This is a genomic window from Providencia sp. PROV048, from assembly GCF_033688165.1.
GTDB lineage: Bacteria > Pseudomonadota > Gammaproteobacteria > Enterobacterales > Enterobacteriaceae > Providencia > Providencia hangzhouensis.
Genome location: NZ_CP096360.1, coordinates 2,825,904 through 2,883,574, shown reverse-complemented (window position 1 = coordinate 2,883,574; position 57,671 = coordinate 2,825,904). Strand labels below are relative to the sequence as shown.

Here is a 57,671-nt window from a genome sequence, read left to right as displayed (position 1 = left end):
TCTTCATTACCATAGCTAACACCAGTACGGCTGTTCAGGCTCTTACCTTTAGACTGTACATAAGCAACAGATGGTTTTAAACCGAAATCAAACAGATATTGACCTACTAACTCAATGTTTTCAGTTTTGTTAGCAACTAAATCATATTTACCGTAGTGAGTCATGTTCAGAGTTTGACCATACATCGCTGCTAAGTAAACGTTGTTAGCGTCGAATTTCGCACCAACGTTCCATGCTTGAGCACGGTCACCAGTAGCTTCTGATGTTTTCTGGTTTTTAGTACGAGCTGAGTTAGAATAACCACCACCCAGTGTTACACCCCAGCCTAAGTCATAAGCTGTTGAGAAACCATAACCATCGCCGTTGTTTTTGTAAACTTCGGAAACACCAGATTTGTTAGTTTCGGTATTTTTACCTTGATATTGCAGAGCGAAGCTTAAGCCATCAACATAACCGAACATGTCGCTGTTGCGGTAAGTTAACAGGTTACGGTTACGACCAGTCATGTAAGTATCAGTCTGAGCCATAGAGTCGCCGCCCCATAATGGCAGAACGTCGGTCCATGCAGCTGTATCATATACCACACCGTAGTTACGGCCGTAGTCGATTGAGCCGAAATCAGCAAATTTCAGACCCGCATACGCTAAACGGTTTTTGTTGGTATTATCGTCTTCGCCTTTATTGGTTTTAGTTTCCCACTCGAAACGACCAAAACCAGTCAGTTGATCAGTGATTTGAGTATCACCTTTCAGGCCTAAACGAACGCGTGAATCATCACCATCTTCACTTTTTCCATTACTACCTTTGCCATCTGCAAAGTAGTGACGAACGTCAACTTTACCGTAAACGTCTAATTTGTTGCCGTCTTTGTTGTATACTTCAGCTGCGTTTGCTGCACCAGCAGCTAACAGAGCTGGGATAACCATTGCAAGAATATTGCGTTTCATCATTATTATTACCCTCATTGGTGTTATTCGGACACCTGCCACTGCCAAAAATAATTCGCAAAAAATAATTGGAACTATTTGTGAGAGATTAGTGTCGTCTATGTCGGCGACCAGTGTTCCATTGCTAAATAAAATTATCCACCCTCAAAGTGCTACAAAATCAAAGATTCTGAAACAAATGGTAACAAGGTGTTTCAAAATGTAAAAAATAGACCAATAAATAACCACTCATCGTACCAGTTTAAAAAATATTACAAAAATTAGGGAACTTTTTCAAAAGATAAATTGGGTTTTTTTTGAGCAGTTTAGCGAATGTAAAGTGGTTATTTATCACCAGTAAAAAGAGGATCGTGAGATTAAAAAGCAGATTATTCTTAGCGGTAGCAGATTGGTGCCATTTTGGGGTGAATTATAAGGTGATAACGTAAAAATTGTGATCGGGTTATCATGTAGCTGCAATTTTATGTAATGGACTGAAATAGTCCGTAGTTAAAAATATATTAGAGTGAAAAATAACGGGTCAACATTAGTTGACCCGTTATTTAGGGGGTTAATACAGAAAAGCGGTTATTAGAACGCAGCATTTCTTGGGGTACGTGGGAATGGAATCACTTCACGTACGTTACCCACACCAGTGACGTAAGCCACTAAACGTTCAAAACCAAGGCCGAAACCTGAGTGAGGGACGGTGCCATAACGACGCAGATCACGGTACCACCAGTAATCTTCTTTATTCATACCCATTTCTTCAAGACGGGCATCTAGCATATCAAGACGTTCTTCACGTTGTGAGCCACCGATGATTTCACCAATACCCGGTGCTAATACATCCATCGCAGCAACAGTTTTGCCATCTTCATTGAGGCGCATATAGAAAGCTTTGATGTCTTTCGGGTAGTTTTTCACAACCACAGGGGCTTTAAAGTGTTGCTCAGCAAGGTAACGCTCGTGCTCAGACGACATATCGACACCCCAATAAACTGGGTTTTCGAATTTTTGACCACAAGTTTCTAGGATTTTAATGGCATCCGTGTAATCAACTTGTGCAAAGTCTGAGTTAACAAAGCTTTCTAAGCGGTTGATAACGTCTTTATCAACACGTTGTGCAAAGAACTCTAAGTCATCGCGGCGTTCTTCAAGAGCAGCTTTGAAGGCGAATTTCAACATTTTTTCTGCCAGACCTGCGACATCATCTAAAGATGCAAATGCCACTTCAGGTTCGACCATCCAGAACTCAGCTAAGTGACGGCTAGTATTTGAGTTTTCAGCACGGAAGGTTGGGCCAAAAGTGTAAACTTTGCTAATTGCTGTTGCATATGCTTCACCGTTCAGTTGGCCTGAAACGGTTAAGAAAGCTTCGCGACCAAAGAAATCTTCGCTGAAATCGACTTCACCTTTGTCATCACGTGGCAGGTTATTGTAATCCAATGTAGAAACACGGAACATTTCCCCCGCGCCTTCGGTGTCTGAGGCAGTGATCACTGGAGTTGAAACCCAGAAGTAGCCTTGCTCATCAAAGAAACGGTGGATAGCTTGCGCTAAAGTATGACGCACACGTGCAACGGCACCAATTAAGTTAGTACGTGGGCGCAAGTGTGCGGCTTCACGTAAAAACTCAACACTATGACGCTTCGCTGCCATTGGGTAGGTGTCAGGGTCTTCAACCCAACCAACAACTTTTACAGCAGTGGCTTCAAGCTCAAATGATTGACCTTGGCCTGGGGATTCTTTTACGGTACCCGTAACTTCAACAGAACAACCCGTTGTTAGGTGCAGGACTTCGTCATTATAATTCGGTAAATTATTATTAATGATAGCCTGTAACGGATTAAAGCAAGAACCGTCATAAACGGCGAGGAAAGAAAAACCAGCATTTGAATCTCTCCTTGTACGTACCCAGCCTTGAACGGTGACTTCTGTGCCTACCGCCACTCGGCCTTGCAGTACGTCGACTACAGGCGCTACTATCATATAATTCACTCTCTTCATATTTAACGATATCTACTTCGACTATCTCAATCCGTCATACTTCGAGCCGTAGATGCGTTGACTTCACAAACCGACCCTAGTCACATACTTATGTATGCTCCTAGGGCTCACTTTGTTTGCCGCCTTCCTACAACTCGAATTATTTAGGATGTAATTCAAATTGTTTTAAATCCATTCGACCGCTTATATCTATGAATATTATTCAAAAAATGTCATCGGTTTATGGCGATTAAAATAGTTAAAGTAGGGATATTAACGAAATCCCATTTTTCAGGGGCCAAAGCTCTATGTTACTTGCCATTTATTAGGAAACAAGTAAAAAATCGCGATAAAACATTTCTGTTGAAGCGAAGCGTGGTTATTGAGCTTAAAAGCTATAGTAATAGTAAGTGAATAAAAGAAAAAGGGGTTTTGAAGCTCTGGGCAAGAAAAGTGCAAATTCTTACTCAGAGCTAGGGAAAAGTGACTTAATTAGCTGGCTTTTTCCATTTTAGGTAGGTCGAACGCTTTTCTGAGTTGATTGACGAACTCATCATCTTCACAAATGGTTTTTCCTGGGCTATCTGAGAGCTTAGCGACAGGCTTACCATTGCACTCTACCAATTTGATCACAATATTTAGCGGCGTAACATTGGGAATATTGCAGGTTAGACGAGTGCCGATACCAAAAACAAGGTTAATCCGTTGGTGGAAATAACGATATAATTCAAGTGCTTTTTGTAAGTCTAAGCTGTCAGAGAACACCAGTGTTTTGCTCATAGGATCGATACCCAATTTTTGGTAATGAGCGATGGCTTTTTCACCCCATTCGATCGGGTCCCCCGAATCATGACGCAACCCTTGGTAGCGGTTCGCAAAGTTAGCATCAAAATCACGCAAAAAGGCATCCATGGTGATACAGTCAGTTAATGCGACACCTAAGTGATTAGGGTATTCATCTAGCCAGCTCTGCAATGCCTCGCGTTGGCTATTTGCCAATTCAGGGCTGATTTGCTGGTGGGCTTGGAACCACTCATGGGCTTGTGTGCCAACAGGGGCTAGGTCTAACTCGTGAGCAAGTTTGTAATTGCTCGTCCCCACAAGGTAAGGAAATTCTTGTTTAAGCATTGAAACAATGGCGGATTGCACATCGTAGGAGAAACGGCGGCGTGTCCCGAAGTCCATTAGCTTAAAATTAGACAAGTCGAGTTGGTGCTCATCAGCTTGTTGATAAAAAACATTTAACAGCTTTTTAAGTTGCTGAACAGCATCATCAGGATGAATGTTTGGGTGCCTATCTTTTTGGATGATTTCACTGACCAATGCAAGGAGTGGTACCTCCCACATGATCACTTCACGCCAAGGCCCACTAATGCGAATAGCCAATTGGCCTTCGTCGGTGGTACTGACAACGACTTGTTCAGGGTTAAAGCGGAATGGTTTTAACCACGTAAGATAGTCTTCTTGGAAGAAAGGTAAGCGGCGGAGAAAATTCAGTTCATTATCAGAAAGTGATAAGTTAGCCATCAACTGAATTTGTTGCCTGATTTCATTGGCGTAAGCACCTAAGATCTCACTGCTACGACAGCGGAACTCAGCGACAACCGGTACCTGGTGGTAACGGTGGAAAACGGCCTGCTGCATATGAAGCTTGTAAGCATCGGTATCAAGCAGTGATGTAATAATTGGTGTAGCGTCTAAATTCATGGCACGCAGACATCCTCGCGGAGCTTATCTTTACCACTAATGCTATTCATTTTTACTCTTGTTTCCCTTGAAACCTGTTTGATTTTTCAAAAAGTCACAATGAGATAAAAGCAGCAATAGTCGTTAGCTAAATCGTTAAAGTTGCAAAAGTATACCCACTTTAGCAAAAGATAGAAGTGTTATTCTACCACTTGGTTTCAAGGAGCACGGCAACCTAAATTCTCGCATTGCCTTTTTGTATTACTATAAAATCAAATAAATACGTTTTATTCGTATTATGTTCCATAGAAATAGACAAAAAGCATTAATCACGAAAAGATACTAACACGCTATAAAATATTTAATAGTACTATAGCACCAACAAACAAACGAATTTTTAACAAAATTAAGCAGGGTGTGACATACAAAGCTAACATTGCCATAAAAATAGATAACATTTTTTGATGAAAATGTTTCTCAAATCCATTCACATTATTGTGGCTTATAGTATTGTATAAGTAATAAAGCAGTACGATATTGAATATAACGAATTAAAAGGTTACTTATGACCCAGCTAAGACAAGCGAAATATCGTCAGGATTATCAAGCACCTGATTACACAATTACAGAAATTGACCTCGATTTTAATCTTGATCCAGTGAAGACAGTGGTTACCGCAATAAGCAAGGTAAAACGCCTTAATCCGCAATCTTCAACGCTTGAACTCAATGGCGAAGATTTATCACTAGTCAGTATTGAAGTCGATGGCAAAGCATGGCAGGACTATAAAGAATCTGAAGGTAAATTGATTATTGAGTCATTACCTGAATCATTCACACTACGGATTGTGAATGAAATTAGTCCTGAAAAAAATACAGCGCTAGAAGGGCTATATGTTTCAGGTGAGGCGTTATGCACACAATGTGAAGCGGAAGGTTTCCGCCATATTACCTATTACCAAGACCGACCAGATGTGCTGGCTCGCTATACCACTACAATTACAGCGGATAAATCACGTTATCCTTATTTATTATCAAATGGTAACCGTATCGCAGAAGGTGAGTTAGAAGACGGCCGCCATTGGGTGAAATGGGAAGACCCATTCCCAAAACCAAGTTATTTATTTGCCTTAGTCGCAGGCGATTTTGACGTTTTAAAAGACATATTTGTCACTCGTAGTGGTCGTGAAGTTGCGTTAGAGCTCTTTGTTGATAAAGGCAATTTAGACCGTGCTCCTTGGGCAATGCAGTCCCTTAAAAATGCCATGAAATGGGATGAAGAACGCTTTGGTTTAGAATATGACCTTGATATCTATATGATTGTTGCTGTTGATTTCTTCAACATGGGAGCAATGGAAAATAAAGGGTTGAATGTCTTTAACTCGAAATATGTTTTAGCCAAAAGCGAAACCGCGACAGATAAAGACTATCTGAATATCGAATCCGTGATTGGCCACGAGTATTTCCATAATTGGACAGGAAACCGCATTACTTGTCGTGACTGGTTCCAATTGAGCTTAAAAGAAGGGTTAACTGTTTTCCGCGATCAAGAATTTAGCTCTGATTTAGGCTCTCGCTCTGTTAACCGTATCAACAATGTTAAAGTGATGCGTTCAGCCCAGTTTGCTGAAGATGCAAGCCCAATGGCGCACCCGATCCGCCCTGACAAAGTCATTGAAATGAACAATTTCTATACTTTAACAGTGTATGAAAAAGGGTCTGAAGTCATTCGCATGATCCATACGCTGCTCGGTGAGGAAATGTTCCAAGCGGGAATACAACTTTATGTTCATCGCCATGATGGCAGTGCGGCAACCTGTGACGATTTTGTGCAGGCGATGGAAGATGCGTCAAATGTTGATTTATCACTATTTCGTCGTTGGTATAGCCAATCAGGGACGCCAGTTTTAACTGTGCGTGATGAATATTCACCAGAAAAACAACAATATACGCTACATGTTAGCCAAATGACGCCACCTACGGCGGATCAAGCTGAAAAACGACCATTACATATCCCATTGGATATCGAGCTCTATGATGAGCAAGGTGGAATTATTACGCTAAAACGTGATGGTAGTGTGGTAAATTCAGTGCTAAACATTACGCAAGAAACTCAAACGTTTGTTTTTGATGAGGTGACAAGTCGCCCAGTTCCCTCCTTATTGCGTGAGTTTTCAGCCCCTGTAAAATTAGATTACAACTACACAGATGAGCAATTAGCTTTCTTGATGCAGCATGCAAGCAATGAATTTGCTCGTTGGGATGCTGCTCAGCAACTCATTAATAATTATGTAAAAATTAACGTGGCTCACTATCAAAATGGCGAGACTTTAGTTTTACCTGAGCCTGTGGTTGATGCTTTTCGCGGTGTATTATTAAGTGATTCGATTGACCCTGCGTTAGTCGCCTTGATCTTAACGTTACCTTCTGAAAATGAGCTGGCAGAATTATTTACGGTTATCGACCCTGTTGCGATCCACGAAGTTATAAACTTTATTCATCATCATTTAGCAGTAGAAATGCATGATGAACTTCTCTCGGTTTATCGCTCCATTAATATTGATGGCTATCGTGTTGATCACCAAGATATCGCTAAACGCTCATTGCGTAATATTTGCCTGCAATACTTAGCCGCGGGTGATGATAGCGAGCTGGCGAACAAATTAGTGTTGGAACAATACCAATCTGCCGATAACATGACGGATTCATTGGCCGCATTGACCGCAGCTAACGAATCACTGTTACCTTGTAAAGCACAGTTAATGGCAGACTTTGATGAGCGTTGGCACCATGACGGGTTAGTTATGGATAAGTGGTTTACCCTACAAGGGGCGAACCCTGCAAAAGAAGCGCTTGCCAATGTACGTGAATTATTGGATCACCGCTCATTTAGCATGAGTAACCCTAACCGTGTTCGCTCACTTGTCGGTGCTTTTACAGCAGGGAATCCCGTTAATTTCCATGCGAAAGATAGCAGTGGTTACCAATTTTTGTATGAAATTTTAGTTGATCTCAATACGCGCAACCCGCAAGTGGCTTCAAGATTGATTGAGCCGTTGATCCGTTTAAAACGTTATGATGAACAGCGCCAAGCACAGATGCGTAAAGTGCTTGAGCAATTAAAAGCACTTGATAACCTGTCTGGTGATCTATTTGAAAAAATAACCAAAGCGTTAGAAAGCTAGTTTATATATAGCTAGCTAGTTGTTGGTTTTAATAAGCCGCTAAAAAATTTCATTTAGCGGCTTATTATTGTTTATGACAAAAGTGGAATATTAAATGAGAGATAACTCTCATAAAATGCTTGTTTTCCCTCGAAAACCCAGGCAAACGCATTTTTATTGATTTTTTCATAGTAAAAGGATGGTGAGATAGGGTAATCTATAGCGCGTTTTATCCGACGAAAAAACCGCATGTATGAATGAAAGCTCGGCAAATTGTATTTGGCGAGGTTTTAGCGTGCGATATGATGTCTACTCTATTGAAACGTACTAGTAAAAATAGGTTATTGGATATGCTATATCACCTTGCCCGCAAGGCACTGTTCCAGCTCGACCCTGAAAAAGCACATGAATTGACTTTTCGCCAGCTTCAACGTTTGAATCATTCCCCTTTCCAATGTCTTATTCGCCAATCTGTTGCCACTAAACCTGTTCAATGCATGGGGCTTTCCTTTAAAAACCCACTAGGGCTCGCCGCGGGTTTAGATAAAGATGGTGAATGTATTGATGCATTTGGTGCCATGGGGTTTGGGTTTATAGAAATTGGTACGGTAACCCCTCGTCCTCAGTCAGGTAATGACAAACCGCGGTTATTTCGACTTGTAGAAGCTGAAGGTTTAATTAACCGGATGGGGTTTAATAATAAAGGTGTCGATAACCTTGTAGAGAATGTTAAAAAATCGAATTACGGCGGGGTCATTGGTATCAATATTGGTAAAAATAAAGATACGCCTGTTGAACAAGGTAAAGATGACTATTTAATTTGCATGGATAAGGTCTATGCTCATGCAGGTTATATTGCTATTAATATTTCCTCACCAAATACGCCTGGGCTACGAACATTACAATATGGCGAAGCACTGGATGATTTATTAAGTAGCATAAAAGCAAAGCAACTGGAATTACAATTACAGCACCAAAAATATGTGCCTATTGCTGTAAAAGTTGCGCCTGATTTATCTGAAGAGGAAATTATCCAAGTTTCAGATAGCCTAGTTAGGCATAATATTGATGGCGTTATTGCAACGAATACCACGCTAGATCGTTCTTTGGTTCAAGGGATAAATCATTGTAATGAGGCTGGTGGGTTAAGTGGCCGTCCTGTGCAATTAAAAAGTACACAAGTTATTAAGATTATTTCACGTGAGTTAAATGGAAAGCTGCCAATAATTGGAGTCGGTGGAATTGATTCCCTTACCGCGGCGCGTGAAAAAATGGAAGCGGGTGCCTCTTTAATTCAAATTTATTCTGGTTTTATTTATCATGGGCCAAAATTAATTAAAGATATTGTTAATCATATCTAGTAATAAATTGTAAATTTACGTATCAAGGGGGTTTATTTATTCCCCCTTTTAAACTATATTGCTAATAGTGGCTATTTTTGTATCAAGTTGAACTCAATTTTCAGTAGATTTGCTATTTAGATAACAATATTATCCAGTTATTTCTAACGCATCTTCTTATTTAGCAGATCCAATTTTTAGCATATAAAAATAGCCTTAGAGTAAATTTAGAAAGGATCATTATAGAGATCATTTCTACTTTATTTACCGGTAAATCGCTAAAGGATCGTTTATGAATATTAAACCTGATGATCATTGGCGTTGGTATTTTGATCATGACCATAATAGGGTGATGTTAGATCTCGCCAACGGCATGATATTTCGTTCATGTTTTCCTGCTAAGATGCTAACGGTTTTTGCTCGTAATGAGATGCCTTTTAGTATCGAAGATGCAGGTGAATATTATTTATTTGATGAGCAGGCTAAAAGGCTAAATATTACTCAAGAAGAAAGAGCTGAATTAGTCTTAAATAGTTTAGTTGCTTTTCGTTTTTTAAAGCCACAGATGCCAAAGAGTTGGTACTTTTCTTCATTTCACTATATTAATGCGCCTAAGCAAGGGCAAATAATTCAAGTGTGTTTAGAAAATACGAACCGTTACTTCACATTTATTATTGCGGAAGCTGGTCCATCTGCGAGTTTATGTTTATTAGCTGAACCAATATTAGAATTACCCGATCGAACTTTACGATTTTGCGATCCAATTAAGATCATGAATGATCGCATGCTTGAATATTCATCTAAAGTGAAGCGTCAATTATACGGTAATGCTATTTAAATGATCGCTAGAGATCAAAAAAGAATAACTAAATAAATAGGCTTTTTGCTAATTTAATGAATCCCAGTTTGCGTGTTTAACACCATCATAGAATTGAACCCTTGATGGTGTTAAAAATAAAACCAGTGCTTAGTTAAACGCTAATTTAACAGATGTTTTCGGGATACAACTACAGGCGAGTATATAACCGTTTTCTTTAATGGCGCTTTGTTTTAATGGGGTGACTTCTCCTGAAATCAGTTTAATTTTACAGCGGCCGCAGATACCAGCACGACATGAATAAGGGATAGTTAAACCATTGGATTCTAATTGCTCAAGGATCACATTTTGGTTATCACCTTCATATTCTGTTTCTTCAAAAACTAAACTGACATTATTGGCTTGGGTCTTCAAGCTATTAGCTGCTAGGTCACTTTCACGTTCTTGAACTAAATATTGTTTTGCTGGTTTAGTTTCTAGTACCGTCAGGGTATCACCAACACGAATAACCCCCGTATTTTTAATAATCACATTTTGTCCGAAATCGACATCACCAGTTTCATCTGAACGGAAGGTTTGCAGTGTCGCAAGTGGCTCACTGTGGGGATGTTTAATTCCTTTTTCTGGGCTAACGGTCGTTAAAATGCACCGGCTACATGGCCTATCTAATGTAAAAACGACATCACCAATTTGAATGGTTTTCCATGTGTCTTCTTCAAAAGGCTTGGCACCTGTAATGATTAAATTGCCACGAAACTGCTCTAATTTAATACTCGCAGGGCAACGGCGCTGTAGTTCTTGGACTGAAGCTTCGTTGATCAGTAAGAAAGGGTAGCCATCAGCAAAAGACATCGGCACATCTTGGTGTTCTTTGACACGGCGAGAAAGCTGTGGGCTCAGCCAGCGTAGTTGTACGGGCTCATCAAAAAAGCTACTTAACCAGCGATTTATTGCTTCAGGTGCAATAAGTGCATGAAAATGATTACCCCAAACTTCAGTAGGGCTCTGCTTCTCGTTAAAGTCCTGATACAATACCGTTGCACTTTCGCCATTTGGTGCTCGCAAGTGAAGACCATTATTGAGCATTACCGGTGTAAAAAGTAACATTTGTGGATATTTTCTCGCCGTAATAAACTTACCTTCCAGCGTGGTTACCATAAAATTACGATCAAAAGTCAAACCGCTAATATCAGCGAAGGCGTGGGATAAACGAACTCCTCGCATAGATTTAACTGGGTGTGTGTAAAGGCGCGAAAGCGTTATCATTTTTTAATCCTTATAATTGTGCGTAGCAACTTTATGACAACTGCATAAGATTAGCTATAATGCGCAACAATTTTTCATCCAAATTGGTAATAAATACTATGAATTCTCTGTTTGCCAGCACAGCTCGCGGCCTTGAAGAACTACTGAAAACGGAATTAGAATCGCTTGGCGCTAGCCAATGCAAAGTGGCCCAAGGGGGGGTCTATTTTCAGGCCGACGAACGTGTGATGTATCAAAGCCTACTGTGGAGTCGGCTGGCATCGCGTATTTTATTGCCACTGAATGATTTTGATGTCTACAGTGACCTAGATTTGTACCTCGGTGTACAAGCTATCGACTGGAGTGAGATTTTTTCAGTCAATGATACCTTTGTTGTTCATTTTACGGGGACTAACGAAGAAATTCGCAATAGCCAATACGGCGCATTGAAAGTGAAAGATGCTATCGTAGACAGCTTTGTACGCAAGCTTGACCAGCGGCCTGATGTGGCTCGCCAGCAAGCGGATATTCGTATTAACGTCTATCTGAATAAAGAGAAAGCCAGTGTGGCTCTCGATTTGAGTGGTGATTCATTACATATTCGTGGCTACCGCGATTTGGCAGGCCAAGCCCCCTTAAAAGAGACACTGGCAGCAGCAATTATTAACCGTTCAGGTTGGCAGCAAGGAACTCCCTTGGTCGACCCGATGTGTGGTTCAGGAACATTGTTAATTGAAGCCGCAATGATGGCAACGGATAAAGCCCCCGGTTTACACCGTACTCATTGGGGGTTTTATGCATGGTCTAAATTTAACGCGGAACTTTGGCGTGAATTAACCACGGAAGCGCAAGTGCGTTTCCGCCAAGGTTTGAAAGAGACGACATCGCGCTTTTATGGTTTTGATATCGATAAGCGTGTACTTGAAATGGCTCGTGCGAACGCACGCCGGGCAGGGTTACAAGATTTAATCACCTTTAAGCAAGGTGATGCCGCTGCATTGGAAAACCCAGTTAAGGTCGATACGTTAGGCACAATTATTAGCAATCCCCCGTATGGTGAGCGTTTAGAAAGTGAGCCTGCTTTAATTGCGCTACATAGTCAGTTAGGGCGGATCGTGAAGGCCCGCTTCCCTGGTTGGCGTTTATCGATTTTTAGTGCTTCTCCTGAGTTACTCAGCTGCTTGCAACTGCGTTCAGAGCGTGAGTTTAAAGCTAAGAATGGTCCTTTAGATTGTGTCCAGAAAAACTACCAGCTAGCGGCTACGCCATCAGAAACGATAGCGGAAATTTCACCTGATTTTGCAAATCGCTTACGTAAAAATATCAAGAAATTAAGTAAATGGGCAAAACAACAAGGCATTGATAGTTACCGTGTTTATGATGCTGATTTACCTGAATACAATGTTGCGGTTGATATTTATGGCGATAAAGTGGTGATCCAAGAATACGCGCCACCGAAAACCGTTGATGAACGCAAAGCTCGTCAACGCCTATTTGATGTGATCACTGCAACAATGAATGTGCTAGAACTGACATCGAATCAGCTAGTGTTAAAAACGCGCCAGCGCCAAAAAGGCAAGCAGCAGTATGAGAAATTAGCGCAAAAAGACGATTTCTTTTTAGTGCAAGAATACAATGCGAAAATGTTGGTGAATTTGACGGACTATCTGGATACAGGGTTATTTCTTGACCATCGTATTGCCCGTAAAATGTTAGGCCAGATGAGTAAAGATGCCGATTTCTTAAATTTGTTCTGTTACACCGGCACTGCCACTGTGCATGCAGGGCTTGGCGGCGCGAAAAGCACCACTTCCGTAGATATGTCACGCACTTATCTTGAGTGGGCTGAGAAAAACCTACAAGCGAATGGGCTAACAGGTCGCCAACATCGTTTAATTCAAGCGGATTGCTTGAGTTGGCTGGCGAATAGCCGGGAACAATTTGATTTGATCTTTATTGATCCCCCAACATTCTCAAATTCAAAACGCATGGATGGTACGTTTGATGTGCAACGGGATCATATCCAATTGATTACCCACCTAAAGCGGTTATTACGCCGTGGTGGAACCGTAATGTTTTCTAATAACAAACGTGGTTTCAAAATGGATCTTGAAGCAATTAAAGAATTAGGTTTACAAGCGCAAGAAATCACAGCGAAAACACTGTCAGAAGATTTTGCTCGTAACCGTCAAATACATAACTGCTGGCTAATTAGCCACGCAGAGTAAGGATAGAATCAATGGCTTTAATTAATTTGTCGGGTGCATACCTTTCGTTTAGTGATGCCCCATTACTGGATAATACCGAAATTCATATCGAAGATAACGAACGTGTATGTTTGGTTGGCCGCAATGGTGCAGGTAAATCAACGTTAATGCGTGTGTTAACGAAAGAACAGCCGTTAGATGATGGCCAATTGGTTTATGAGCAAGATTTAGTTGTTGCACGCTTGCAGCAAGACCCTCCGCGTAATATTGAAGGCACTATTTTTGATTTTGTGGCTGAAGGTGTTGCAGAACAAGCTCAGTACCTCAAAGATTATCACCATGTTGCGAAAGAGGTCGAAACCGACCCGAGTGAAAAAAATCTAAATAAATTGGCTGAATTGCAAGAGGTGTTAGATAACCGTAATTTATGGTTATTAGATTCTCGTATCAGTGATGTGCTGAAAAAACTCGGTTTACCTGCAGATGCAGAACTGTCTTCATTATCAGGTGGTTGGCTACGTAAAGCGGCTTTGGGTCGTGCGTTAGTGAGTAACCCGCGAGTACTCTTTTTAGATGAGCCAACCAACCACTTAGATATAGAAACAATTCTTTGGCTGGAAAATTTCCTAAAAGATTTCCAAGGCAGCATCGTATTTATTTCCCATGACCGTTCATTTATCCGTAATATGGCAACCCGTATTATTGATTTAGACCGTGGGAAATTAGCATCTTGGCCGGGTAATTATGATGACTACTTGGTGAATAAAGAAGAAGCTTTGCGTGTTGAAGAGATGCAAAATGCGGAATTTGACCGCAAATTAGCCCAAGAAGAGACGTGGATCCGCCAAGGTATTAAAGCGCGACGTACTCGTAACGAAGGTCGTGTTCGTGCGCTGAAAGCGCTACGCGTAGAGCGTTCAGAGCGTCGTGAAGTGATGGGCACAGCGAAAATGCAAGTGGGTGAAGCAGCCCGTTCTGGCAAAATTGTGTTCGAAATGGAAAATGTGAATTACCAGATTGATAATAAAGTACTGGTAAAAGATTTTTCAGCTCAAGTATTACGTGGCGATAAAATCGCGCTAGTTGGGCCAAACGGTTGTGGTAAAACAACATTATTGCGTTTGATGTTGGGGGATTTGCAAGCAGATAGCGGACGAGTGCATTGTGGGACTAAGTTGGAAGTTGCTTATTTCGACCAGCACCGCGCAGCATTGGACCCAGATAAAACCGTGATGGATAATTTAGCGGAAGGTAAACAAGAAGTCATGGTGAATGGTAAGCCACGCCATGTTCTCGGCTATTTGCAAGACTTTATGTTCCCGCCAAAACGTGCAATGACACCGGTTAGGGCGCTTTCTGGTGGTGAGCGTAACCGCTTGTTGCTTGCGCGTTTATTCCTAAAACCAAGTAACTTATTGATCCTCGATGAACCGACTAACGACCTTGATGTCGAAACTTTAGAGTTACTCGAAGAGCTAGTTGATGGTTACCAAGGAACGGTTTTGTTGGTTAGCCATGACCGAGAGTTTGTTGATAACAGTGTGACAGAATGTTGGATCTTCGAAGGTAATGGGGTCATTAACCGTTTTGCTGGTGGGTATTATGATGCTCAACAACAAAAAGCACAAACCGTGAGTTTGAAAGCAGAACAAACAGGTAAAGTGGCTGGCCAAGATAAACCAACGAAACCGAAAGAAGCGGTAAAGCGGTCAAATAAGCTCAGTTATAATTTATTACGTGAATTGGAACAGTTGCCAGCAAAATTGGAACAACTTGAAAGTGATATTGAAGCACTACAAGCTCAAGTTGGCGATGCAGATTTTTTCAACCAACCGCATGATGTAACAGAAAAAACGCTGACTCAGCTATCTGCAAAAGAAGCTGAATTAGAGCAAGCGTTTGACCGTTGGCAAGAGCTTGAATTACTGAAAAACGGCGAATGACGCTTTAATTAAAGGAGCAAATACACTTTGTGCAACCATGAGTCTCATGAACATGTGCTTTGTCCTCAGTGTGACATGTTGGTTGCAGTTCCTGAATTGGAACAAGGGAGCAAAGCAACGTGTCCACGCTGCGAAACCACATTGGTCTCAAAGTGGCGATATCCGTATAAGCAGCCAGCAGCATATGCATTTAGTGCATTAATTATGCTATTTATTGCCTGCTTATTCCCCTTTGTTAAGATGGGCGCCGCAGGGATTGAAAATGAAATATCGTTATTCCAAATAATTGAAATTATAGCTACCACGCGCTATAGCGGTTTGGCGCTATTTTTTCTGTTTTTTTCATTGGTTATTCCTGCATTTTGTATGGTCACAATCATCCTTTTAGGGGTGCAGGTTCATATTCCTAAAAATATTAAAGTGGTGATCACCCGTATTTTGTTCCAAATGAAAGCGTGGTGTATGGCTGAGATTTTTCTAGCGGGGGTCTTAGTCAGTTTTGTTAAATTGATAGCTTACGGCGATATTGGCATCGGGTTAAGTTTTTTACCTTATTGCGCGTACTGCATGCTGCAAGTAAGGGCTTTTCAATGCTTAGATCGTCACTGGCTATGGAACCGAATTGAAGCGGCTCCGAAATTAGATAAGCCGTTAATCGTGGGCCAGACGGGTATTAAACAAGATGTACGCTTATGTCTTGTGTGTACGGCAATTTTACCGGCTGAACAATCAAAATGCCCACGCTGCCACTCCCATGGTAGTGTACGTAAAAAACAAAGTTTACAATGGACTTTGGCTCTTTTAATGACATCAATTATGTTGTATATCCCTGCGAATGTGTTGCCGATGATGACCACAAATACGTTAGGTACAGCATTAAATTCGACCATTATTGATGGCGTCATTTTACTGTGGGAAGACGGGTCATATCCTGTTGCTATGGTGATTTTTGTTGCCAGTATTATGGTGCCTACATTGAAAATGATAGGAATTGCATGGCTTTGTCTAGATTCCAAAGGGTATGGTAATCGAGACCCGCATCGTATGCATTTTATTTATGAGCTGGTGGAGTATGTTGGCCGTTGGTCAATGATAGATGTGTTTGTTATCACCATTTTAGCCTCTTTGGTTCAAATGGGGCAATTGATGAATATTGTCCCTGCGATGGGGATTATTTTCTTTGGTGTGGTTGTTATTCTCACAATGTTTGCAGCGATGACCTTTGACCCCAGATTAACTTGGGATCGCTGTGAAAGAAAAAATGCAGTAAATACTGTTGAACAAGAAGGAGTCATCGGGTGACTGATAAAGAAACACCACAGGCCAATGCCAAAATTAGTAAGTTAAAAAGTTGGTCGCCTGTATGGGTGATCCCAATAGTGACAGTCTTGCTTGGCGCTTGGGTCTTATTTTACCATTTTAGCAACCAAGGCCCTGAAGTGACATTAATCACTTACAATGCTGAAGGAATAGAAGCAGGTAAAACCAAAATTAAAAGCCGTAGCGTCGATATTGGCGTTGTGGAAAGTGTGACACTTGATGACAATTTTAGTCGAGTGGTCATTAAAGCGCGTTTGAACAATGAAATGAAAGAATTACTGCGTACTGATTCTGCGTTTTGGATTGTAAAACCAACAATTGGGCGTGATGGCGTTACTGGGCTAGGTACATTACTTTCAGGTGCTTACATTGAGCTTCAACCGGGCTTAGCGGCAAAAGAGCATTTCGAGTTTACCTTATTGGATACCCCACCTCTTGCATCACCTGATGCTAAGGGAATTCGTGTTGTATTGGTGAGCGATAAGGCAGGACAATTAAATCCAGGTGATCCAGTGTTATTCCGTGGTTACCGGGTCGGTTCTGTTGAAACGAGCGACTTTGATATGGATAAACGCGATATGCGTTATCAATTATTTATCAATGCGCCTTATGACAAATTGATTAGTTCAAATGTACGTTTTTGGAAAGATAGCGGTATAGCTTTTGATATGTCATCCCAAGGCGTGCATGTTGAAATGGGCTCAATCGCGACATTATTGACCGGTGGTGTGAGTTTTGATGTTCCAACCGGGTGGGTTCCTGGTGCTAACGTGAAGGAAAATGCTGAATTCCAACTGTTTGACAACCAAAGCAGCATTCAAAATTCCTTGTATACACAGTATCAAGATTTTGTCTTATTCTTCTCAGACTCAGTGCGAGGCCTACAACCGGGCGCGCCGGTAGAGTTCCGTGGTATTCGTTTAGGTACTGTTGCACAAGTGCCTTTTTATACCGAAGGTTTAGACCAATCACTGGATAATGACTTTAGAATTCCTGTTTTGATCCACATTGAACCAGAACGTTTTTCTAAGGATGTCGGTAAGAACTTTAATTTAAAAAATGAATTAAATTTAGCTTTGAAAGATGGCTTAAGGGCATCACTAAAATCAGGGAATTTATTAACGGGCGCGTTATTTGTTGATCTGGATTTTGTGCAAAATGCAGAGCCTTATAAAGGCCCAACCGTGGTTGCCGGCTATAAAATTATCCCAACAACCAGTGCAGGTTTAGCGCAAATTCAACAAAAAGTCATTGCGGTGTTGGATAAAATTAACAATATGCCAATTGAACCGATGCTTAACCAAACGACACAAACATTGGCTGAAGGGCAGAAAGTTGTTAAAGAAGCTAATGCGATGTTGGCTCAACTCAACAAAGTTATGGCGAGTAAAGAGTTCCAAAATTTACCTCATGACTTACAAAAAACACTGCAAGAAATGAACCGTGCAATGCAAGGTTTCCAACCTGGTTCTCCAGCTTATAATAAAATGGTGGATAACATGCAGCGTTTAGACCAAGTATTAAGAGAAGTTCAGCCGCTTCTACGTACTTTGAATAATAAGAGTAATGCGTTAGTTTTCGAAGCTGAGCCAACGAAGGATGTTGAGCCTAAAGGAGTGAAAAAATAATGAGATATTTACTATCAATATTTGTTTTATTATTGGCAGCTTGTAGCAGTACCCCAGAGAAAAAGTACTACCAACTGCCAATGAAAACTCCTCAGACACAATCTGCAGAGGTGATGAATAAAGGCCAAGTGTGGTTACAACGCATCATGTTATCAGATGTGCTGACATCAAATGGGATTACTTACCAAACGACAGATGTCAGTTATACCAATGCAAGTACGCATCTATGGGCGAGTCCTTTAGAACAACAGCTTGGTCAGTCGATGGTGAGTGAATTATCTGCAGCGTTACCTGAAAAACTCGTGTCTTTGCAGCCATTACAAAACTCACCGGATACACTTGATATTACTTTGACGGCCTTTAATGGGCGGTATGATGGTAAAGTATTAATCCAAGGCTTTTGGACTTACACTCATGATAAAAACGTGATCCGTCGTAATTTTGATGTACAGCTAGACCAAAATGAAGATGGCTACCCTGAGCTAGTTCGCACGTTATCAATGGGGTGGCAGCAAGTCGCTGAGAGTATTGCGAAAGAGATAGATAAATACTAATCATTGGTTATTACTTAAGTAATTTATATTAAATGCACCTTGAATATATGTGGTTTATATATTCAAAGTGCATTTTTAATTTCATTAAATATAGATATTCTTTTTATTTATATATTAGTGAATAATAATTGATTTTGTTCGCTAATACTATGATAAATAAAAGAATGTTTTTATTTTTAAATCAAATCAATAGGTTGTGTTAATTGTCATATACAAGTCACATTTATGCCATTTATGACAAATATATGAAAATCTTTACTTGATTTTTTTTTCAACGGGCGCTATTTCTATAGTGTACCTATTAAAAATAGTAGGTACTGTTTTCTTTTCCATTTAAATGATGAGGGAAGTAAGGCATGAAAAGACAGAAGCGAGACCGTTTAGAAAGAGCTTTATCAAGAGGTTATCAAGCAGGTTTAGCAGGGCGCTCTAAAGAGTTGTGCCCATATCAAGCAGTAGATGCTCGGTCGCATTGGCTAGGTGGTTGGCGAAAGGCGATGGAGGATCGAACCATAGCGGTGGTGTAACCCCAATATTCTTTGAACGTTTAGCTTAAATAGCCTGAGCTCGTTTTCTTGCATATTTTTGGGTTTTTAAGCTGAAGGTATTCATTCATTTAAAAACCTCCGCCATTGCGGAGGTTTGCATTTCAAATATTTAGAATGCGCTGGTGTCTTTAAAAAGACCCACTTTTAAGTCTGTTGCAGTATAAATTAATTTACCATCAACTAAGACTTCACCGTCTGCTAACCCCATGATCAGTTTACGGTTGATCACGCGTTTAAAGCTGATGCGGTAAGTAACTTTTTTCGCGGTAGGGAGAACTTGGCCAGTAAATTTAACTTCGCCAACACCTAAAGCGCGCCCTTTACCTTCACCGCCGAGCCAGCCAAGGTAGAAGCCAACTAGCTGCCACATTGCATCGAGGCCTAAACAACCAGGCATGACAGGGTCGTTTGTAAAGTGACAGCCAAAGAACCAAAGGTCTGGATTAATATCCAATTCAGCTTCCACATAACCTTTGTTAAATGTACCGCCATCTTCAGTCATACTGACGATACGATCCATCATCAACATATTTCCAGATGGCAATGGAGGACCATTTTCTCCAAATAACTCACCTTTACCAGAAGCAATTAAATCATCTTTTGTGTAGGATCCGCGTTTCTCAACCATGTTCTTAAGATAGCCTTTATTAAGTGTAGGTCTACAGGATAGCTTACACTTGTACGCTGAACAACTCCGATCTGCTATTTTTTACGCAATCTTTACTTAACTTATCCATTTTAAGAACCAAGGAAGTCGGGCTTTATCAGGTGAGTTTGCTTGATTGATCCGTTCTTGAATTAAAGCTAACAGGTGTACATTTTCTTCTTCAGCTTGTTGTTCAAAGTAAGGTTGCTTAGTCAATATAGTAATGGCTTGGGCGACATGTTCAACAGGCCAAATGTGGAATTGACCTTCTTTTACGGCTTCAACGACAGCAGACTTGGTGCATAAATGGCGAACATTTGCCATCGGGATGATGACACCTTGGTTGCCAGTTAACCCACGTTTTTCACAGATATCAAAGAAACCTTCAATTTTCTCATTCACCCCGCCAATAGGTTGGACATAGCCAAATTGGTCAACTGCACCCGTGATAGCAACTTGCTGGTCAATAGGTTGCAGTGATAATGCGCTAATTAAAGCGCACAGCTCTGCGAGTGATGCGCTATCACCATCAACTTCACCATAGGACTGCTCAAAGACGATAGAGGCGGAGAAAGGCTGAGGCTGCTCTAATTTCAGCTCGTAATTTAAATAGGCTTGCATGATCATCATGCCTTTGGCGTGGATATTCCCACCCAGCTCTGCTTTACGTTCTACATCCGTGAATTCACCGTCACCTAAATGTGCGACACAGGTAATACGGGATGGCTCACCAATAGCGTCAGGGTGCCCTGGATATTGTAAGACAGACAAGCCATTAACTTGGCCGATAACTTCGCCTTCAGTTTTAACGAAGATTTGTTCTTGCAAAATATCGTCCTGAGTACGTTCAGCAAGAAAACTGTGGCGCCATTGGCGGTTTTCATTTGCTTGCTTAAATGACTCTTGAGTCAGCAAATGGTTAACATGGTAGTGGCTGGCATCAACAAGAGAGCGAACTAACCAAAGAATATCAAGAGGAAGATTAAATTTATCTTCACAGTAACGAACAGCTTGTTGGATGAAAGGGACCCAGCCATCAGCAGAAATATGTGGTAATTTATTGGATTCAATAATGGATTTGACATAACGCATCCATAAGCTCAATTGTTCTTCATCTTCGAAGAACATAATAGGCTCATATTCGCCATAAATTGCGCAGCTAAATAGTTCCGGTGATGTAAATTCAAACTCTTCTAAAGCTAATCGGTCACCAACAATAATGACTTTAAGTTCTAAAGGTTGTGGTTCAATTTCAATCGGTAAAGGCTGATTCTCAGAATAAGGTAACCATTCAAGTTGTTGACGGTTAACCATATTTTTTAGGCGAGCCCACATTAAAGGTTGGCTAATTAATGCGCTAGCTGCGATAACTAAGATCCCGCCATTAATTTGGTGAAGTAATCCTGGCACTAAATTCAATGAAGGGGTGACATAGCCAAATAATTGTTCGGGTTCTATCCAACTACGGTAAGCAATTTTTTCATGGGAAGAGAAACGGCTTTTAACACCACTTTTCCATTGAAAAAGACGGCTATCTTCAGATAATTGATAATCACCATCAATGGTATTTATCTCTGCCAGTAAAGGGGTAATTGCATTAGCATAAAGGCTAAGATACGCCTCACTGTCATCAGACTTGATAAACATGAAGCGTGTTTGGGCAAATTCATCAACGAAATGTTGTATGCCATCAGATAGCCTAGGCTGAATGTCTGATAAAATTGCAGGGGTCAACGTTTCTGAAGATACAAATTTCGTCTGAAATGACGATAAGTTAGGAATTAGGCCTTGCCATGTTAGTTCTTGACTGATCACTATAATTATCTGCTATTAATAGAGTTATAAATAAAATGCCTGCCAGTAAGCTGGGCGTATATGCCTGAAAAAGGTTTATTGAATAAATTTGCTAAATAGCATTGTTTGTTTTATAAACAAATTTCAGGCTAATTCATTACCCAATGGGCAAGCTTGTTATATTAGCCTTTGATAGGCAATCTTGCAGCAATAATTGTTGAATTATCGACTAGAATAACGAAAACATAAATACAATGGGTAGTGTCATTGGCCAAGTTAAGCCAATAAGTATGGCGCTCAGTAGGCGCATAAAAAAGTTTGGATCTTTTGTTACGAGTAGGGTAAATAGCATTGCGCATACACCGCCAATCCCATAGATGACGAGTATGTATTCAAATGTGGACATGCAGTTTTATTAATTTGTTAACAGATAGGGGCGGATTGTACACTATTTTTACAAGGTAGGCTTACCTTCTTTATTGAAAAAGTGAATATTCCACTAAATCGAATATCTGCATGAGTATTTTGTTTATAATCTTGCTAATATAAAAATAGGTTCAATTTTCTTCAGGAAAAATTATGAAATATCAGCAGCTTGAAAATCTTGAATGTGGCTGGAAATGGGAATACCTCGTCAATAAAGCAAGAGGTGGCGAAGCAATTACCCGCTATATAGAAAGAAGCGCAGAAAAAGAAGCCATAGACTTGCTGCTAAAAATGGAAAATAGACCGGTTGATGTACTAAAGTGGATCACTCAGCATATGAACCCAGAGCTTGATAACCGAATGAAACAGAGTATTCGGGCGAGGCGTAAGCGTCATTTCAATGCCGAGCATCCACATACACGTAAGAAATCAATAGATTTAAATTTTTCAGTATGGCAGCGTTTGTCTAATCTTGCCGTGAAGCGTAATAAAACGTTGTCTGAAACTATTATTCAGTTGATTGAAGATGCGGAACACAAAGATAAATATGAAAGCCAAATGAGCTCATTAAAACAAGATTTGCAAGCGATCCTTGGAACATCAAAGGAAAAAGATAATTAAAGAAGATCTGTGAGGATCCGTGCTGGCAATTCAAGCTATATGATGATTGCGGGAAGTTTAATTTTAAAAGTTAATTTTTGTATCGAGCCTATTATTTTCAGTAATAAAAAACCCCAATATTAATTGGGGTTTTTGTATTTCAGTTCGAAATTCAAACTAGGGCTAAGAATTAAGCACCTGGCTGAGTTACAACTTCAGTTGTACCTTGGATTTCGATTTCAACGCGACGGTCTGGCGCTAAACACTCGATCAGAGCTGCACGACCTTTAACGTTGTCACATTTGTTACCAGTTACTGGATCTTCTTTACCACGGCCTTCTGCAGCGATTGCGCTAGCTGGAACGCCTTTAGCAACTAAGTAGTCAACTACAGACTGAGCACGTTTTTGTGACAGTGGTAAGTTGTAGTTTTGTGAACCGATACGGTCAGTGAAACCAACTACCAGTACGCGACCTTGAGTTGGGTCGATGCTGCTCAGTTCGTTGTACAGCTCATTCAGAGCTTCTTGACCTTCTGGTTTCAGGCTTGCTTTGTTGAAGTTAAACAGAACGTCTGAACGCAGAGTAAAGCGTTTGTTTTCAACAACTGGAGCTGGAGCAACAACTGGAGCTGGCGCAACAACTGGAGCATCAGCTTGACCGAAACGGTAAGCAACACCAACGCTCAGCATGCCGTTGTCTGGACGAGTACCGATGTTGTCTTTATCACCTAAGTTGCTAACCCATTGGTAGTCTAAACGAGTAGCCCACTCTGGAGTGATTGCGTACTCAAGACCCAGTGCGTATACAGGTGCAACGCCAGTGTCAGTTTCTTTGAAACGACCTTGAGTTTGGTTAGCTTTAGCTTCTGTACGGTAAACCATACCACCTAAACGAGTGTAAACGTCTAAGTCATCCATGATTGGATAGCTTAATTTAGTAGTTAATGAAACACCCATAGATTTCAGGTCACCGCTGTTACCAGCGCCTTTGTATTTCATTTTACCGAACCAATCGTAACCAAGCTCGAAGCCCATGTATTGGTTATATTGGTAACCAGCGAATGCACCAGCACCGAGAGTATCACGGTCAGTAGTGTTACCTACGTGAAGATTAGTTTCAGGTGAAGTGAATTTAGTGTCTTCATAGTGAGACCAACCTAATTTAGCACCGGTATACCAAGTGTTATCTTTTGGAGCTGCTTGTGCAACGGTTGCAAAAGCTGCTACTGCCACTGCTACTGCGATAGCTGTTTTTTTCATTTTTACGCCTCGTTATCATCCAATATTGGCTTGGCTTCGCTGAGCCTTATTATATGCCATTGGTTTAATTTACTTGCTAGGTTTCGCAGACATTATCTACAAAAAAATAATAAAAGTAAAAAAATAATGCCATAAGCCGAACAAGCTAAAGTCTACAACGAACTTAAAAAGATACAAGTAGAGTGAGCAATAATCGTTAAAAAAAGTATTTTTTTAGTGTATAAATCAGAGAGATATGTATATTTTCTGTAATGATTATATTTAATCTATCTGATTGATCTACAATACTTTTAATTTAACTTTAGAGACAAATATGCCTAAAGGTTAAATTTAGTAAGAAAATTCTTAATCTTAGCTAGTGGTAATGATTTGAATGAATTTTTAAGTGGTTTGGCTGTCCTGCTAGTGTATTAATCATATTAAACGTTTTCTGTGGGCGCATAATTAAACCGATAGAACGGCCTTCTTGAGCTGCGTATTGCAAGCGAATAAAATCTTGCTCGCTTATTTCCGGTAGCCACCCTAGAACCACGCTATAATTCCCACTTCTTAAGGCTTTTTCCATGGCATCAATCGTGGTGATATCTTCCATATGATTTAATTGCATAACTTTATGAGTTGGTATTCCTGATTGTTCTAACCAGTGCTTACTGAGTTTCTTATTAGGGCTTAACCAGAGCAACCAGCGTGATTGAACCCCAAACTGGCGAAGCATTGGCAACAAAATGTAATCCATAATAGGGTGTTTTTCATCGTAAACAAGTTCGCTCACCATACCTTGTTGTATAGAGCTGTTAGTAAGCCCTGTAGCAGGGATTGATTGTGCGTAATTATTAAGAGAATGTTCTGTTGAGTTGTTCCAAGAATAGATGCTCATAATTTACCTCGTTACAATGCTGTATGAACATACAGTAACTGTATATCCATCCAATATCAAGACTATTTTTTCAAAGCGCTTCGCAACTTTGTTGTTTTTTTCTGCATTCTTCTTGGCATTTTTTATGGAAGCTCTCAAAATTAGTTATGCGTAATTATCTGTAAAAAAAGAAGTTATAAAATTATTTTTCTCAAGGATGAAAATTGAGCATACCCAAAAAGGAGTTTGGTAATGTTGTTAGAAGAAGAAAAAATTTTTTATTTATCTCGTTTGTTAAGTCAGTTTGGCGAGCTAAAACGCAAAAATCATTTTGGTGGATTTTGTCTATTAGTCGATGATGCCATTGTAGGATTGGTACTCGACGGTTGTTTTTATTTGCGTGGCTGCTTAGTGGCAAGAAGTCACTTTGAAGCGTCAGGGTTCAATCGGTTAGTTTATAGTAAAAAAGGCATTCCATTGGAAATGCGCTACTATCTACTTTCGGAACAAGTTTGGCATGACGAGCCCTTGTTTCTCCAATATATTGAGTTGGCGTACCGTTCAGCTATCGAGGAATTAAAACAAAAGCAATCAATAACTATGCGCATAAAAGATTTGCCTAATATGAATATGTCGGTTGAGCGCGCACTAGGGAAAATCGGAGTATCGCATGTTGATGAGCTGCGTATGATGGGGGCAAAGGCTTGTTTTATGAAGCTAAAAAAACATGGTAGGAATAACCCAAGTATTAAGTTACTCATTGGCTTAGCCGCTGCAATAGAAGGGTGTCATAGTGCTGTTTTACCCAAGGATATCAAACAAGAGTTAATTGCTTGGTATAATAGTTTTGAGTTGACATCAGCCTAAACCTGCGGAAAGCGACTGTTATTATAATTAATATTACATTACGCGATATGAAATGGGTGGGTATTTAGGATTTTAATACCCGCTCATCGGTATATTTATGACGCACTAATGGTTCGAATTATCTGTTTTATCTCAGGGATTAATTCGAGTAATAACTTAGTTTGTTCCATGATAAGTAACGTTTTTTCGTCATCACTAGTTGAAATATTATCTATTCGGTTTAATAAACTATGGCGAAGCTCATCTGATTTTTTATCAATAACGAGTGGGTCAATGGTGGTGATTTGTAACGACGATTCAACATAGCAAATTGCGTCGTTGAGTAATGAAAGGTTACCTTCATTTTGCATTTTTTCACGATGTGCGCCTAATGCAGAAATATAACTGAGTAAGGTATGGTTTAAGCAGAGTAGGCGAAAAGCTTGTTCTTGGGTGATTCGATAAGACTTAGGGTCAGAAGCCATATTGGACACAATAGAAGCGAACTCTGCATCATTATTATGTGCATCTCTACGTGCAATTCGGTACTCAAGGCGGTTGTCTTTACCTTGGTAGTATTGTTGTAAAATAGCATCTAAATAGCGGCAGTTGCTATCCATAGTTTTTTGAATGACTTGGGGAAGTTGGCGGAACTTCCAGTCTGGCCAAATAAAGCTAACGGCAAGTAATGCAATAAAACAACCAATTAATGTGTCAATGATCCGTGGAAGTGCAACATCAAACCCCTCGCCCAATAGGTTAAAACAAAACAAAACGAGAAGTGTGATAAATAATGTTGCTTGGGCATATTGGCTACTGCGAAACATAAAAAACAGTAAGCCAGAAATAACGATTAGCGTAAGTTGCCCTTCCATTGAGGGGATTAAATTCAGCAAAGGTAAACCAATGAGAATACCAACAATAGTTCCTATTATGCGAAGGGCTAAGCGGCGTTTAGTGGCGCTGTAGTTAGGTTGGCATACAAATAAGCTAGTGAGTAATATCCAATATCCTCTTTCCATATCAAATAGTTGGATAATAATATAGCCAGTACAAAGGAGAATTGACATTCTTACTGCATGGCGAAATAAAGATGATTTTGGCGTTAAATGGTGCTTAACCCGCGAAATAATATCACTAATACCGGATAACGATTCATCAGATAACTGTTCTATTTGCTTATTATTTTGCTGCCATGAACTCTGCTCAAGGCTTAGGCCTTTCAGTTGGACGTCAATTCCTTTTAAGTTTTTAAGTAAGTTATATAGGGCCTTAATTTCATGAAGCTCAGGCGATTGCTGTTTTAGTAGCTGTAGCGATTTTTCAATGTAAGTGAAAGTACGCTCAAAACGAGGGTTATGTTGGTATTGTTTACGCCATAAAACAGATTGAGCAACTTGCTGGCAGGCTCTCGCTTGCATAGTTAATAGGCGTTGGAAACGAAATAAAATATCACAATGACGTAAAGTACGGCTAAGTTGTTGATATTGAATATGAGACGAACTCGCTCGTTCGTGAATATCTTGGGCAACAAAATAGTATTGTAGCGAATTTCGGGTACCTTTTTGTCCCCGGTCTCCTTTTAACCGACTCAGTAATGCAATTTTTGCTTGGTTCATGGTACTGACCAAATGACTGTTTACTAATGCTAAATCATAAACTGAGCGTTGATAGTCATCTTCTAAGTCAGGGTCAAATAAGTTGGCTTTTGCATCTAGATAAGCTGAAAGTTGCTGATAGCATTGGGTAATTGCATCTTGTAATGGCCTAACAGGAAATAAGATATGCCCAATCAAGGTTAAAATATTATACCAAATAGCCCCTGTGAGTAATAATGTGGGTTGTTGGTACCAAGTATCAAAAATGGGTACGCCGAGCATGGTATAAATGGCAATTAACAGCGCACCAAATGCGATGGTTGCGTATCGCTGCCCTAAAGCGCCGAGAAGAATAAAGCCACAGGTAGAAAATGCGAGGCCAAAAAAGAAAAATAAAGGATAGGGAAAAAGTAGTTCAATAGAAACTGATGCAATAAAAAAACAAAAAAGTGTAATAATTAAATTTTTTATTCTGCCAGTTAGCCTATCATCTAAGTCAGTTAGTGCTGCAGCAACCACACCCAATGTCAGTGGGATGGTGATTTTAGGCTCTTGGTTTAACAACCACGGCACTAAGGTTGCGCCTGTCAGGGCTATAAAGATTCGGATATAATATAAAAAATGGCTGTTATATAGCACACGACGATAACTGGTAAGCAGTGTTAACACAAAGTACCTCAAAGGTAAGACAAGCCCTAATCTATATAGGATAGCTTGTTTGCCAGGAATAAAAAACCGTTTGGAATCAAGCTAACCGTATTTTGTCATTGATTTTCTCAGGTGCAGGACGTATGGAACTGAAATCAACACAGATTGGACAGCGTCTGGCTCAGCATCCCTACAATCGGGTTCGCTTACTCAACGCAGGTATTGAAGTGAGTGGTGAAAACCACCAATATCTTATCCCATTTAATGAACTTATCGATCTTCGTTGTAAGAGAGGGATTGTTTGGGGGGAGTTAGAATTTGAAATTGTGAATGCACAAGTTGTTCGTTTACATGGTACTGAATGGAAGCAAACTCAGCGCTTTTACCATTATTTGAATGAAAAATGGCAACAATGGAGCACTGAAATGAGTCAAATCAGTGCTAGTGTATTGACTGAATTAGTGAATTCGATTGAACAATTGACACAACAAGACAGTTGGCTAACTTTACGCCAATTGGCTGAAATAAAAGATAAAATATCACAAAACTTTTCGTCTCTGCCTATGCCTTTGGCGCGCATTTCATTATATGAAAATTGTGCAGCACAATATCACGAATGTCTGAATTGGCTGAATAGCGGTCAAGAATGCCGAAAACAAATTAATGATCACTGGTGTGAGTCTGTATTAGTTCGTTATCACGATTTTTTCCAGCAAGTAGAAACATCACCACTCAATTATTCACAGTCCTTATCTGTGATTAATGGTGAGGATAATGTATTAGTACTGGCGGGGGCTGGAAGTGGTAAAACATCAGTCCTAGTTGCAAGAGCGGGTTGGCTAATCTTGCGAGGTTTGGCAAAACCAGAACAAATTCTTTTGTTGGCTTTTGGCCGTAAAGCTGCAGATGAAATGAATGAGCGTATTCATTTACGTTTACAACAAGATATTGAAGCTAAAACTTTCCATGCGCTTGCTCTACATATCATTCGTGAAGGTAGCAAAAAATCGCCGGTGATTAGCGAGTTAGAAACAGACACTCAAAAACGACAAACACTGTTATTAAACGAATGGCGAGAACAATGTTCAGCAAAGAAAGCGCAGGCAAAAGGATGGCGAGAATGGCTTTCTGAAGAGTTGCAATGGGAAATTCCAGACGGTGAATTCTGGAAAGACGAAAAAATTAGCACTAAAGTCACTGCCCGTTTAGACCGTTGGCTAAGCTTAATGCGTATGAATGGCGGTAGCCAGAAGGACATGATTGATAATACGTCGGAAGAAATAAGAGATCTTTTTCAAAAACGTATTCGTTTAATGGCGCCGCTATTAAAAGTGTGGAAAAGCGCTTTGAAAGATGAAGGTGCAATTGATTTTTCTGGATTAATTCATCAAGCCATTAATATTTTAGAAAAAGGACGTTTTATTAGCCCATGGAAACATATTTTAGTTGATGAGTTTCAAGATATTTCACCTCTCAGGGCGAGGTTACTGCAAGCACTACGTCAGCAGAATAAGCAAACCACATTATTTGCGGTTGGAGATGATTGGCAAGCCATTTACCGGTTTAGTGGTGCAGAATTAGACTTAACGACATCGTTTGAACATAACTTTGGTATTGGGGAACTTTGCGCTTTAGACACGACTTATCGTTTTAACCAACGCATTGGTGAGGTTGCAAATCAGTTTATTTTACAAAACCCTATGCAGTTAGATAAGCCATTGAATAGTTTAACTAAAGGGAATAAAAAAACTGTTATTCTTCTTTATGAAGATGCCTTGGAACGCTTATTGGATAAAATGAGTGGTTATGTCCTTGATGATGAAACGATATTAGTACTAGCCCGCTACCATTATTTAAAACCTAATATTTTAGATAAAGCCAAAACTCGTTGGCCAAAATTAAATATTCAGTTTATGACTATTCATGCCTCAAAAGGGCAGCAAGCAGATCATGTGATAATTTGTGGTCTGAATAGCGGAAAGGATGGTTTCCCTGCTCCTGCGCGCGAATCAGTTATTGAGCAAGCATTATTGCCTAAGCCCGAAGATTTTGGTCATGCAGAAGAAAGGCGTTTGCTATATGTCGCATTAACACGGGCTAAGCAGCAAGTTTGGTTGCTTTATCACCCAGAAAAACCGTCAGAATTTGTCGATGAACTCAAGCAATTGGGCGTTCCAAAACAAAAGAAACCTTAAAGTATATTATGATCTATTAAGTGCCAGAATACTCTGGCGCTTAATATAGATAGAATTAGTTAGTTCGTTTGGTTAAATAGCTTTCGTAATCAGGAATAACGACGTCTATCGTATTATCAAAATAGGGTGAGGTGATTAAAAAATCAGCGGTTGCAGAGTTGGTTGCGACAGGAATATTCCAAACGGTGGCTAAACGTAGTAGTGCTTTAACATCTGGGTCATGAGGCACGGCATTAAGAGGGTCCCAGAAGAAAATTAATAGGTCAATTTTTTGCTCCGCAATCATTGAGCCTATTTGTTGGTCTCCCCCCATTGGGCCACTTAGCATACTCGTAACAGGCAAGCCAGTATGCTGCTGGATTAAATTGCCTGTAGTTCCTGTTGCGTATAAATTGTGAGCTTGAAGCCGTTCATTATTTTTCTTAGTCCAAGATAATAATGAAGGTTTACAGTGGTCATGGGCAACCAAAGCAATATTTTTTGAGGCTGTAATTTTACGGGTAGTTGATTCCATGATGTTCCCTTAAATAAGATGCGAGATAGACATCTTTAAAAATTGAATGAGCAAAGATATACAACATATATCATAATGCTAATGAATAGTTTATAGGTTTTGGGAGATATTTTGATGAGAGATCAAGAAATTGCTGAAATTTTAAAGCGTGTCCGGACAATCGCTTTAGTGGGAGCGAGTGATAAGGCAAATAGGCCGAGTTATGAAGTCATGGAATATCTTTTACATCAAGGCTATACCGTTATTCCTGTGAGCCCTAAATTGGCAGGTCAAACCTTGTTAGGGCAGCTAGTATACGAAAAGCTTAGTGATATACCTGGGCCTATTGATATGGTCGATGTATTTCGTAATGCAGAAGCTGCAGTAGGAGTGGCCAGAGAAGCCGTGGAAATTAAAGCTAAAGTTTTGTGGTTACAAAAAGGAGTGATTAGCGAAGAAGCACAGCAAATCGCTTTTCAGGCTGGTTTACAGTTTGTTATGGATAAATGCCCAAAACAAGAAATACCTGCTTTAGGTCTTGAAAAATAAAGTATTTCTAGCGTTAAAAAGTAAAGCAGCTAGTGAGCTGCTTTACGGTTGCGTTCATAAATAACAATATAGATATTTGAAGGTTAGTTGCGAAGGCGAGGAGCTTGCAACTGAGACCTTATGGATTCCGCTAGTTCATCCATTGATGGTTGTTCTGGATGGTCTTCTACGGTTTCATAAGTAATTTGAGCTTCAGCCAAATAAGTATGAACAGCATCCCCATTGTCATCTTCCATAACAACATGATACCAAGGTAGATCGCGTAGTGTGCTGTTAGCGGCAATATCATCATCATGTGGTTGTTCGAGCGAATACTCAGCGTCAACATCTACAACGACGCCTAAGTAGCCGAGAAGTTTGTGCCTAACTTGTTGCCCGATTCCATATTTACTGGTGATCATCATAGCGACCTCCTAAAAGCCTTGCTTATACTTCAAACTATATATGGGCAGTGCTACGCGTTTTCAAGCTAATATATGGACAATTATTAATAACGCAATACACTGTCTTTATACGCAACTATGAAAAGCAGTGCCTCATTTAGCAGATTATCTGTTCAATGAATAAAAAACAACTGTTAAAAAGAAGGTATCAATACATTATGCTCTGACAACGGAGGCTCACATGACTGCATCAGGTCGATATTTTTATATTTATGGTCGTGTTCAAGGGGTTGGGTTTCGTTACCAAACCTATCATTGGGCTAATCAGAACGGCATAAAAGGTTTTGTGTGTAACCGAGATGATGGCAGTGTTAAGCTAGCCGTTTACGGAACAGAGCAAGATATTGAATTTGTTGATGAGTGGCTAAAAGCTGGGGGACCACCGGGAGCAAAAGTAGACCATTTTTTCACAGAAAACTGGAAGACCGAGCCAATAGCGGACTTTAGTGTCCGCTATTAGTGAAAAATTAAATACATTTCACCGGTTTTGGCAGGCCAGCAAGTTTAGTGGCTTGCTTAGCTGGCCCTTTTGGAAATAGCCGGTATAGATAGCGGCTATTGCCTTTTTCTTCGCCAAATTGTTGAGAAACTGCTTTAACCAACATGCGAATAGCAGGTGAGGTATTAAATTCCAAATAGAAGTTCCTGACGAAACGGATAATCTCTAGGTGTTCATTGGTAATTTCAATATCTTCTTGCTGCGCTAGCAAAGGAATTAATTCTTCGCTCCATTGTTGGCTATCAAGCAGGTAACCTTGCGCGTCTGTTTCTATCTCTTGATTATTAAAAACCAACATACTCTTTTCAACTCAAATAAAATTAGAACGTAAATTTAGCAAAAATCGAGATATAACCCAAGTAAAGTCGTTAGAATGTCGATATTTTCACCCAACAGTATGAAAGGCGTATATTTTTAAAGCGAATGATCAAATTAGGGGTTTACATACAATGAGAGGATGTTTATAGTGCACGTCATTGCGGAGGGGTGGCCGAGCGGCTGAAGGCAGCGGTCTTGAAAACCGCCGATGGGAAACCATCCGAGAGTTCGAATCTCTCCTCCTCCGCCATCTTCACTTCTAGCAACATTTTCTAAAGTCTTCCAATTCCCTGAAGTTATACAAACAAACAAACAAGCAAACAAGCATTCCAACTAAATCCCATTATTCCAACGTCTACTATCGTCTATTGAAAACTACCCCCTTTAGGTGGTACATATGGGGGTACATTTATACCCCATGATTTGAGTACCCCCAAATGAAGCTAACCGTTAAGCAAATTGATTCCAGTAAGCCTAAAGAAAAAGACTAAAAACTATCTGATGGTGGTGGGCTGTATCTATCGGTTTAAACTAATGACGGAAAATATTGGCGGTTAATATACCGAATCGATGGTAAAGAGAAACTTTTAGCTATTGGAATTTATCCAACCGTTAAACGCCGTTTCACAATAGTTTGTGTGATGACATAAAAGCCCCGAACAGCGGGGGACGCTGCTCTGGTGGCGTATGTTAGACAATGAACGGTGAATCAATACTGTCATGAGTCAGTACAGACACAAGCAAGCCCAGTTTTTCATTACTGCATTCACGTAAAAACGCTAAATCGGTATCTAATCGGTAAGTTGCCATCAGTGTTATTCCCTAGCTTGAAAAAGAGAACACCACGATAACAACCTCACCAGGCAGGTTATGTCCGGCTATTTGGCTTTTTTTCGAGAGAAAAATGAAGGGAAATGACAGGGGGTGTCATGGATTTAATTTAACTGATTGATATTAATTTAATTATTGGGTTTCGTGTCAGTGATATATATTTGAAAAATCGTTGAGTATCAATAGGCATAAAAATACGCAAGAAGCGACATTGAACAAAATAATAACACTTGACTTAAGTTAAATTAACATAACGACCTTTGACACAGGAGGTCGTTATGAAAATGCCCGCTTCTCTATGGGTTATATTAATTGTTTTTTCCCTTTTCATGCTTATACATATAACTGGCGCTTTTTTTTACGTTTCTAGCATGTTGAGATTAAGTTCATCAGTTGATGTCTGGAGTAGCTCTGATGGGGCGTTCTTAATTATTGGGTTGACATTGTATCAACTTGTATTACCGACAGTAGAAGTTTTAACTGTGGTTTTAGTTTTAATGAAGAAAAAAATTGGAGCAGCTTTATTGAAAATTCTATGGTCAATCATAACGCTAATGTCAATTTTTTCTGCATTTAAAGGGATTAATAACGCACTCGAAGGAAATGGGTTTTCAAGCATGGCAGAGAAAACAGGCGGTGTTATAGGTGCATTATTATTACCAATCATAATGATTTTCTTGACTTATATTCTTTTTAAATCCTCTAGAGTTAAAGATTGTTTTCAGTCAGTATCAGCAAAGTAATAAAAACAAATGCGCCAACTTGAGTAGTTGGCTCATTTTGATCACCTATCAAAATATTCCACTTCGGCTTCTTCGGTTTCAGAAAGACAGCCACCGGACTTACCGATTAACGGAATACCTTGACCATAGCTAATGCATGAATATGAAGAGAGGTATAGTCAACTCTGGTATTCATTCTTCATGATAAATTAAGGAATTAAAGTTGATGAAAAGCCGTTATCAAATTCAATTTTCACCATCAAGATTGGAAGCAGAGAAAATACGAAAACTCATTCAAATGCCTGTTACTGTAGATAAGGAAAAAATGCCATACAGATTATTTACTAATCTATGGAATTTATTAGCTATAGCATCGATTGTATCGGGGATCGCCTTATTGATGATTGGGTATAAGGCTTATTCAGTTGTAGATGGTTTTTCTGGCTTAAAAAACTTAGGTCTTTTTTCTTTTTGTGGCTTAGTCAGCTCGTTAGCATGCTTGTATATAACCTTTCGAATAGAAATGCATTACTTATATAGAAATGAAGAAAAAGAACATAGCGATCCTGATTCTCTAGTCAAAGTTAAAATTAACAGGAAATACATAGACAATATGACGAGGGGCACCTTAGTCAGGTTTTTTGGCAAAATATAGAAGAATGTTATATCAGGGAAGAGTATCTGTTTATTTTTGCTTCTGATGGTGAAGGCTCTGTTATCCCTGCGAGGGTTTTAGCTGATGGCGAGTTTGATAAATTATATCAGTTTGTTATGGAACAGATTGATAACCATAAACCATGATAGATACTCAAAGTACAGTCTAGTTATTTATTATTGGACTTGTACGCCTTGACCGTAACTAATATACGTACACGATACAGATGATGTAATTATTATCGCTATGAAAAAATGATTCTATCAGAGCTAAATGAAATTAGTTTGATTTCATATGAATTTATCCACCAAGAAAATAGATATGTGCAGATTAATACACTATTAAAATAAGGAGGAAAAATTAAACTTACAAGACTTGTATGGTGATTGTGGAACTATTTTAATAAAATCAATTTGTTGTAATTACTTTTTCGATTGAAATATTTGGTTACATAGTTTATTTCTATGTACATTAGAACTTACTGGGCTTATCGCAGTTTGGTCTATTTTTTGTTCGATGATAATTCGGTTATGATTCATTTTTAGTGTTTTTCTGAAATTATATAGCGATATTTCAACCCGTTTACGCTAAGTCACTTATCCTAGGGAGATACAAAAAGGCCGCTAGGTTTACAGTCTATCCATAAGCTTTTATTATCCTTAACTCAAATCTTACCGTGCGCACTGGCTGAGATGACGGAAATTAACAGTTAATTATATTTATTTAACTCAATTTGTCATTCTTGATAAAGGATATCGCTATGCCAACTCCATGCTATATTTCCATTGAAGGAAAAACCCAAGGCAACATCACTGCCGGTGCATTTACTGCTGATTCTGTGGGTAACATCTATGTACAAGGTCATGAAGACCAAATGTTAGTGCAAGAATTTTCTCACGTTGTGACTGTGCCGACAGACCCACAATCCGGCCAACCTTCAGGTCAGCGTGCACACAAGCCGTTCCGTTTTACCGTGGCGTTAAATAAAGCCGTTCCGCTGCTGTATAACGCGTTAGCGTCGGGCGAAATGCTGCCGAAAGTGGAACTGAAATGGTACCGCACCTCAGTGGAAGGTAAACAAGAGCATTTCTTCACCACCACACTGACCGATGCAACCATCGTCAATATTGACTGCCAAATGCCTCACTGCCAAGACCCTGCGAAAGCCGATTTCACGCAGTTAATCGAAGTCTCTCTGTCTTACCGCAAAGTGGACTGGGAGCACACGGTTGCAGGCACATCGGGTGCTGATGACTGGCGCGCACCGCTCGAAGCGTAATACCTTTTTGACGGGCTCTTTTGGGCTCGTCATCGCTTTTATTTCGTTCCCCGCTTCTTATCCATTTTGTCATGGAGACTAGTGATGTTTAGCAAAGACCCCAAAAAAACCACCATTGACCCCGTTTCTATTGTCAAAGATGAAGCGGTAAATCAAGTTAAAAATAAAGTGCAATCTAAAGTCAATGAGTTGGTGTCCAGTAAAGTGCAAAAAGCGGCAGCATTAGCCCAGCAAGGAGGGGCTTTGGTATCAACAGCGGCATCTATGGCAACTCAGGCGACATCCCAATTGAACAGTGTAGCCAATAACCCGCTTATCCATGGCGGTGGATTTGGTGGTGGATTAAAACTTGGTGGTGGGCAAACTTTTTCAGAAAGTCAGGCATTACAAGCCGCTCACGGGGCATTGTTAGATGCACTAGGCATGGGAAGTCTGGAAAGTGGCTTGGTGTTTACATGCTCAATTGCTGGGCTACCCGATGAAACTTTTCAAGTTACCGAATTTAATTTAACGGAAGGGTTGTCTTCGTTATTTTCCCTTTCAATTAGTGCTGTTAGTGCCTTACCGTTTATTGATTTTCAGAAACACCTTGGCGTCGCCTCTTCTTTAACAGTCAAGCGTGATGGTGCCCAAGTCCGTAAAGTGAATGGCATTTTAGCAGGGGCGGTTCAAGGGAATACGGATGGCGTAAAAACGTGGTATCACTTTGATATTCGTCCAGAAATGTGGGTGATGACCCTGAATCAAGATAGTCGTATTTTTCAAAATCAAAACGTACCGACCATATTAAAAACCTTGCTGGATGAAGCGCATGTGAAGTCGGACTGCAAGTTTTACCGTGATGACTTACATCCCAAACGTATTTACACCACCCAAAAGCGAGAATCCGCCTTTGATTTTTGGTGTCGTCTCGCCTTTGAGGAAGGGATTAACTTTTGGTTTGAAGAAAACCAATTGTTTTACAGTGACGAACACATGGGGATGACGGCGGGAATTAACCTGATGTATAACCCGCAAGCGGATACGGATATCAGCGACAGTACCGCCATGACATGGCAGTACGGTGAATACTTGTGTGTGGATGAAACCATTCATAAAGACAATAATTTCATTCGCCCTTCCTACCCACTTCAACATGAAAATAAATTGGAAAAGGGTGGGCAGCACAGCATCTTTGAAAGTTACGGCCGTTTTCAATTGGATGAAGAGGGCAAACCACTCACCCAAATTCGTTTTGAACAGTTACGTAATGGGAGCAAGGTGGGTAGTGCCACAACAAACTGCTTTGCCTTGATGCCGGGTAAAATCTTTACCTTATCAAATCATCCACACCTCCCGATGAATGACAGCTGGCAAGTCATTAGCGTGAGCCATCATGGTGTTCAACCTCTGGCAGACAATGGTGGCGGAGAAGGTACTCAGTTGTCGAACAGTGTTTCTTTTATCCCTGGCACGCAAGAGTGGCGGCCACCTTATCGTTATAAACCAACCGCGGATGGTGATGAAGTTGCGACTGTCGTGGGCCCTCCGGGTGAAGAAATCTATGTCAATGAACATGGTGCGGTGAAAGTCCATTTTCACTGGGACAGACGTGGAGAGCCTGACCACAGTGCCTCGTGCTGGGTGCGTGTTGCAATGGGCTGGAGCGGCGGCGGCTATGGTTTCTCTGCGGTGCCACGCATCGGAACGGTCGTTCAGATTAGTTACCTCAATGGAGATATTGATAGGCCGATTATCACGGGCTGTACTTATGATGGTCGCAATGCGACCCCAATCAGTTTTCCTGAAAATAAAACCCGTACCACATTTCGGACGAAAACCCATAAAGGGGACGGGTTTAACGAGCTGCGCTTTGAGGATGAAAACGGCAAACAGGAAGTGTTTATTCATGCCCAGAAGGACATGAATACTAAAGTGTTGAATGACCGGACTACGCATGTGTTGGCTGATCATTTAGAGGTGGTTGAAAAAAATCAAATGGTCAAAGTGACCCTAAACCAAGATGAAGAAGTGGGTGAAAGTAAAAAATTGCACGTCAATGAAAATTATCAACAAAGGGTTGGTGCGAATAAGACGTCGATAGTCAAGGAAAATATCCAATATGTTGCGGGCGATTCATTTGAAATAGTGTGTGGAAAATCGATATTGCGAATGGATAAAGACGGATATATTCGTATTCAGGGTCATGAAGTTATTATTGAAACGTCAGGTGATCAGTTCCTTAAAGCTAATGGCGATATTACATTTAAAGCTAAAACTATTTTAGGTAATTAGTCATGACAAAATTATCCATAACCAATGAAATACGACCAAATGATCCATCACTTCTAGATGAAATCATTGAACAAACAGAACCTCTTTCTTTGGCTGAAGAGCAAGCAAGACTTCCATCGATTCAATTAGCTCGGCTTGTTAGCTACAGTGAGAAAAGTGTATTTATTGTATTAAATGAGATTGATACACCTATTTTAGCGTTGAGTTTAGCGCCGATAGTGGAGTCAGACATAGGTAAAATTTGTGCAATTCAATTTATCAATGGTAATAAGCAGAACCCACTAATCATGGGGCTGATCCAACAAAACAATCATTCGATGATATTGCCAGAAACTCCGTTAAATAACATGATGTTTTCGTCTCCAGAGCATGGGCAGTTACATATTCAAGCAAGTGAATCTATTACATTACAGTGTGGTGAGTCGAGTTTAACTCTTACTGCGGATGGTTTTGTGCAAATAAAAGCGCTTTATATTGATAACTATGCTTCAGCAACGAACCGTATTAAGGGCGGTTCAGTGCAAGTTAATTGAAGGGGACTAGGAATATGGAGTTGATAAATAACGCTAAACATACGACGGCTAAAGCGACAGTGATGATTGATAAAGCGGGATTTGAATATCTGGTTGTGGTGATGAAAGCTAGCTACCATTTACCTGATGATAATCAACTTGCACGTCCAATTATTCCTCCTAAAGCACTGGCTTATACGGATACATATACTGGTGAAGTGGGAACTTCTGTTCCTCTTTATGATGCTGACTTTGTCTTAAGAAAGCATAAGTGTGATGTGATCTTTAATGCTAACGCGTTTGCACCGAATGCCGAACCGACTCAGCATTTAATGGTATCGGTACAGGTCGGTGAAATGAAAAAAAGTCTCTCTGTCATTGGTTACCGACAGTGGCAACAGGGAACTGAACATTATACGGCAGGTGATGTGACTCCGTTTACAACCGTTCCTTTACATTATGGTTTTGCTTTTGGTGGGCAGTATCATTTCCAAGATGAGATGATCTCTCACTCTATTAATCCATTAGGAAGAGGTTATTTTTCTTTAGAAAAACCGAATGGGGAGATGATGATGCCCCAATTAGAAAACCCAAAAGAACTAGTCGATGCACCTGATAATGATGTTAAGCCTATTGCCCTCTCAGTATTACCCCGCCATTACGGGGAGCGTGTGAAATACGCGGGAACTTTCGATGATAAATGGCGTAATGAAACGGCACCGTTTCTACCGGATGATTTTGATGAATGTTATTTCCAATCTGTACCAGATGACCAACAGATTGATTTTCCTGTCGGTAATGAAGTGATTACGTTAACCAATATACATCCGACTCGTCCAGAAATTCATTTCAAGCTTCCAAGGTTAAATAATGTCCCCGTACGATTATATCAGCGTGATGGCGAGGTAGTATTGCTAACACCTAAGGTAGATACCCTCTATTTTGAACCCGAAAAGAATTATTTCTCTGTTATTTGGCGTTGTCATCATCAGATCCGTACTATTCAAGATGTTGAACAAGTGCTTGTAGGGCCATTATTAGATAGTTACGTATCTCGCCAAGCACCAGTGTCGACATGTCGGGGGTAAGATGAAAGATAAACCATATTTGTCAATTATTTCTGCTGGACTATGTACCCCTGTGGGAACGGACCTATTTTCTGCTACCGCGGCTATTCGAGCGGGGCTAGACCATTTCCGGGAAACTCATTTTCGAGACACACTAAATCACCCAATCATTGGCTCTCTGTTATATGACTGCCAAATATGGGGACCTGCACGATTTATTGCTTTAATTAACGATGTCATTGAGCAATCACTAAAAACCATCACGGTAGATAAAGAACACATTGTAGTGTGTTTATTATTACCGGAAGAAGATAGGCCAGGAATGTTCCCTCAATGGCTTAAGATGATTTCAGAGACAGTCTTACATCCTTTTCATACTAACTCGATAGCATTTAACCGAGGTAAAGCCGGGATCGGTGAAGCCCTGCCTTTTGTACAGGAAATATTGTCAACTCAAACAGCTGACGTGGCATTACTAATTGGGTGCGATAGCTATTTTAACGCAGAAACTATTCGCCATTATATGGACACACATCGGTTATTACACTCAGAAAACAGAGATGGTTTTATTCCTGGGGAAGGTGCAGCCTCAGTCGCCTTGACATTAGCAGACAATAGGCACAGTCATGTAAATATTCTTGGTTTTGATACTCAGCTAGAAGCGGCACATATTCTTCAAACTAAATTACCCTTAAGAGTAAAAAGTTTATCAGAGGCAATTGAGCATGCTTGCCAAGGCTCATATCTTTCATTAAGTGATACTCAATTTCACATTAGCGACGCTAATGGCGAATCTTTTTATTTTAAAGAAATATCGTTGGCAACAACTCGTACGTTAAAAGAAAAAGTTGCACATTATCCTCATTATTTAATTGCTAAAAGCCTAGGTGAAACAGGAGCAGCAAGCAGTGTGATGATGTTGGCAACCTTGTTTGAATGGATGAAACATCTAGAAGGACCCGGAGATAGCGGATTGGTGATATCTAGCGCAGATAGCGGGGAAAGAACGGCGATTATTTTACAATATCAAGAGGTTAAATAGATGGATACACGTGTCTATGTTAATGATCGAGAAGCATGCTCTAAGGCATCTGATGGCGTATCAACGGCCGCATTTCCAGACCCTTGCTGGTCTCCAGGGCCAAGTGTAGTTCCTTATCCAAATACGTCAAAAGCGGATGCGTTATCAAATGGCACCGCAACGGTGTTTATTCAAAATACCATGGTAGCCCAGGAAGATCGTTCATTTTTTTCTACTAGTACTGGCGATGAACCTGCCACTTATGGGTTAGCTAAAGGGGTGATGACGGGAGTAATCAAAGGTAAGGCTTATTTCCGTTCATGGTCATTGAATGTGAAATTTGAAGGATATGGCGTTGCCCGCCATCAAGATTTAATGACACACAACCATGGTTCTTTTCCGTCTAATACACCGACTTTTCCTTATGTTTCCCGCGGTGTTTTTGGGGGATTAAAAGCGTGTGATAAAGAAAATACGCAAGTTGAAAAACGTTGTGAGCCGGATAAAGATAATTCAGAGACACAGCAAACGCTCAAAAAAGAGAGCAAGCTCAGAAAAGCTTTAGCAAAAAAAAAGCAACGACAAAATAAAAAGAACAGCAAAAAATGGCATTGGACGGATGACCATTGTGCTGGGCTTGAAATAAAAGTATCAGGAAATACCCCTGAAGAAATGCAGGAAATGGCGAAAGAATACATGGATGATATGTCTGAGTCGATACAGACATTAAAGAGTGAGTTGGATTACGTTAATGCATTAAAAAGTAAGCTAACGGACATGGCTGAAAATGCAGCAATGAAAGCCTTGGGGAAAGTAGGGGCGAAAGCAGTTGCAAAACAAGCTGTGGGTAGTGCTGTTCCAGCGTGGGGAAATGCGGCAATGGCCATTTGGACATTGGGCGACCTTGCTTATTCTGGCTTTGAGATTAGTTCTATTAAATCAGCGGCTGAAGAAGGGCTTGAGCAAATCAAAGTGTTATCCGAAAAAGCCGAAGACATCAAGAAATTGATGAAAGAAGCGGAGAGTTATAAAAATCTGTCACCTGAAGAACAAATAAAAAGAGCCCAAAAGTTAGCCGAAGACACGCAAGAAATATTAGCCTCATTAAATGCATGCGCACGGGCAAGAAAATGCAATTTAGTGCCCTATTCTGTAAAAAATGCCATTAAGGGGGCTAGAGGGAGTAAAACGGAGCCGGCCAACAACGGCGGGTGTTGCAAAGGGCAAACGGGGCATCATTTAATTTATTCCAATATGATAAAAGACGCCTGTCCAAATTATGATGCGTCAATTGCCCCAACTGTTTGTGTCGAAGGAACTTCTTGGCATGGTGGAAGCCATGGGCGTATTCATACGGCGATGGATGATGAACTTAGCCGCTTAGTTAAAAATAATAAATTAGATAATAATACACTGAGTATGGATCAGGCGATTGATGCGGCGGTACGTTCCCACAAAAAAACATTTCCATATGCCAACTGTTCTAATCATTGCATAAGAGAACAACTTAAGGGCTACTACTTGCCGATGTGTAAGAATGCACGATTGCCTGCCAAAGACTCTCGAGGTAATCCAATAACAGTTGAAAAAGAGAGGGAAAGATAATGAGTTATGTTACTAAAGAACATTGGGCTAAATATATCAAAGGGTATATTTTTACTGGATGTGCAATCCGAGATAAAAATATCGTGTATTTTTGCTTACGCAAAGATGTTCCCTATGAAAAAGCCAGAAATCTCTGGAATAGTGAAATACCTTCACAGTTGTTATGTATTTATTTAGATACACCAGATGACCCGATTGATTATATTAGATTTGAGGGGTTTGATAGTCCTAAAGTGGGAGTTTGTTTCAAACCAAAAGAACAAGGGATGCTTGCTTCTAGAGGGGATGATGGGTTTGTAAAATCTATGGGTAGTGGTTCTAAGTTTCCCTTAGAAAAGGTCATGGAAGGTGATTTTGCAAATCCTAAAAATATCAAATGCATTGAAGGTTATGCCTATTATGTCGGCTCTGCACGTGAAATTTATAAACGTGTCGACATTGGAAAATGGGTGCGACTTCAAAAAGGTATTCCAGGTGGAGAAACAGATACCGATATGGGATTCACGGATCTTGATGGTTTTTCAGAGCAAGATATGTATGCCGTTGGCGGTGAAGGGGATGTCTGGCACTATGATGGTGAACAATGGATCCCCTGTGGCTTTCCCTCCAATGAACAATTAAGCGCAGTGCTGTGCGCCCCAGATGGTTATGTGTATATCGGTGGTGAAGGCGGCAGCCTATGGCGTGGCCGTCAATTCCAATGGGAAAAATTGTACCACGGGGGCTCGACGATTTTACTGAATCAACTGCGCTGGTTTGAAGATAAAGTCTGGGCTTGTGATGACTATCGTTTACAGTGTTGGGACGGCAATGAAATGGTACGCCCGATGGATGGTGATGAATCTGTTCTTCTGTCTGGCCATATGGATGTGCGTGACGGCATTTTAGTGGTAGCGGGTGATTATAGTGTAGACCTGTATGATGGAACGGTATGGCATAAGATTGTTAGGCCTTATAGTTAATAAAACATGTTTAGTAGATAAAAATATGTCAACAGTAATCTCTATTGATTTTCTAAATCCAACTCCGATTATTCGGCAGCATCTGAATAATGCGACGTTTTATTATAAAACGCTACATGAAAGCCGTTATTCTTCATTAATTAATGTAGAGCGATTTAATCACTTTAATGCACTATTAAACGCGAACCTTGACGGTTTATATCATGCCGGGCAGCTTGGTTTACATGAAGCATTGTCCGCATTAAAACGTTGGAAAGGTTATGAGGATGCCTTTATTTATGCTTCGCTTTTTAATGAGTTAGATAATGAGAAAGACGTTGATAATTTTTGGCGAACGATAAAAACATTAGGCTTTGATGCATTTATTGGTGCTATAGATGCTCTAGTTCGGGTGGAAATCACATCTAGAAATGCGCAATTAGCAATACTTAAAGATATTGATTTATTTATGTTTTATATCGCGCTATTGAAAATAAAAGCATATGATGCTGAGGTTATTCAATACGAAACGTTTTTACAGTATTTAAGTTCCCCATCAAAAGAGGTCAAAATAGCGCTATGTGACTATACGAAAAATATGGGACTAAATAGCGTATCTGAAGACCTATGGCAGCTCTTTAATCATGAAACAGACCTTACAATAAAATATGCCGCTATAGAGGCAATTAGTTGGCTTTCAGATGACTATAATCGTATTTATTCCGCATTAATTCAACTCATTCAGTTGTATTTAAATGAAAATAGCTTAAAAGGAAGTAAAGGTTTAATTCATTCACAAATAATAGAGAATATCGCTAGATTGATGGGTTATACATCTTCTATGCTTGATGGAGTTGTATTATCAGAACAAATACAATTACTGCCTGATTACTTAAAGATTGTTTATTATGCTAATTCCGGTAATACCGCTTATCTTCAAAATCTTATTGGTTATCTTGATGTCCCTGAATTATCGCGCTTAGCATTTAAAGGTATTTGTTTGATTACAGGCATTGATGTGAATTCACCTGAATTGACATTTGCCTCTGTAGAACAGACCGAATTAGCGGTTGATAGCCGAGTTCGTTTTCTTTCATCAAGTGTTAATCAAGTTAATCAAGAAGCAGTAAAAAGGACAGTACTATCACTGAATTTTAAAGGGAAAGTACTTTTAGGTAAAACTATTTCTATTTCTCATTGTGAGGCGGTTATTCAAAATGGTTGTCAGCTTGAAAGACATATAGCAAATTGGCACTTATTTCATCTGAGTAATAAAATTAAATACAATAATATTTGTTACTTTAATCGAATAAATATAAGGAGTAGAGGTGATTAATTATCCAGATTTAAATAAAGATAATATTCGTTATCAATCAGCCTTTGGAAAAAAACTGGTGATAAGCTTTTGTGCTTCTTGGTGCCATAATTGTGAATCATGGAAAGACACTTTCACACTTTTGTCTGAAAGATTTGTTGATGATTGTTTTATTTGGATTGATATCGATGAATATCCTGAATTAGTGAGTGAAATTGATCTAGATGTAATTCCGGTGGTACTGATACAAAAGAAACAAAATATTCATTTTTTAGGTCCCATTAGGCCAGGACTAGACGCCATCATAAGTATCTTAAACTCAGATAAAGTGATGGATGTTGAGTTTGATCCTGGCGTAAGAGAGTATTTAAGTGCACCTGATTTCCAACAGAGAACACCGTATTAATATGGTTATCAGGATACCTTGCCTTACTGTAAATCAAACAATTTAATAAAAGTAACGATAGAATTAGAAGTCTGCCGAGGAAAAGGAAAATAAGATGCGCGATGAAGCTTTTGAATTATTTGTTGAAAAATTTGGAGAAGCCACTATATCTCGTTTTGTTTCTGAGGAAGAAATCGATAAGTGGCGAGGAAAGTTACCTGAATTACTCTTAACTTATTGGCACAATGAAGGATGGAGTAGTTATTATAATGGATTATTTACAATTGTAGATCCTGATGACTATGAGGATATTGTCGATGAGTGGTTGGAAAACACTTATTTAGAGGAAATTGATAGTTTTCATGCGATTGCTATTAATGGATTTGGGAATATCTATTTATGCGGTGAAAGAACTGGCCAGTGTGTAGTTATTAATACGGCATTTAATACTCTATTTGTACAAACTAAAGAATTGAAAAAACAGCATACTGAAAAAAGTTTAAACATTAGTATAGAGACTCTATTTGCATTTTCTAAGATAGATAGACATAGTAAAGAAGGTCTTTTTGAAAAAGCGGTAAAAAAACTTGGGCCTCTTGGTGATAATGAAATATTTGGTTTTGAACCTGCGATTATTTTAGGTGGGGAACTTGATATTAAACATATCCAAAAAGTCGATGCACGTATTCATTTGTCTATTTTAGCCCAATTGGCTGAACCAGAAATTAATGAAATTAATATTTAGATTCAAAGAGAAAATATAATGAGAGATCTTTACTTCGCATCAATAATCGATAGTCTTGGTGAAGCAACAACTTCTCGTTATGTTTCACCTGAATATATTGTGAGATGGAAAACTATTTTACCCGATAACTTACTTAATTGTTGGGTAAATGAAGGCTGGAGTCGTTATCAATATGGTCTTTTTTCTTTAGTTGAAAAATATGGGGGATTAAATGAAAATGAAATTTATTGCTTTGATCCCATTATCCAAAAACTAGAAACATTAAATTTTAATGCATCTAACAAAGTAAATGCTATTGATTATTTATTAGAATTAAGGAAAATAATTACACCTGTAATCAAGTTTATCTAAAATATCATTCTTATTTTCTATGATATATTTACTGAAATAATATAAATTAAATAATAGACTGAGTTCTTGTGATTGTGAGCTGAATAATGAGTTTGGGCAAGAATACCTTAGCCGCAGTGAGGCGGGTTTTATGAATTCTAACCATTAAACAGAGATAGGATTATTAGCCCTTTACAACAGCGAATCACTGCAACCTTGAAACTTTAAAAGCAGGCAGCGTTGCCTTATAAGTTCATAGGGCGGGGATGCAATTGAAGCGTTTTTGCGCCACACTTTCTATGCTCCCCTTTACTATATTGAGATAGTCTTTGGGATACTTTAATTAGTTACTCATTAAGAGAGATAATTAAATCATTGACTTATGTCCTTTTAGGGGGGATGGGGATAAATGCCACATTGTTTTTTTCTCATCATTCAGTGTCACAGACATCTCTAATAACATATTTTCAGATAGGCAAAATGGAAAAAAGTGATAGAGATGAGTGGTAAATACAAAGGCCTCACCTTCGCTTTCATATTGGGCGTTATCAAGTAGTAGAGATAAAGATAAACACCGGTAGGGTTTACCTTTTAAGATATGGTCATATAAATGTGTTTTCAGCTCAATGAGCCCAGATAATAATCGCTCACATCTTCGTGTCACTTGCCTATCAGTATCTCGATAGAGAATATAATCAGCAATTAAGTGTTTTACGCTTTCTAATGACATTAGCATTGAGGCATTAGCACTGTAATGGGATAATAATTGCCAAAAATGGTGGTTATTAACGATGGGAGGATAGCAAGGTGACAATAATGTGATATTTCCTGTTTTAATTCCGTCAGGCATTTTTTCACTGTGTTGGTTTAATAAGCCAATTTCGTTTTTTTGGTTACGTTCAAAGCCTATATAAACACATGAAAAATGTAAGCTGGGCGGTGTTACCATAGGGGCGCCTTTATTATCAAAAAAGTTTAAATAATAAAGAGTATGCCCCGTGATATTTTTCTCCATCGTTAAGGAGTAAAAAAGGGTTTTATGGTATTGAGGCATAAGGCGTGAAGATGCCGTTAATTCTGTCGTAGGATAAAAATGACAATATATGCCTCTCTCTTGTTCATGTGGCTCAAGTGAAAGTTGAATTTCAAAGAGGTCAGCCAAGTAGTGATGGCTAGGGATAGGAAGTAAATAACTTGATTTATTTTCTTTAAAATCAATTAGCAGGGTGTGTTGTGCTTCGGTATCCATTGCCGGAGCACAGTTTAAATAAAAGCTATTTTCACATTCCTCTTGTGTCAAAGGAAGCTGTTGATTGAAATAGATGTTAACTGTAAAACGCCTTTCTTGCTCCCAATCTAACTCAGTGACAACTTGGGGAATATTGAGCTCAACAAAATGATGAACATGAGGTAAATAAAGGCCTTCCAATAATTGCTGTGGAGCGCTGAGTGATGCATTTTCTTGTGGGAATATTTTATAGGGTTTTCCGATTTTGGGCTCGAAAGCGTAGTTAAGTGGATCTCCCTCATAGCGAATATGATTATGGACGACTTCAATTTTTTCAAAATACTGGCTAAATGCGAGTAGTAAGGTTTCTGATGTTTTTTTATTGGCTCCTAAAAAAACATCAAGTGAACTTGTTGAATGAAATTTAGTTTCACCTCGATACTGTAATTCAAGTGAAATACAAGAACGATTTGGGTGCTGAATCACTTTTCTAGCGAGAAGGCTATAGGGTGCTACGACGAATTCATGACAAAAACTAAAGCGAGCCCCATTATTACCTAAGACAAGATGGTCTTTATTTATCTCTACTGGAAAAGAAAGCAATTCACTTTGGTCAATTTGTACAATAGTCGTTGCTGGAAGCCCTTTTATAGCTTGGGAGTCTAGTCGTTGCAGTAGGGGCAATGTAATTTCAGGAAATGCATCGTCAATTTTATCCTGTAAACGCGCAGATAAAAAAGCAAACCCTTCTAATAGGTAGCTTGTTTGCGGATCTTGAGGATCTAATACATCAGCTAAATGTGGCTTTTTATCTGCATATTCACTGTATAGCTTTTGTAAGTATTGCTTTTCTTTAATATATTTTATTTCACTCATGACTTAATCCAAAAGATGAATATGAGCTGGGTTTTAAACCTTTTTGCTCTGCTTGTTTTTGTAATTCATAGTAACGAGCTAATAATCCATTAATTTTATTATCAATATTGATGAGTGTGGCAGGGGGAACCGGCTGCCCATTTTTAATTTGTAGCGATAATTGACGGAGCTTTTCTTCAATAGGCTCCACTTTATTGTGCTGTTTTTGAATGTCATAGATGGCAGTTTTTAAATAGGATAATGTAAAACTACCTCGGTTTTTTTCTTGTTGAATAATTTTATTTGAAAGTTGCTGCAACAACATTGCTGTTTCAGACCAACTATCATTAATAGGCATATTTTCTAAACGCGCCTCATATTGGTTTTGCCAATTTCGGCTGAAGTAAGCCTGATCAGCATCCGCAGGCCAATAAGATTTTGCTTTTTCTTGCATGTTCTCGATCAGTTTCAAGTTAGCGAGAGGGGAACGCTTTTCGAGCAAAGCTAAATGATATTCATAGGTATTTATTTCGGGTTTAAATAACCATTTGGCAACAGCACCTTCAGGAATGGACGTTATAGCCTCCATCTCATGTTTAAAATAAACATAGGCGCTAAATCCACTGACTAAAAAGAGTGCACTACTGAGCACACAACCCCATATAAAACCACGGGTAGCGCTCATTTTTTTAGTTGTTACTGTTAATGTTGATGCGGGCTCTGGGGGTTCAAAAATAAATGTTGGTGATGGTTGCTCTACCTGTTTAGCAGGTTGTTGGATATACACTAAAGGCGGGAGCGTGACAGATTCGGATGTAGTCTGTTTTGCATATTCTTCCTGTTTTTCAAGTTGTTTGGCTAAATTTTGAAAGAACCATAACAAGTTTTCAATTTTAGGCAGTTTTTCCCACGTTGTTTTAGCCAGTTTATCAATGATTAATTGTAGCGCGCGTTCTGAGCGGTAAACCAAACGGAGGTCTTTTGTTTCATAGGTTTGCTGGCGTAGCAGGGCGCTAGCCTTTGTATTAAACCAGTTGAGTGCTTCTGTTCGTTGATTCGGTTTTTCAGGCCATAACGCATCCCAATGAGTAACAATAACACTCGCTAATAATTCGCAGCCTTCAGTAAAGCCACTGAGTCCATGGCGTTGTAGTCGTGCAATTGTGTAATAAGCACCGCTTTGTAGGTCAATACCATGATTTTTAAAAAGAGACAAACAAAGTGATTCAATAAGCGTCCAACTGACCTCCGGACGTGCAGGATGACTTAACTTGTTAAATTCTGTTTTAAGAGCAATAAATTCAGGAGTATCTAAAGGGGAGCTCCCGATTTTAATGACTAAATGTTCTGATTTCATCTCGTTGAATATCCTATGCCCCCACATAAAGTGGAGGCAATCACATTAATAAAGGGTTTCAGGTAAACGGAACTTTGTGAATAATCCTCCGAAGAAAGGATTATTAGACTCATCAACCAGAACTCGATAAGTCATATCCCCACTATCAATCGTGAAACGAATATCGAATGAATTGGATTTGATATTCATTAACTTCGCACTGTCGACTAAGCGCATTTGTGCCCACGGTCCTGAGAAACTAATTGAACGAGGCGATTTATCGCCGGAAAGCGGAACTAGAGTCAGTTTACTTTCAATATTTGAACGCATCGAGTTTGGCCAAACGAGATGCGTGACATGGCTGCGGCTATGGGCATAATCAATAAGCTGACCGTCAAGATTTAAGATACTACGGCGTTTATTGCCACTTAATGAAAGGGGTTCAACTGCAAATTGTGCTTCTAAATTACCTTGTGCATTAAAGAAGGTTTCTCTTATGCGATTTGCAGTTTCTATTTGCGCTAAAACATCAGAACGGATCAGTGATTGACTATCCTTATTATCGACTAAGTTATTTTCAACAAATAAACGTAAGTTCTGTTGATAGAAGCTATCGAGTGTGCCATTAGGTTTAAAGAAGCGTTCGAACTCACTTAATGGAACATCTTGTTTTGAGTTTGGATTAAACGGATAGCGACCAGCAATATAGGTATTATATTGTTTTACAACATTTTCATTCCATTCAACTTCCATATGTCGAATAGCTTCTTTCTGGACAACATTCCAGGCTTGTTCTGCAAGTTCATCTACCCAACGATTGAGCGGTTCAGGCAATGTTTTAGCCATTTGTGATAGTTCAAATATGGCATCTTTATTATTATCATTGAGTCGCATGGAAACTGCTTTAAGTGCCGCTTTGCCCGGTACTGGAGAGTTTTGTATTCCCAACAAATATCGATGCAAATCATTCAATTTTTGATTGAGATTCTGTAAGTTTTCTCCTTGATTACTGACCAGTATTTCTGTTTGGGGTGTGAATTCTCTATCTAAACGTGTTAATAAACGGTAAGAAGGTTCTGCCATCGAGGCTTTTTGTTTCTCAATAGGTAAGTTTTCATCAATGGATGGAATGACCGTATTATCACGCAAAACTTGTAAGGCACGACGCAAAGGCTGCTCTCCGCTGATGATTTGTTCAAGAGCGATGATTTCATCTTGGATTGAGTCAAATTCACGAATTTCTAAATTACTCATTCCGTTACGCCATTGAGCGATATAATCACTGATATATTGCTCACTGATTTGACGTTGAATTTCTTTACGGTCATTCTCACTATATTGGGTATTTGATGTGAGATTGAGCACCCAAGCATCAAGCAACGTGAGTTCAACTAATTTGTCATTTTGGCGAATAAAATAGTTTAATAATCCTGAACGTGTTAAAAACTGTGGGATTTCTAATTTATCCTCATCAATAGCGGTAAAAACAGTATTAAAACTTGGGCCTATCTGATATTGCAAATTTAAAGGCGCTGAAAGTTCTTGGTTGGCTTTTAGCCGTAATGCCTGGTACACACGTTGATAAAGCGATAACACACTGAGTTCTTTCTGGGCATTTTTAATGGGGGTCGCAAAAGGCGTGAAGGCCTTAATCGCAGTCATCAGACCGTTGTCTCGTTCCGCTTTCCAATCCGTGTGTTCAAGCGCATAACGTAAGTGTGCTTTTAATAGCATTTGTTTTTCACGTTGCCCAGTGAAGAGATGGCTCCAATAATTCGCCATAAAGTCTTCAACCATGCCATTATTGCGCCCTGTTTTATCTTCTAACATGCGCATAATGCGTAAAATTTCGAGTTTATCTTCACTGCCCTTATCTGCATTATTAAGTTCAATTAAAAGCCCTGACATAATTGCGGGTAAGAAACGTTCGGTCAGTAATTGCAGATAAACTTGCTCAACTTGTGGGCCGACTTTTTGGCCTTGATACAGCCCCATATCAGAAAACAGCGCATTTTTATCGCGGTGGTTCCCATAGGCAAGTGTCGCTTCACGCAATGGGTTGAGGACGGGAAGTTGTAAGCTACCATCAGTATCTTTTTGGACGTTATTATCTATCGTTCTAAAGGCTTTAACCTCATTAAGCACACTCTCACCGGCGCGGTAGTTTTTATCATAATAGTGATTCCAACCACTCCAAAGCGCAATTAAACCGGCAAAACTGGCCAGTGTTGTGACTAAGAGACGAGAACGGTGTTTTTTGACCCAATATTGATTTTCAGCTGCTAAATTGGGCTCACTGAAAAGGACTTGGTCAAATAAATTATGTGTAAAGTAAGGGTGGCTATCATTGATTGGCCAAGTTGTTAGTGGGGCTGTCGGTAAATGGTATTGCACGGATGCCGTTTGGCTAAAGACATCGTCTATTTGGCCAATCTGTAATGCAGAGGTGAGATAAACACCCCTTAAACAAATGTTATGTTGTTCGTTATTAATCAACAGTGCATTAATTAATGTTATAACGTGGCTCTGTAACCCTTCTATTTGACGTACAAAGCTGAATAAATCACTACGTTGATTACCTTCTGCTCGTTGTAGCATCATTTCAGGTAGTGCGCTATTCATTTGGTTAACCCACTGTAACCAGAAGTGCGTTAAACCCGTCTTCCAATCTTTTTGAGATTTAAGGTCGAAAGAAACACCCAATACTTGGTTACGTTGTTGCGCATCCAATGACTGGTACATTGAATCGAAACCACGTAGTAAATCGAGCTTCGTTAATACGATATATAATGGTAGTTGACTATTAAAAGTCATTCTAATTTCTTCAATACGCATTTGCAGGTCGGCAATCAATTGGCTATTTTGCTCTTTCGTATTGGTGAGTAGGGATAAGGTCTCTACCGTTAAAATAATCCCGTTCATGGGTTGTCTTGAGCGATTAGTCTTTATCCAATTAAGTAACTCTTCCCACAACCGATGATAGAGTTGAGGTTTCTCATTATGTTCATTTGGTTGAGTCAATAGCTTGCCGTTAGGAACAAAAAGAACGGCACTATCCGTCAACAAGCACTCAATATTTAAAGGCAGCTTTTGTTCATTAACGATATTGTCACTTGGCGCGATATCCAATGGATTCAGCGTATTTTTCAATAAGCTATGTTTTCCGCTTTGGTTTGCACCTAAAACAAAATACCAAGGGCGCAAATAAACAGCCTTAGAATGGCCATTTAAGTGACGAGTAAATTGAGATTTCCAATAGTCTAAATAACGATTTTGGAAGTCAATATCCTGCCTAACGGGGTCAACAACGGTTAACTCAACATCGAGTTTTAACGCTTCAAGTTTTTTTACTCGACGCCATGTAACTAAACCTATCCAACTGACGACAAGCAAAATAATAATTAGCGTAGCAAGCCAGCGTGAGGTGAGTGTACTAAATGGCATTGAGTCTTGATAAGTGAATGTCGGCCCCCACCACCAAATCCACACAATGACGAGCGCAGGGAGTAACGCTAATAAAAATAGGAAAAAGGAGGCAATTTTTGGCCTATCAGCAAAAAACAGTTTTTTTACCGAATTGGTTATGTTTGAAATGGAGAAAAACGGTAATTTCATTATTGTAGATCCCTATCCATAGTCATTGTTGTTTCTGGTATTTTGTCTGTTTTTTGAACGAGTTGTCTTACGAGGCTGGGTTCCCAATCCTTGAGTGAAAAGTGTAAAGTAGCGGTATAAAGTTGCTGATATAAGTGGGCCGCCATATAGCCCATTCCTGAGAGCTCGAATAGTTGCGCTGACAATAATTGCCCATAAAATTTATCTCTAGGCTCTATTGCAGCTACAAGGCTTGATTCAATGAGCTTCAATGCGGCTTCAAGCCCTTGTTGTTCATAGCACAGTAAAACGTCTTGCTGTAATAATGTGGTATTTGAATGAAATAATTGGCCACTCTCTGTTTTGCGACAATCTTCTAACCATTCTTTCACGCTGTCGGGGACGAAAGGGCTCATATCAGAAAAATGCAAGTTGACGAGGTTTGGAAGGCGAGCTAAAAAAAGACGTAACTCTTCTGCGATACCATCCGCGACTTCTGAATAACCCAGTTTAGCTGCTGCTTGTGCTGCGAGCATGTGGCCTTCTAGCCAATAAGGCGATAGTGATAAGCTTTGCTCTATATTATTTAATAGGGAGTTTGATGGTTGAGAAAGTTGGGCTCTGTAATCCATTATGCGATCCATCGAAACCGGCGCTAATGGGGTTTTACCTTGACGATCGGCTTGGGGCAACATTGTAATGGAATGCCAGATAGCATAACGTCGTAAGCGATAACCAACTGAACTTTCAGGCATTTGTAAACAAATAACTTCTGAAACTTGGAGTAGCGTTTGCTTCCATTGTCTTTCGTCATGCTGATTTATATTGATTGCTGGCATGACAAAGCTATTTGCTGGTGGTTGTACAGTTTCAGTAATAGGCATTGCGGCTTCTTTTGGCGCTGAAGCTAACACTATGGGCTGTTCGCTTTCTTCAATTCGCTGATAACCTCGACTCAATGCATCAATTTGTTCAGAAAGTTCGGGGCTCTGTTCATGCCAAGATTGCGCTAAATAGGCAAAAGAGCCCAGAATATCATCACGCATTTTGCTATTAGCAGAACGGCAAAAAATATCGTTTACTGACTCGAAGCGTTTTATAATTTGGTTCGCTAAGCGTAGCTTGAGCTTAATATTCGTTGGATAGCAGACATGCCAATACTGGCGCGTAAAATCAGAAAGGATCTGCGCTGCTAAAACTAATTCTTTAGGTTCACCTGCATGCTGTAAGGTACGTAATAAGTGCACGATTAAGCGGAAATCCTTTGTCTGTGTTTCAAGCAACCGCAAACACCGACGTTGAATTTCTTTAACATCTAATTGGCTGTGACTGAGAGAGCCGAATTTTATCATTTCACTATCGATATACTCCCAGTCGGGGTCACTATCGTTCACAGCACTACACACCAGCTGTTCATCAAGATGGGCAAGTAACTGTTCTTTCCAAGAATAAGGGGTATTGTTTGTCATTATTTTTACCAGTGGCAAGCGGCTCTTAATGGTTTAATTTCTTGGGACATCCCTGAAATATTGAACGTTAGTTTTTCGTTATTAGTTAATTTTAAAGTCAATTTTTCGCCATTTAATAAACGCTTGATTTCATCTATGCCAGGTAAACCACGGCTTGATTCCAATACATAGCCATTTTCGCGTAAAAACCATTCTGCAGTGAATTGCGTTCTATCAGTCGAGACCATCACACTGCCTGCATCTTGTTTATTGGGTAAAATAATTTGCATACGGGTAATGTTGTCGATGCAGCTCAACATGAGAACAGGGCGCGGAGGTTGAAAACCAATGGCTGGGATAGTCATAATGACGGGGTAATCACCATTTTCAGGTACTGAGACTAAGAAACCCGCACTATTTTCGACACGTTTCATTTCGTGTTCATAAGCTTGGCGCCAAGTTTTCCCCATTTGAGCAATATTAGGTGAAGTATTTGCTGCAGGCGTCGAGGACAGCGCTATTTTGTCATAGCAATCTAAGCGAATAAGCTGAGAAGATTCTAGACGACACTGGGTGAGTTCTTCAGCGATCTTCTGGCTAATATTGCTTTCAGCTTTTCCAGACAAAGCGAAGAAAACTAGCATCAAAGAGCAAAAAAAGAGTTTCAGTATTTTCATTTTATACTCCGTACTTCTTCAATTTATATATCAGCGCACGCTTAGATATGTTGAGGTGTTCTGCCATTGCGTTGATATCTCCCTTTAGCTCACGCCGCTTGTTTAATAAAATTTCTTTTTCATAGCTCTCTACAGCAGCCTCTAAATCATTAATATCTTTTGGGTTATTTGTTATTGGTTCCATACTTGTGATTGATGCCGTTAATATGTTTAAGGCCGCATTGAGGCTTACTTCCTTTTCTTTCTGCAACTGATTGAGATATTGCAAGTGCGAAATTTTTTGTTGCGTATTTGCCAATTCAAGAATGCGTTTTAATTGCTGATGAAAGAGCTCGCAATAAATAGGGAAAATGCCTTGTTCGAAATTTTCTAACTCTTTGGCCTGCCCTAAAAGAATAATGGCACCGCATGGTTTATGGTTCAGATCATGCAGTGGTAAGCTATACAGCCCAGTATTAACAGGAAGCTGCGAAATAAAATCACGTAATGACGCGTTATTAATGTAGCTACCTTGCTGTAAATTCTTCCAAAATGTGGGTTCACCCTTTAATACAAGTTGAATTAAAGGGTGATCGGCATCAGTAATATCAGTGTCTAAAAAATGGCTTTGAACTTGGAGTGAGTGGTCAATGTTCCAGCTTTCTAATCTATTTTCGGTTTTATTGACCAATGAAATAATTAGCCCGCTGAATACGCTACGCGAAAAACTATATGTCAAAAATTGAACGGCTAGCGCTTCTACGTCACGGCACTCAAGAAGAGCAAGTGCATTTTTTAGTCTTGCTTTCATTTTTCTTTGTTAACCTTCGCAATAAATTCATCATTTTCCGTTGTTAAACGAATATGGGAGATGGTTTCATTACGGGCACTGAATTGAAGGAGCAACAAAGAAAGAGGCGGTAATAAGGCACCGTCAATAATTGATTCTAAGATACGAGCACCATTTTCAGCGCGAGAAGCTCGACGTAAAATTTCATTAGGGACGCTATCTTCTAACTGGATTTTTGCATTAAAACGTTGTTTCAATAAGATCATAAGACGCGTCAGCTTACTATCAACAATTTGCCGTAAAATATCAGCCGAAAGAGGTAAATAAGGAACAATTTCCATGCGGGCCAGTAGGGCGGGTTTAAAAAATGTGGTGAGCTCAGGATAAAGTGCATCTTGCAGCTCATCAGGCTTGTCCGCATACGCGGTAATCACATGGTCACCTAAATTAGACGTTAGGAAGAATACGATATTTTTACAATCAATGACTCGTCCTTCACCATCGGCTATCTCGCCTTTATCAAATGCTTGATAGAACAAATTTAGAACGTCTGGATGGGCTTTTTCGACTTCATCAAGTAGTACAACAGAATAAGGCTTCTGACGAATAGCTTCTGTTAATATCCCCCCCTCACCATAGCCGACATAACCCGGTGGCGAACCGATGAGACGAGATACCGTATGCTTTTCTTGAAACTCAGACATATTAATGGTCGTTAGGTATTGAGTTCCACCAAACATTAATTGTGCAATTTGGATCACAGTTTCTGTTTTACCGACACCACTTGGCCCTGCCAATAAAAATGCACCAAGAGGGCGACCTGGGCGGCGTAAATCAGCGCGTGCCGTTAACAAATGTTTGTGTAAGCACTGTATTGCTAATGATTGCCCTTTAATACTTTCTTCTAAGTAGGTGGGAAGATCGGTAACAATAGATAAAGCATCTTGTGATAATCGATTTAGTGGCACACCAGTCCATTCTGCGATGACAGCTGCAATTTGCTTTTTATCGACGTGTGGCGAAACGAGTAAGTGTGTTTCATGGAGTTGAGCAAGTTGCTGGTCTAATGTTTGCAATTCCTGTTTCAGTTCATCTGAATGACGAGCATCTTCGGACTGGAGCTCGGTATTTTCATTGTCTAATAATGTTGAGCGCAAAGTTATAATTTGTGAAACAAGCGCTTGTTGTTGTTCCCATGCTTGTTGTATATCGGAAGCTTTTTGCTCAATCTCATTTGCTTTTGATGCTAATTCCTCAAGGCGTTCTGAGTGATTATCCAAGCCAAGATGATGTTCTCTTTTTAATATCGCTGTCTCCATCTCTATTTGCTGGAGATCTGTTTTTAATGAAGAGAGCATTTTTGGCGGCGAAGATAAATTGATCGCTGCCCTTGCACATGCAGTGTCTAATACGTCAATGGCTTTATCAGGTAATTGACGTCCTGAAATATAACGTTCACTGAGTTCAGCACTGGCTCGAAGTGCTTCATCATCGATAAAAACATTATGTGCTTTTTCATAAATAGCGCGTAAACCACGCATAAT

The 57,671-nt window shown here is 39.7% G+C and carries 49 protein-coding genes, 1 tRNA gene and 1 pseudogene (2 of these 51 cut by a window edge); 30 read left to right on the top strand and 21 right to left on the bottom strand.

The window, feature by feature from the left end; all coding sequences use genetic code 11:
• From ompC to pncB, 3 genes are all read right to left on the bottom strand, one after another.
• On the bottom strand, window positions 1–950 hold the 5' portion of the coding sequence (ompC, locus tag M1F26_RS12780; protein ID WP_272515532.1) for a porin OmpC. 163 nt of this gene lie to the left of the window's left edge; 950 of the gene's 1,113 nt are visible here — the first part of the coding sequence; it begins with the start codon at window positions 948–950; the stop codon falls past the left edge of the window.
• A 567-nt stretch (window positions 951–1,517) separates the two neighbouring features.
• Complete coding sequence (asnS, locus tag M1F26_RS12775; RefSeq protein WP_036957910.1) at window positions 1,518–2,918, bottom strand: asparagine--tRNA ligase; 1,401 nt, start codon at window positions 2,916–2,918, stop codon at window positions 1,518–1,520.
• Between the two features lie 489 nt (window positions 2,919–3,407).
• The gene (pncB, locus tag M1F26_RS12770) at window positions 3,408–4,622 is read right to left on the bottom strand and encodes a nicotinate phosphoribosyltransferase (protein ID WP_140170780.1); all 1,215 of its coding nucleotides are present in this window, start codon (window positions 4,620–4,622) and stop codon (window positions 3,408–3,410) included.
• Between the two features lie 544 nt (window positions 4,623–5,166).
• Here pncB and pepN point away from each other — a divergent pair.
• From pepN to M1F26_RS12755, 3 genes are all read left to right on the top strand, one after another.
• Complete coding sequence (pepN, locus tag M1F26_RS12765; protein ID WP_140170779.1) at window positions 5,167–7,785, top strand: aminopeptidase N; 2,619 nt, start codon at window positions 5,167–5,169, stop codon at window positions 7,783–7,785.
• A 329-nt stretch (window positions 7,786–8,114) separates the two neighbouring features.
• Window positions 8,115–9,125: a quinone-dependent dihydroorotate dehydrogenase gene (gene pyrD, locus M1F26_RS12760; protein ID WP_140170912.1), complete on the top strand. Its 1,011-nt coding sequence runs from the start codon at window positions 8,115–8,117 to the stop codon at window positions 9,123–9,125.
• 271 nt (window positions 9,126–9,396) lie between these two features.
• A complete protein-coding gene (locus tag M1F26_RS12755) occupies window positions 9,397–9,942 on the top strand; it encodes a cell division protein ZapC (RefSeq protein ID WP_140170778.1) in 546 nt (181 codons plus the stop codon).
• 129 nt (window positions 9,943–10,071) lie between these two features.
• Here M1F26_RS12755 and M1F26_RS12750 read toward each other — a convergent pair whose 3' ends face one another.
• A complete protein-coding gene (locus tag M1F26_RS12750) occupies window positions 10,072–11,187 on the bottom strand; it encodes a YcbX family protein (protein WP_140170777.1) in 1,116 nt (371 codons plus the stop codon).
• Between the two features lie 98 nt (window positions 11,188–11,285).
• Here M1F26_RS12750 and rlmKL point away from each other — a divergent pair, with 98 nt between their 5' ends.
• From rlmKL to rmf, 6 genes are all read left to right on the top strand, one after another.
• The gene (gene rlmKL, locus M1F26_RS12745) at window positions 11,286–13,394 is read left to right on the top strand and encodes a bifunctional 23S rRNA (guanine(2069)-N(7))-methyltransferase RlmK/23S rRNA (guanine(2445)-N(2))-methyltransferase RlmL (RefSeq protein WP_140170776.1); all 2,109 of its coding nucleotides are present in this window, start codon (window positions 11,286–11,288) and stop codon (window positions 13,392–13,394) included.
• Window positions 13,395–13,405: 11 nt separating this feature from the next.
• Window positions 13,406–15,316, top strand: a complete 1,911-nt coding sequence (locus tag M1F26_RS12740) for an ABC transporter ATP-binding protein (protein ID WP_140170775.1) — start codon at window positions 13,406–13,408, stop codon at window positions 15,314–15,316.
• Between the two features lie 75 nt (window positions 15,317–15,391).
• Window positions 15,392–16,618, top strand: coding sequence for a membrane integrity-associated transporter subunit PqiA (gene pqiA / locus M1F26_RS12735; protein WP_233618358.1), 1,227 nt, complete (start codon window positions 15,392–15,394; stop codon window positions 16,616–16,618).
• Window positions 16,615–18,264 (top strand): intermembrane transport protein PqiB, encoded by a 1,650-nt coding sequence (pqiB, locus tag M1F26_RS12730; protein ID WP_125892669.1) that lies wholly within the window; start codon window positions 16,615–16,617, stop codon window positions 18,262–18,264. Before pqiA ends, pqiB begins: the two co-directional genes overlap by 4 nt.
• Window positions 18,264–18,818 (top strand): membrane integrity-associated transporter subunit PqiC, encoded by a 555-nt coding sequence (gene pqiC, locus M1F26_RS12725; RefSeq protein WP_125892671.1) that lies wholly within the window; start codon window positions 18,264–18,266, stop codon window positions 18,816–18,818. The genes pqiB and pqiC overlap by 1 nt, the downstream gene beginning before the upstream one ends.
• 356 nt (window positions 18,819–19,174) lie before the next feature.
• Complete coding sequence (rmf, locus tag M1F26_RS12720; RefSeq protein WP_004256131.1) at window positions 19,175–19,345, top strand: ribosome modulation factor; 171 nt, start codon at window positions 19,175–19,177, stop codon at window positions 19,343–19,345.
• A gap of 130 nt (window positions 19,346–19,475) precedes the next feature.
• Here rmf and fabA read toward each other — a convergent pair whose 3' ends face one another.
• The 3 genes from fabA to M1F26_RS12705 form a co-directional block, all read right to left on the bottom strand.
• On the bottom strand, window positions 19,476–19,994 hold the full coding sequence (gene fabA, locus M1F26_RS12715; protein ID WP_004909641.1) for a bifunctional 3-hydroxydecanoyl-ACP dehydratase/trans-2-decenoyl-ACP isomerase: 519 nt from the start codon (window positions 19,992–19,994) through the stop codon (window positions 19,476–19,478).
• A 96-nt stretch (window positions 19,995–20,090) separates the two neighbouring features.
• Window positions 20,091–21,827 (bottom strand): AAA family ATPase, encoded by a 1,737-nt coding sequence (locus M1F26_RS12710; protein WP_140170773.1) that lies wholly within the window; start codon window positions 21,825–21,827, stop codon window positions 20,091–20,093.
• Window positions 21,828–22,035: 208 nt separating this feature from the next.
• Entirely contained in the window at window positions 22,036–22,158 is a 123-nt protein-coding gene (locus tag M1F26_RS12705; RefSeq protein ID WP_004256125.1) for a GhoT/OrtT family toxin, read from the bottom strand.
• A 227-nt stretch (window positions 22,159–22,385) separates the two neighbouring features.
• Between M1F26_RS12705 and matP the strand changes: the two genes are divergently transcribed.
• Window positions 22,386–22,853, top strand: coding sequence for a macrodomain Ter protein MatP (gene matP, locus M1F26_RS12700; RefSeq protein WP_140170772.1), 468 nt, complete (start codon window positions 22,386–22,388; stop codon window positions 22,851–22,853).
• Between the two features lie 169 nt (window positions 22,854–23,022).
• On the opposite strand, the gene ompA is transcribed toward matP, so the two are convergent.
• Window positions 23,023–24,093 carry a porin OmpA gene (gene ompA / locus M1F26_RS12695; RefSeq protein WP_140170771.1) on the bottom strand — a complete coding sequence of 357 codons (1,071 nt, stop codon included), beginning with the start codon at window positions 24,091–24,093 and terminating at the stop codon, window positions 23,023–23,025.
• Between the two features lie 355 nt (window positions 24,094–24,448).
• On the bottom strand, window positions 24,449–24,970 hold the full coding sequence (sulA, locus tag M1F26_RS12690) for an SOS-induced cell division inhibitor SulA (protein ID WP_140170770.1): 522 nt from the start codon (window positions 24,968–24,970) through the stop codon (window positions 24,449–24,451).
• 231 nt (window positions 24,971–25,201) lie between these two features.
• On the opposite strand from sulA, the gene M1F26_RS12685 reads away from it, so the two are divergent.
• Entirely contained in the window at window positions 25,202–25,816 is a 615-nt protein-coding gene (locus M1F26_RS12685) for a TfoX/Sxy family DNA transformation protein (RefSeq protein ID WP_140170769.1), read from the top strand.
• Between the two features lie 95 nt (window positions 25,817–25,911).
• Here M1F26_RS12685 and yccS read toward each other — a convergent pair whose 3' ends face one another.
• Window positions 25,912–28,062 (bottom strand): YccS family putative transporter, encoded by a 2,151-nt coding sequence (gene yccS, locus M1F26_RS12680; RefSeq protein ID WP_140170768.1) that lies wholly within the window; start codon window positions 28,060–28,062, stop codon window positions 25,912–25,914.
• Window positions 28,063–28,184: 122 nt separating this feature from the next.
• Between yccS and helD the strand changes: the two genes are divergently transcribed.
• On the top strand, window positions 28,185–30,236 hold the full coding sequence (gene helD, locus M1F26_RS12675; RefSeq protein WP_140170767.1) for a DNA helicase IV: 2,052 nt from the start codon (window positions 28,185–28,187) through the stop codon (window positions 30,234–30,236).
• A gap of 55 nt (window positions 30,237–30,291) precedes the next feature.
• Here the strand turns inward: helD and M1F26_RS12670 are convergent, their stop codons facing one another.
• Window positions 30,292–30,750 (bottom strand): methylglyoxal synthase, encoded by a 459-nt coding sequence (locus tag M1F26_RS12670; RefSeq protein WP_140170766.1) that lies wholly within the window; start codon window positions 30,748–30,750, stop codon window positions 30,292–30,294.
• Window positions 30,751–30,864: 114 nt separating this feature from the next.
• Here M1F26_RS12670 and M1F26_RS12665 point away from each other — a divergent pair, with 114 nt between their 5' ends.
• Window positions 30,865–31,278, top strand: coding sequence for a CoA-binding protein (locus M1F26_RS12665; protein ID WP_140170765.1), 414 nt, complete (start codon window positions 30,865–30,867; stop codon window positions 31,276–31,278).
• A gap of 83 nt (window positions 31,279–31,361) precedes the next feature.
• Here M1F26_RS12665 and hspQ read toward each other — a convergent pair whose 3' ends face one another.
• Window positions 31,362–31,682: a heat shock protein HspQ gene (gene hspQ / locus M1F26_RS12660; RefSeq protein WP_004256095.1), complete on the bottom strand. Its 321-nt coding sequence runs from the start codon at window positions 31,680–31,682 to the stop codon at window positions 31,362–31,364.
• 220 nt (window positions 31,683–31,902) lie between these two features.
• Here hspQ and M1F26_RS12655 point away from each other — a divergent pair, with 220 nt between their 5' ends.
• Window positions 31,903–32,181, top strand: a complete 279-nt coding sequence (locus M1F26_RS12655; protein WP_004256093.1) for an acylphosphatase — start codon at window positions 31,903–31,905, stop codon at window positions 32,179–32,181.
• A gap of 7 nt (window positions 32,182–32,188) precedes the next feature.
• Here M1F26_RS12655 and M1F26_RS12650 read toward each other — a convergent pair whose 3' ends face one another.
• Window positions 32,189–32,518, bottom strand: a complete 330-nt coding sequence (locus M1F26_RS12650) for a TusE/DsrC/DsvC family sulfur relay protein (protein ID WP_004256090.1) — start codon at window positions 32,516–32,518, stop codon at window positions 32,189–32,191.
• 182 nt (window positions 32,519–32,700) lie between these two features.
• Here M1F26_RS12650 and M1F26_RS12645 point away from each other — a divergent pair.
• A tRNA-Ser gene (locus M1F26_RS12645) sits at window positions 32,701–32,788 on the top strand.
• 187 nt (window positions 32,789–32,975) lie between these two features.
• A pseudogene (locus M1F26_RS12640) lies at window positions 32,976–33,152 on the top strand (Arm DNA-binding domain-containing protein); the annotation flags it as partial.
• Between the two features lie 76 nt (window positions 33,153–33,228).
• On the opposite strand, the gene M1F26_RS12635 reads toward M1F26_RS12640, so the two are convergent.
• Window positions 33,229–33,348, bottom strand: coding sequence for a DUF3944 domain-containing protein (locus M1F26_RS12635; RefSeq protein ID WP_377145485.1), 120 nt, complete (start codon window positions 33,346–33,348; stop codon window positions 33,229–33,231).
• A gap of 299 nt (window positions 33,349–33,647) precedes the next feature.
• On the opposite strand from M1F26_RS12635, the gene M1F26_RS12630 reads away from it, so the two are divergent.
• From M1F26_RS12630 to M1F26_RS12565, 14 genes are all read left to right on the top strand, one after another.
• Window positions 33,648–34,112, top strand: a complete 465-nt coding sequence (locus M1F26_RS12630) for a hypothetical protein (RefSeq protein WP_140170764.1) — start codon at window positions 33,648–33,650, stop codon at window positions 34,110–34,112.
• 205 nt (window positions 34,113–34,317) lie between these two features.
• Complete coding sequence (locus M1F26_RS12625) at window positions 34,318–34,746, top strand: hypothetical protein (RefSeq protein WP_227528819.1); 429 nt, start codon at window positions 34,318–34,320, stop codon at window positions 34,744–34,746.
• A complete protein-coding gene (locus M1F26_RS12620; RefSeq protein WP_227528986.1) occupies window positions 34,692–34,892 on the top strand; it encodes a YcxB family protein in 201 nt (66 codons plus the stop codon). The genes M1F26_RS12625 and M1F26_RS12620 overlap by 55 nt, the downstream gene beginning before the upstream one ends.
• A 614-nt stretch (window positions 34,893–35,506) precedes the next feature.
• Window positions 35,507–36,025 (top strand): Hcp family type VI secretion system effector, encoded by a 519-nt coding sequence (locus M1F26_RS12615; RefSeq protein ID WP_004250011.1) that lies wholly within the window; start codon window positions 35,507–35,509, stop codon window positions 36,023–36,025.
• Window positions 36,026–36,109: 84 nt separating this feature from the next.
• On the top strand, window positions 36,110–38,299 hold the full coding sequence (locus M1F26_RS12610) for a type VI secretion system Vgr family protein (RefSeq protein WP_140170763.1): 2,190 nt from the start codon (window positions 36,110–36,112) through the stop codon (window positions 38,297–38,299).
• Between the two features lie 2 nt (window positions 38,300–38,301).
• A complete protein-coding gene (locus tag M1F26_RS12605) occupies window positions 38,302–38,832 on the top strand; it encodes a DUF6484 domain-containing protein (protein ID WP_140170762.1) in 531 nt (176 codons plus the stop codon).
• A 14-nt stretch (window positions 38,833–38,846) separates the two neighbouring features.
• On the top strand, window positions 38,847–39,899 hold the full coding sequence (locus tag M1F26_RS12600) for a DUF2169 domain-containing protein (protein WP_094960738.1): 1,053 nt from the start codon (window positions 38,847–38,849) through the stop codon (window positions 39,897–39,899).
• A gap of 1 nt (window position 39,900) precedes the next feature.
• The gene (locus tag M1F26_RS12595; protein ID WP_140170761.1) at window positions 39,901–40,920 is read left to right on the top strand and encodes a 3-oxoacyl-ACP synthase; all 1,020 of its coding nucleotides are present in this window, start codon (window positions 39,901–39,903) and stop codon (window positions 40,918–40,920) included.
• Window positions 40,921–42,504: a PAAR-like domain-containing protein gene (locus M1F26_RS12590; protein ID WP_140170760.1), complete on the top strand. Its 1,584-nt coding sequence runs from the start codon at window positions 40,921–40,923 to the stop codon at window positions 42,502–42,504. It abuts the gene before it with no gap.
• Entirely contained in the window at window positions 42,504–43,466 is a 963-nt protein-coding gene (locus tag M1F26_RS12585) for a hypothetical protein (RefSeq protein WP_094960741.1), read from the top strand. Before M1F26_RS12590 ends, M1F26_RS12585 begins: the two co-directional genes overlap by 1 nt.
• A gap of 25 nt (window positions 43,467–43,491) precedes the next feature.
• The gene (locus M1F26_RS12580) at window positions 43,492–44,781 is read left to right on the top strand and encodes a HEAT repeat domain-containing protein (RefSeq protein WP_140170759.1); all 1,290 of its coding nucleotides are present in this window, start codon (window positions 43,492–43,494) and stop codon (window positions 44,779–44,781) included.
• Window positions 44,774–45,166: a thioredoxin family protein gene (locus tag M1F26_RS12575; protein ID WP_094960742.1), complete on the top strand. Its 393-nt coding sequence runs from the start codon at window positions 44,774–44,776 to the stop codon at window positions 45,164–45,166. Before M1F26_RS12580 ends, M1F26_RS12575 begins: the two co-directional genes overlap by 8 nt.
• A gap of 94 nt (window positions 45,167–45,260) precedes the next feature.
• On the top strand, window positions 45,261–45,890 hold the full coding sequence (locus M1F26_RS12570; RefSeq protein WP_140170758.1) for a GAD-like domain-containing protein: 630 nt from the start codon (window positions 45,261–45,263) through the stop codon (window positions 45,888–45,890).
• A gap of 18 nt (window positions 45,891–45,908) precedes the next feature.
• Complete coding sequence (locus tag M1F26_RS12565; RefSeq protein ID WP_094960744.1) at window positions 45,909–46,241, top strand: GAD-like domain-containing protein; 333 nt, start codon at window positions 45,909–45,911, stop codon at window positions 46,239–46,241.
• 346 nt (window positions 46,242–46,587) lie between these two features.
• On the opposite strand, the gene M1F26_RS12560 is transcribed toward M1F26_RS12565, so the two are convergent.
• The 7 genes in view from M1F26_RS12560 to tssH are tightly spaced (at most 45 nt apart) and all read right to left on the bottom strand, a layout consistent with a single transcriptional unit that may run on beyond the window.
• A complete protein-coding gene (locus M1F26_RS12560) occupies window positions 46,588–48,324 on the bottom strand; it encodes a type VI secretion system baseplate subunit TssF (protein WP_140170757.1) in 1,737 nt (578 codons plus the stop codon).
• Window positions 48,317–49,660: a VasL domain-containing protein gene (locus tag M1F26_RS12555; RefSeq protein WP_227528818.1), complete on the bottom strand. Its 1,344-nt coding sequence runs from the start codon at window positions 49,658–49,660 to the stop codon at window positions 48,317–48,319. Before M1F26_RS12555 ends, M1F26_RS12560 begins: the two co-directional genes overlap by 8 nt.
• 45 nt (window positions 49,661–49,705) lie before the next feature.
• Window positions 49,706–53,254: a type VI secretion system membrane subunit TssM gene (gene tssM / locus M1F26_RS12550; protein ID WP_140170756.1), complete on the bottom strand. Its 3,549-nt coding sequence runs from the start codon at window positions 53,252–53,254 to the stop codon at window positions 49,706–49,708.
• Entirely contained in the window at window positions 53,254–54,702 is a 1,449-nt protein-coding gene (gene tssA, locus M1F26_RS12545; protein ID WP_140170755.1) for a type VI secretion system protein TssA, read from the bottom strand. Before tssA ends, tssM begins: the two co-directional genes overlap by 1 nt.
• Before the next feature lie 5 nt (window positions 54,703–54,707).
• Complete coding sequence (gene vasI / locus M1F26_RS12540; protein WP_004256010.1) at window positions 54,708–55,358, bottom strand: type VI secretion system-associated protein VasI; 651 nt, start codon at window positions 55,356–55,358, stop codon at window positions 54,708–54,710.
• Between the two features lies 1 nt (window position 55,359).
• Window positions 55,360–56,148 carry a helix-turn-helix domain-containing protein gene (locus M1F26_RS12535; RefSeq protein WP_140170754.1) on the bottom strand — a complete coding sequence of 263 codons (789 nt, stop codon included), beginning with the start codon at window positions 56,146–56,148 and terminating at the stop codon, window positions 55,360–55,362.
• Window positions 56,145–57,671: the 3' portion of a type VI secretion system ATPase TssH gene (gene tssH, locus M1F26_RS12530; RefSeq protein WP_140170753.1), read on the bottom strand. Its footprint extends 1,095 nt past the window's final position; the window shows 1,527 of its 2,622 coding nt (coding positions 1,096–2,622); the start codon falls outside the window, past its right edge; it ends in the stop codon at window positions 56,145–56,147. Before tssH ends, M1F26_RS12535 begins: the two co-directional genes overlap by 4 nt.

Coding starts and splice junctions, on each gene's coding strand:
- M1F26_RS12685 (WP_140170769.1), top strand. CDS start 25,202: ATGTTGTTAGAAGAAGAAAAAATTTTTTATTTATCTCGTTTGTTAAGT.
- helD (WP_140170767.1), top strand. CDS start 28,185: ATGGAACTGAAATCAACACAGATTGGACAGCGTCTGGCTCAGCATCCC.
- rlmKL (WP_140170776.1), top strand. CDS start 11,286: ATGAATTCTCTGTTTGCCAGCACAGCTCGCGGCCTTGAAGAACTACTG.
- M1F26_RS12605 (WP_140170762.1), top strand. CDS start 38,302: ATGACAAAATTATCCATAACCAATGAAATACGACCAAATGATCCATCA.
- M1F26_RS12590 (WP_140170760.1), top strand. CDS start 40,921: ATGGATACACGTGTCTATGTTAATGATCGAGAAGCATGCTCTAAGGCA.
- pyrD (WP_140170912.1), top strand. CDS start 8,115: ATGCTATATCACCTTGCCCGCAAGGCACTGTTCCAGCTCGACCCTGAA.
- M1F26_RS12750 (WP_140170777.1), bottom strand. CDS start 11,187: ATGATAACGCTTTCGCGCCTTTACACACACCCAGTTAAATCTATGCGA.
- M1F26_RS12650 (WP_004256090.1), bottom strand. CDS start 32,518: ATGTTGGTTTTTAATAATCAAGAGATAGAAACAGACGCGCAAGGTTAC.
- asnS (WP_036957910.1), bottom strand. CDS start 2,918: ATGATAGTAGCGCCTGTAGTCGACGTACTGCAAGGCCGAGTGGCGGTA.
- M1F26_RS12630 (WP_140170764.1), top strand. CDS start 33,648: ATGAAAATGCCCGCTTCTCTATGGGTTATATTAATTGTTTTTTCCCTT.
- M1F26_RS12705 (WP_004256125.1), bottom strand. CDS start 22,158: ATGCTATTTACCCTACTCGTAACAAAAGATCCAAACTTTTTTATGCGC.
- pncB (WP_140170780.1), bottom strand. CDS start 4,622: ATGAATTTAGACGCTACACCAATTATTACATCACTGCTTGATACCGAT.
- M1F26_RS12560 (WP_140170757.1), bottom strand. CDS start 48,324: ATGAGTGAAATAAAATATATTAAAGAAAAGCAATACTTACAAAAGCTA.
- M1F26_RS12555 (WP_227528818.1), bottom strand. CDS start 49,660: ATGAAATCAGAACATTTAGTCATTAAAATCGGGAGCTCCCCTTTAGAT.
- M1F26_RS12585 (WP_094960741.1), top strand. CDS start 42,504: ATGAGTTATGTTACTAAAGAACATTGGGCTAAATATATCAAAGGGTAT.
- rmf (WP_004256131.1), top strand. CDS start 19,175: ATGAAAAGACAGAAGCGAGACCGTTTAGAAAGAGCTTTATCAAGAGGT.
- M1F26_RS12665 (WP_140170765.1), top strand. CDS start 30,865: ATGAGAGATCAAGAAATTGCTGAAATTTTAAAGCGTGTCCGGACAATC.
- M1F26_RS12600 (WP_094960738.1), top strand. CDS start 38,847: ATGGAGTTGATAAATAACGCTAAACATACGACGGCTAAAGCGACAGTG.
- M1F26_RS12535 (WP_140170754.1), bottom strand. CDS start 56,148: ATGAAAGCAAGACTAAAAAATGCACTTGCTCTTCTTGAGTGCCGTGAC.
- tssM (WP_140170756.1), bottom strand. CDS start 53,254: ATGAAATTACCGTTTTTCTCCATTTCAAACATAACCAATTCGGTAAAA.
- matP (WP_140170772.1), top strand. CDS start 22,386: ATGAAATATCAGCAGCTTGAAAATCTTGAATGTGGCTGGAAATGGGAA.
- pqiC (WP_125892671.1), top strand. CDS start 18,264: ATGAGATATTTACTATCAATATTTGTTTTATTATTGGCAGCTTGTAGC.
- M1F26_RS12610 (WP_140170763.1), top strand. CDS start 36,110: ATGTTTAGCAAAGACCCCAAAAAAACCACCATTGACCCCGTTTCTATT.
- M1F26_RS12580 (WP_140170759.1), top strand. CDS start 43,492: ATGTCAACAGTAATCTCTATTGATTTTCTAAATCCAACTCCGATTATT.
- M1F26_RS12570 (WP_140170758.1), top strand. CDS start 45,261: ATGCGCGATGAAGCTTTTGAATTATTTGTTGAAAAATTTGGAGAAGCC.
- M1F26_RS12635 (WP_377145485.1), bottom strand. CDS start 33,348: ATGGCAACTTACCGATTAGATACCGATTTAGCGTTTTTACGTGAATGC.
- M1F26_RS12615 (WP_004250011.1), top strand. CDS start 35,507: ATGCCAACTCCATGCTATATTTCCATTGAAGGAAAAACCCAAGGCAAC.
- M1F26_RS12595 (WP_140170761.1), top strand. CDS start 39,901: ATGAAAGATAAACCATATTTGTCAATTATTTCTGCTGGACTATGTACC.
- pqiA (WP_233618358.1), top strand. CDS start 15,392: ATGTTGGTTGCAGTTCCTGAATTGGAACAAGGGAGCAAAGCAACGTGT.
- tssA (WP_140170755.1), bottom strand. CDS start 54,702: ATGACAAACAATACCCCTTATTCTTGGAAAGAACAGTTACTTGCCCAT.
- M1F26_RS12655 (WP_004256093.1), top strand. CDS start 31,903: ATGACTGCATCAGGTCGATATTTTTATATTTATGGTCGTGTTCAAGGG.
- ompA (WP_140170771.1), bottom strand. CDS start 24,093: ATGAAAAAAACAGCTATCGCAGTAGCAGTGGCAGTAGCAGCTTTTGCA.
- M1F26_RS12625 (WP_227528819.1), top strand. CDS start 34,318: ATGAAAAGCCGTTATCAAATTCAATTTTCACCATCAAGATTGGAAGCA.
- M1F26_RS12670 (WP_140170766.1), bottom strand. CDS start 30,750: ATGGAATCAACTACCCGTAAAATTACAGCCTCAAAAAATATTGCTTTG.
- M1F26_RS12755 (WP_140170778.1), top strand. CDS start 9,397: ATGAATATTAAACCTGATGATCATTGGCGTTGGTATTTTGATCATGAC.
- hspQ (WP_004256095.1), bottom strand. CDS start 31,682: ATGATGATCACCAGTAAATATGGAATCGGGCAACAAGTTAGGCACAAA.
- M1F26_RS12740 (WP_140170775.1), top strand. CDS start 13,406: ATGGCTTTAATTAATTTGTCGGGTGCATACCTTTCGTTTAGTGATGCC.
- fabA (WP_004909641.1), bottom strand. CDS start 19,994: ATGGTTGAGAAACGCGGATCCTACACAAAAGATGATTTAATTGCTTCT.
- vasI (WP_004256010.1), bottom strand. CDS start 55,358: ATGAAAATACTGAAACTCTTTTTTTGCTCTTTGATGCTAGTTTTCTTC.
- M1F26_RS12565 (WP_094960744.1), top strand. CDS start 45,909: ATGAGAGATCTTTACTTCGCATCAATAATCGATAGTCTTGGTGAAGCA.
- sulA (WP_140170770.1), bottom strand. CDS start 24,970: ATGAGCATCTATTCTTGGAACAACTCAACAGAACATTCTCTTAATAAT.
- pepN (WP_140170779.1), top strand. CDS start 5,167: ATGACCCAGCTAAGACAAGCGAAATATCGTCAGGATTATCAAGCACCT.